Genomic DNA, 57671 nt, shown 5'->3' with positions numbered 1-57671 from the left:
TTTACTACAACAAACATGTCGCCGAGGCCGCAGGCGTCGACCCGAAGTCCTGGAAGTCGCTCGACGACCTCTTCGCAGCCATCGACAAGGTCAAGGCCGCCGGCTATATCCCGATCGCCCAGGGCGGCGATCAGTTCCAAAAGGCCTATCTGCTGCAGGCCCTGATCGCCTCGGAAGAAGGTCCTGACATCTACAATCGGTTCTATGGTGAAAAGCCCGACCGTACGGTGATCGATACGCCGGAAATGCGGGCGGCGCTGAAACGCTTCCGCCAGATCGCCGACCACACCGATTCGGGCTCGCCGAACCGCCAGTGGAACGACACGACCAATCTCGTTATTACCGGCAAGGCCCTGCTGCAGATCCACGGCGACTGGATGAAGGGCGAGTTCATGGCCGCGCAGAAGAAGCTCGGCGAGGATTTCGACTGCATCAACATCCCGGGAACCAAGGCTGTCGTCGTCACCGTCGATTCCTGGGGCTTCCTCAACACCAACAATGCTGACACCGCAAAAGCCCAGGAAGACTTCGCCAAGCTCGATGTCGATCCGAAGCTCAATGCCGAGTTCGTCTTGAAGAAGGGTGCAAGCCCTGTTCGTACCGATGCCGATACGACGAACCTTGATGCCTGCAACAAGCTCGTTCTGGAGACGCTGAAGGATCCGACGAAGCAGGTTTCCAACCCCTTCAATATGGCAGATGCTGACTGGTATCGCACCATCTGGCAGGAAGCCGACAAATATTGGAGCGATCCGAAGCGGACGGATGACGAGTTCGTGCAGGCGATGCAGGACGCCTACGACCAGATCTTCTGACATCTCGCAACGAGAGAACCCGGCAGGTGACTGCCGGGTTCTCTCGTTATTTGCCACTACCGCAGAAACAGTCGGTTCAGACTGATTCTTTATGCAGTCTTTTGATGGCCTGCAGCTGAATGCAATCCGGCGCCATCTCCATGACCTCGATCTGCGTGCCATCGGGATCCTCGATCCAAGCGCCGCGATTACCGTCGATGCCGATCTTGGTCGGCCTTGGCTTGCTGGGCTGGATGCCAACTTTCGCAAGCTCTTCGAACGTCTTGTCGATATCTTCGACGGTGAGGCAGATATGGAAGATGCCGATGACGTCAGGGCCGGATTCCGGCCTCTTCACGCCCTTCGGGAAAAGCTCGAGGTATTGATCATCGTTGATGCGCAGATAGACGATCCATGCCTCGCCCTGATCGTTGAGCAGGCGCGTCATCTCGCGAAAGCCGAGCTTCTGATAAAAGGCCAGCGACTTGTCGAGGTCGTTGACGCGCAATGCGATATGGCCGAGATGATTGAAAAGATCCATAGCTCAGCCCCGTCCATTGATGCGGCGAACGGCTGCCGTCTGCATCGCATCTGTGCCAAGCTGCATCAGTTCGATGCGGTTGCCTTCAGGGTCGGCGATCCAGGCCTGATAGTTGTTGTCGACGCCGAGCTTCTTTTCAGCCGTCAGGACAACGCCGCGGCTGGTGATATCGGCGATCGCCTCGTCGATATTCTCGACTTCGAGGCAAAGATGGTTATAGCCGACATTGGCAAAAGGCGGCGCGCTGTCGCCGACACCTTCCGGAAACAGCTCGATGAACTGCGTGTCGGTGATCCTGAGATAAACGATCCACAGGCGGCCGTCGCGCTCCAGTCGGAACATTTCGTCGAAGCCGAGCTTGTTGACATAGAAGTCGAGCGAGCTGTCGATGTTCTTCACACTGACGGCCACGTGTCCGATCGATTTCACACTCTTCATTGCATCCTCCTCCGTCTTTCCGTTTCACCGCGCGTACTGGCGCAGCCACTCGCCGAACCTCCCGATCCGGCATCTTTTCGGAACGCCGCGTGCGAAATAAATCGACGTGACGTTTCTTATTTGAACTGATATAAGTTCACGTAAGAATTTATCGGCATTCGCGCGCCGGAGTCAATCGAAAGGAGCCGCGATTGCGTGAACTCCACGCATTGCTTATGGAAGGCAAAGCATTGCCTGATGGGCCTGGCAGGATTTTCAATGACCGACATTAGTGAAGACGCCGCGCAGAAATATCGTATCCCCGTCATCGAGCAGATGGTGGAGGTGTTCGCGCTTCTGGAACGAACGCCGGAAGGCGCGACGATCCGCGACGTGGTCAAAGCGGTACGGCTGTCACGCACTACCGTCTACCGGATGCTCAACACGCTAAGCGCCTACGATTTCGTGCATCGCTCGCCAGCGGGAAGCTATACGCTCGGCCGCCGCCTCCTGACACTTGCGGCCCATGTCGCGCCAACCGTTGCGAGCTACGACCTGCTAGCGATCGCGCAGCCGCATCTCAACAAGATCTCCGAGCTTCTGGGTGAAGGCAGCAAGCTGACGGTACCATCGGGCGACAATATTCTGGTTGTCGCCTCGGCGCAGGGACACGGCCAATATGCGCTATCGGCGACGGCCGGCCAGCGCCTGCCGTTTCATGCAGGTGCGGCCGGCAAGATCCTGCTTGCCTTTTCACTGCAGGAGGACATCGAGCGGCGTCTGACCAAGCTCGAGCGCTTCACCAACCAGACGATTACCGATCCCAAGCAGATGCTTGAAGAGCTTGCGCAGATCCGCAAGCAGAATTGGGCGCGGGACATGGGCGAGCAGATGTCCGGCGTTCACGCAATCGCAGCGCCGGTCAGAGATCATCAGGACACGGTCATTGCAGCCGTCAGCGTTCCTTTCGTCACAGGCGTCGACGAAAAGCGCGTAGCAGACATCAAGCAGGCGGTGATCGCGGCCGCGCAATCGATCACCAACGACATCCGATCCGCAACGCCCGCGGCGGGGCTCGCCACAGAGAAGCCTGCACCAAAACACTCAGCTGAGAAGACGGTAGCAAAGCCGAAACAGCGATAGACGTCTAGCGGCCTAAGGCCTCTTCCCCTCGGCGGACGGTGCATTCGCGCATCGCCCGACCGGCCGGGAGGAGCCCTACGTGAACTTGCCTTCCTTCAAATGCTTCGGGATCGGATCTGGGCGGCCGCAGCTGCTGCGGATGGCTACCGGGCGCTTCGACTGGGCGGACCGTTCAAAGGCGGTCATCACCTCAAGCGCATGAAAAGCGAGTTCCGACGAGACGCGATGTGGCCTGCCGGAACGCAGTGAATCCACCATCTCGGCAGCACCAAGCCCTCTCAGGCCGAGATGACCGGGAACGCCTTCGATGTAGGGATGATCGACTGCCACCTCTTCCCAGGACTCATCACCCTCGGTGAAGATCTCGACCTTGCCCGTGAAATTGTTCGGGTCCGGCGTCACCATCGAACCCTTGGAACCGTAGATTTCGATCTGGTTGTGCTTGTGTTTGATGACGTCAAAGCTCGTGGCGATCGTCACCGTCGCGCCGCTATGGAACTCCATCACGCCGGTCAGATGCGTCGGCGTCAGCACTTTGATCGTCTCGCCGAAACGTGGCTGCGTCTTCACAGTCCGCTCTATGCGGGTGACCTTGGCAGCGCCGAAGACTTCGCGAACCGGCCCGAGAAGAGCAATCAGATTGGTGACGTAATAGGGGCCGACATCGAGCATCGGCCCGCCGCCGCGACCGTAGAAGAAGGCCGGATTGGGATGCCAATGCTCGTGACCCGGCAGAAGCAGCATGGCGGTTGCGGATATCGCCGTGCCGATGCGGCCTTCATCGTAGAGGCGCCGCGTCAGCTGATGACCGCCGCCGAGGAAAGTATCGGGTGCGCAGCCGAGCCGCAGATCGCCAGCGCGGGCAAGCGCCATCAGTTCCTCGGCTTCTTCCATGGAAACCCCGAGCGGCTTTTCGGAGTAGACGTGTTTGCCGGCAAGCAGCGCCTTCTTGCTGATCGAATAGTGAGCGGTCGGCGTGGTCAAGTTGATGATGAGGCCGATTTCGGGGTCGGCGAGCATTGAATCGAGCGACACCGACTGGACGCCGAACTGCTCGGCAAGCTTGCGCGCGGGCTCTTGGTAGAGATCATAGATCGACTTCACGCGAATGAAATCGAACATATGCAGCGTCGCGACATAGGTGGCGCTGATATTCCCGGCACCGACGATGCCGACTTTCATGGGGCTGTTCCCGCTCATTTGTGTTCCTCAGGCGATGATGATGTCGAGTTCGGCAGCGCAGTCGCGCAGGTAGCGGATGCCGCGTTTCATTTCGGAATCGAATTCCGGCGTGGCTTCCCGGAAATGGGTCCAGTGCGATGCGCCCGGTGCATCCTCGAGCTCCAGGGTGATCGGCCCGGAATAGCCGATCGTTCGCAAGGCCGCGAAAATCGCCTTCCAGTCGATCTTGCCGCGGCCGGGGCGCCAGTGGGCATTGGTGTGCCCTTCATTGTCGGAGAAATGCGTGTTGTAGATCCGGTCTCCGAGCGACAGCACCACGTAATGCGGCATGTCGCCGGCAGGAAAGAGATGACTTGGATCGAAATTGAGCCCGAGATTGGGAGCGCCCGTGCGCTCGATCAACCGCAGCATTCCTTGACCTGAGCTCACCCAGCGATAGGGATGCGGCTCGATGGCGACACGCAGCCCGGCATCAGCGGCAATGGCGCAGGCTGCCGCGAAACCTTCGACGACGACCTCATATTCCTCCGCCCAAGCCCATTCGGGCTTCACGACAGCCGACCATTCCTGGGCCGTCGGCCGCTGCAGGATCGGCCTGATATCCGATTGGAAAGGATAAGGCGTCATGCTTGTCATGATCGGCGCGCCGATCTTTGCCGCCAGCTCGACGCCGCGTTTATAAGCATCCAGGTCCACATGGGAGACCGGTGCGCCATCATCACGCGAAAATGGCAGATTGTAGAAGAAGTTAGTCAGCGTCAGCCCCTCACCGTCAGCGATCGACTTGAGCTCGCGGATCGTCTCGTCGGTGTAATAACCTAGCATGTCGACCGACCATGCAGTCAGCTCGAAACCCTTGCAACCGGTGGCCGCCAGCCGGCGCAGAGGCGCCGCATAAGGCGGATTCCAGTTGAACGTCCAAATTGGCGAGCCGAAAAAAAGTGCTTGAGCACCCACGCCGTCCTCCCATCATTATCGCAGCGTCTTTATCTTCCTTGGGAGCGCTCCAACCCGCTCCAAAAGTCAATTTGTAACGTTACGAATGCATGGTAGCAGCTATTCTGTCAACGTCTTCCCCCATGGAATTTGGGGCGCATTGCGGTAGGGAAAGATGAATTCGTAACGTTACGAATAACTTGACCCGCGCAAGATTTCTGAGGGATTTTTAGCGCAGGCTGAATTCACTGCGGCGTTCGACAAAACTGGCGCGGACAATCTCGCTCAGGCCGGATGCCGGCTCGCCCTGTATCGACCTGTAGAGGAGATCGCTGAGACGCTGTCCGATGACGAAATTCGGAAAATAATAGGTGCTGATCGGCGGATTGTAGAAATCGTGGAGACGACTGCCGGAATAGGTCACGATGGAAAAATCCTCGCCGACCTTTCGCCCAAGGTCGGCCAGAGCCGAAACGAAGCCGAGGGCTGCCTCGTCGCTTGCCACGAAGGCGCTGGTGACGTCAGGATATTTGGCAAGCGCATCCACGGCGATCTTCTTGCCGCTATCAGGCGTGGTTGCGGTGAAGAACATCCGCTCGTCAGGAACCGTCAGGTTCCTGCGGTTGAACTCAGCAGTCCAGCCCTTGATGAATTGCAGGCTGTAGGTGAACTGGCTGGAGGGCACGACCAGCAGCGGCGCCTTGTGTCCGGCATCGAGCAGTCGCGCCGCCGCGGCCGCGCCGATCTCCTCGTGGTCGATATCGATGCTCGGATGTTTGCTGAGCAGCTCGGTGCGGCCGAAGGTGACGAAGGGCATGCCGACTTCCAGCAGATATTTCACCCGATCGTCCTGAGGCCTTGTATGGGTAAGGATGAGACCATCGACGGTCCCCTCCTCGACAAGATCCCGGACGGTTGTCAGCGGGTCGTCAGCCTGAAACTGTGGGGCGACCGTCGTGCGGTAGCCATGTTGTTTCATTGCGCCGCAGAAGCCCTCGATCAGCGAGGCCACCACGATATTCATCTCGCCCTCCCGATGGAACGGCATGATGACGCCGACGGCATGTGTCTTGCCCGTTCTCAGATTGATGCCGCCGAGGTTCGGTCGGTAACCGAGATCGGACGCGGCTTTCTTGACGAGGTCGATCGTCTCCCGGTTGACCTCGGGGCCATCCTTCAAGGCGCGGCTGACGGTCGTGACGGAAAGGCCGAGCGACTTCGCCACAGTGCGCAACGTCACCCGCTGTGCAGCCCGGCGGGATGCCGCCAGTTTTGCTTGATCCGCCACGCAGATTTCCTCCAATTTGACAGCCGATGTCCTTGCTGGAACACGGCGATCTCTAGCCTATCATGGGAGCTTCGTCCAAAGGGAGCGGCGGAATCCGAAGCCGACATCTGCAAATTCCCGACGCCATCGGTCGTTGACAGCAACAGCTCCGGCTAGCCACGCGGCCGGCGTTCCCGTAATAAGCGGATAACCATTTAGTTATTTCGCAACCCCTGAGGTATTCATCATGAAATTCTATAGGCTTCCGCAGACCGACCTCGACGTGTCGAGCATCATCCTCGGAATGATGCGGATCGCCAATATGAGCAATGGCGAAATCCAGCAGCTGGTCGGCGGCGCACGCGATGCCGGCGTGACCTTTATCGACCATGCGGACATTTATGGCGGTGCTCCGCATCGCTGCGAGGCTCGTTTCGGCGAGGCGATTTCCCTCACCGCCGCCGAACGCGAGAAGCTTGTCATCCAGAGCAAGGTCGGCATTCGCAAGGGATTTTTCGATTTCTCCGCCGAGCATATTCTGGCCTCGGTGGATCAGTCGCTCGCAGCGTTGAAGACTGACTATATGGACGTGCTTCTGCTGCATCGCCCTGACTCACTTGTCGAACCCGAGGAAGTCGCAGCAGCCTTCGACACGCTCAAATCTGCCGGCAAGGTCCGCCATTTCGGCGTTTCCAACCATACACCTGGCCAGGTCGAACTGCTCAAGACCGCGGTCACGCAACCGCTCATCGTCAATCAGGTGCAGCTCAGCATCACCCATGCGCCGCTGATCGCATCGGGCGTTGCCGCCAATATGGCCGGGCTTGATCAGTCGATCGATCGCGACAACGGCCTGCTCGACTATTCCCGGATCAACGGCATGATGCTGCAGGCCTGGTCGCCGTTCCAGAAAGGCTTCTTCGACGGTGTCTTCCTCGACGACCGTGAAAATTTCGGCGATCTGAACGACGCCATCGACGAACTCGCGAAGGCCTATGGCGTCACGCCGACGGGTATTGCGGTTGCGTGGATCACCCGTCATCCGGCAAAGATCCAGGTCGTGCTCGGCACCACGAAGCCGGAACGTGTGGTCGAAGCCGCGGCCGGCTCTTCTGTCTCACTGACCCGCGAGGAATGGTATCGGCTGTTCCGAGCTGCAGGACATACCGTGCCCTAATCTGCCCGAAGAGACAGTCGCCCGTCAGTTGGGTGGAACCTTTCCCCAATCGGGTCAATGAGTAACGCCGAGCATCGCCCCGCAGATCTCCTCGTGGTCGATCGTGCGAGTGCTTAAACTCTAGGCCGGCGTTTGGAGGGGCGACCACCTGGTCCAACGCTTCCCGGCCATTGCGCACCGCCTTCACGCCCGTCATGATGCCTCATCCTCAGCATATACGGGCAGCCATGCGCATCTTTCTCGTTCGACACGGCGAATCTCTCGGCAACATCAGTGAGAGCGCCTACCGGCAGTTCGGCGATCACAATGTTCCGCTGACGGAATGGGGTTACCGGCAGGCGCTGGCAGCGGGGCGCAGCATAGCTTCCTATCTGGCAGCGTTACCTGGTGTTACAAGAAAGGCGACCATCTGGCATTCGCCATATCTGCGCACGCGCCAGACGAAGGACGCAATCATCGAGGCCTCGTCTGCAGGCGCCATCGGCGATGTGCATGAGGATTATCTGCTGCGGGAACAGGATTTCGGCCTGTTTACCGAGATCTATGACCGTGCCGAGCAGCGGCGCAAATTTCCGGAAGAATTTGAGAAATGGGCGCGCCTTCGCAACAGTAGCGGCAAGTTCTATGCCCGCCCGCCTGATGGGGAGAGCCGCGCGGACGTTGCCCAGCGGGTGAGGCTGTTTCTGCAAACTGTTATGCATGACATCGGCAGCGGCAACGACACCGTGATCGTCATCGGCCACGGTGTCACCAACCGTGCCTTCGAGATGAATTTCCTGCATCACAGCGTCGAATGGTTCGAGCGCTCCGATAATCCAGGCAATGCCGATGTGACTTTGATCCACGGCACGCGTGTGGAAGGCTATCGCTCGATGCTTCTGCACAAGGCCGACGACCGCGATCCATCCGAGGCGACCGAAATGCGCGACGCCTACGGTTCGGAGCTGACGATCGCACCGAAGACCGATATCTAGAGTCTATAGGCAGCGAGATTTAAGCCTTCAAAAGAGGGTAACTTTCTATCATCTGATCTAGAATATTTCAGCGTGGCATAGACGGATTCGCGTCACAAGTATCGCCTTGTTGTATGCCTGATGGCGCTATAATGTATGCAGAACCAACCGAGCCTTTGAAATCATGTCATCCAATTCCGACCGGGTGGATATCGCCCATCGCACACTTCGGCAGGCCATCATCGAACAGGCGCTGAAAGCCGGCACCAAGCTTCCCGAAGACGAGATCGGTCGGCATTTTTCGATGAGCCGCACTTTGGTCCGCACGGTGCTGGCCAAATTGCAGGCCCAGGGACTGGTCGACACCTACCACAAGCGCACGGCCACTGTGGCCCAGCCGAGCCTCGATGAGGCGCGTGATGCTTTTGCCATCCGCCGTGCACTTGAGCGCGAGATGATGAAGGCTGTCATCAAGCGCTGGAACCCCGCCATCGAAAAACTGTTGCGGGAACATGTGCAGGAAGAGGAAGCCGCTCACGCCAAGGGAGATGTGCGCCTGTCGACCCGTCTTGCGGGCGAATTCCACCTGAAACTTGCTGAACTGTCAGGCAATGCTCTGCTCGAGCGCTACCTCTCCGAACTCGTCTCCCGCTGCTCGCTCATCCTTGCGATGTATAGCCGGCCGCATTCGAGCGAATGCGCGATCAGCGAACATTCCGGCCTCATCAACGCTTTGAAAAAGGGCGACTTGGCTGCGGCGGAACATCTGATGGACGAACACCTATCATCCGTCGAAAGCCGCGCCCTGATCGAAGACGATCTTGCCGCAGAACCTGATATCGGGTCGATCCTGTCCCGATTTTCCACGCGCGCAGCCGGCTGATCTGCCGGCTTTTCAATCATGTATACAAGATTCTGACTATTATGTAGACGTGATCTGATTTCCACGTTTTCTAGATTTATAGTCGCGCTTTCCAATAAGACGGCCTATCGCCATTTTTCTCTCAACGAATTCGCGTGTTTAGCCCCTCATAGGCTTAGGGCCGTCATTTACGATACATTCTGGCATCCATATTGCATACTTGATTTTCAGTATCATGTAGCCTGGATTTCGCTCATGCCGCATACCGTGTCATCATCGCCGGAATACCGTCTGGAGTTGCGAGGCATCCGGAAAGCCTATCCGGGCGTCATCGCCAATGATGGGATCGACCTCAACGTCAACCCCGGTGAAATCCATGCGATCGTCGGCGAGAATGGTGCCGGCAAGTCGACGCTGATGAAAATCATCTACGGCATGGTCCGCCCTGATACCGGCGACATGCTCTGGGATGGCAGGGAGGTGAGCGTCGCCTCACCCGCCGATGCGCAGAAACTCGGGATCGGCATGGTGTTTCAGCACTTTGCGCTCTTCGATACGTTGACCGTCGCCGAGAACATCGCCCTTGCCCTGCCGGGCAAGCAGAAGATCCAGACATTGTCCGCGAAAATTGCAGATGTCGCTGCCCGCTACGGTTTGCCGGTCGAGCCGGACAGACATATTTACACGATGTCCGTCGGAGAGCGGCAGCGTGTCGAGATCATCCGCGCGCTCCTGCAGGATCCGCGCCTGCTGATCCTCGACGAACCAACCTCCGTCCTGACGCCGCAGGCGGTCGAAAAGCTCTTCGTGACGCTCCGGCAGGTCGCGGCCGAAGGCTGCAGCATTCTCTATATCAGCCACAAGCTCAATGAGATCAGGGATCTCTGCCACAAGGCGACAATCCTGCGTGGCGGGCGTGTCGCCGGCGTCTGCGATCCTTCACAGGAGAGCCCGGCCTCGATGGCGCGGATGATGATCGGCTCAGACCTTGCAGAGTACCGCCATCGTTCGCATAGCGTCGCCGGTGAAAGCCGGTTCACCGTCAACGGCCTTGATCTGCCGACAGCAGATCCTTTCGGCACCGCGCTGTCCGGCATCAACCTTTCAGTGCGGGGTGGAGAAATCCTCGGCATTGCCGGGGTTTCCGGAAACGGGCAACAGGAACTGCTCGCGGCTCTCTCGGGTGAAACCCGCCTGGCGAGAAACGATGCCATTACCATCGACGGCGCGCCGGCCGGCCATCTCGATCCGGCGGGGCGGCGCAAGCTCGGCCTCTGCTCGGTGCCCGAGGACCGTCTGAGGCAGGGTTCAGTTCCCTCGCTGCCACTATCAGAGAACGTGCTTCTCACCGCCAATAGCGGCGGCGCCGTCAGGGCTGGCCTCATTCGTTTCGACCGCGTCCTTGACTTTGCCGAGCGCTGCATCAAGGCCTTTGACGTTCGCTGCCCGGGACCGACAGCGCCCGCCGGCAGCCTGTCAGGCGGCAACCTGCAGAAATTCATCATCGGTCGCGAAATCCTGCAGGAGCCCGGCGTGCTCATTGTCTCGCAGCCGACCTGGGGCGTCGATGTGGGTGCCGCCCTCGTTATCCGTCAGGCTCTGCTCGACCTGCGCGAACGCGGTGCCGCCATCGTCATCATATCGGAAGAACTGGATGAACTGTTCGACATTGCCGACCGCATTGCCGTGATTGCCGGCGGCCGACTGACCGAAGCACGGCCTCGCGCCGAGACAGATCGCAACGATATCGGCCTCGCCATGTCAGGCAGCAAAATGGAAAGGGAGATGGCCGATGCGCTTTGAACCGCGCCCGAAACCCTCCGCGTTGATGGTGTTCCTGTCGCCGGCGATCTCGCTCGCTCTGACAGCAATCGTCGCGATGATCATTTTCGCCTCCGCTGGCCTGGAACCATCAGGGGCGCTCGTTACCTTTCTCACCGCCCCGCTCGGCGATCTCTATGGTTTCGGCGAACTGTTGATCAAGGCTGCCCCTCTTGTGCTGATCGGCATCGGTCTTGCCATCGGCTTCCGTGCCGGCATCTGGAATGTCGGTGCGGAGGGACAACTGACCGTCGGCGTGATCTTCGGCGGCTACGTCGCCCTGCATTTCGGCTCGGATGGTGGCGTCTGGGTGCTGCCGGCCATGGTGATATCAGGTGCCATTGGCGGCATGCTCTGGGCGGCAATCCCTGCCTTCCTGCGTGTCCGCTTCAATGCGTCCGAAATCCTCACAAGCCTGATGCTGAACTATGTCGCCGGCCTTTGGCTCACCTGGCTGATCTTCGGAGCATGGCGCGACCCGGCCGGCTTCAATTTCCCGCAATCCGAGCCACTCGCACCGGCCGCCCTCTTTCCGATCCTCATAGAAGGCACGCGCATGAATGCCAGCATCGTCTTCGCTCTAATCGCGGTCGTCCTTGGCTGGATCTTCATGAAACGCAGTTTCATCGGCTTCCAGCTGAAAGTCACCGGCCTGTCAGCGGGAGCCGCGCGCTACGCCGGTTTCAGCCTCACGCGGGCGGTATGGATCGGAATGCTGGTCAGTGGTGCGGTTGCCGGCATCGCCGGTGTCGGCGAGATCGCCGGGCCGTTGGCGCAGATCTTTCCCAATGCCTCGCCCGGCTATGGGTATACGGCGATCATCGTCGCCTATCTCGGCCGGCTGAACCCGCTCGGCATCCTGTTGTCGGGGCTCCTGATGGCGCTGCTCTATCTCGGTGGTGATCTCGCACAGATGTCGCTCGGCATGCCCTCCTCGATCACCGGTCTGCTGCAGAGCACGCTGCTCTTCTTCCTGCTGACGGCAGATGTCCTCGTCCACCACCGCATCCGTTTCAGGACCTCCGGCAGAAAGGGCGTCACGGCATGATGAGCCAGCTTCTTCCCATTTTCATTGCCACGCTGATTGCCGGTACGCCGCTCGTCTATGCAGCCCTTGGCGAACTGGTCACAGAGCGCTCCGGTGTGCTCAATATGGGCGTCGAAGGTATAATGGTGGTCGGTGCAGTCATCGCTTTCATCACCATGCAGGCGACAGGCGAACTCTGGCTCGCCGTTCTCGCCGCCATGCTGGCGTCCATGCTTTTGGCGCTGATGTTCTCGGTGCTGGTCGTCAGCTGCCGCGCGCATCAGGTGGCCGTCGGATTGGCGATGACCATTTTCGGCACGAGCTTCGGTTCCTTCATCGGCAAGAGCTATGTCGGTATGGCGATCGTCATGGAGCCATCGAGGCTCTCGGCTTTCGCAGGCAGAATTCCGCTGCTCGGCGCCGTGCTCGGCCAGTTGCACCCGCTGGTCTGGCTTTCATGGGCGCTGTTTGCCGGCGTTTGGTTCTTCCTCTATCGCACCCGCTTCGGCCTCATCGTTCGGGCCGTCGGGGAATCGCCCTCCTCGGCCCATGCCATCGGCTACCCTGTCGTACTGATCCGCTATCTCTGCACGCTCTTCGGCGGTGCGATGGCGGGAGTCGCGGGCGCCTATATCTCAATCGTCTATACCTCGCTCTGGACCGAGGGGCTGATCGCCGGGCGCGGCTGGATCGCTGTGGCATTGGTGGTCTTTGCCACATGGCGGCCGGGCCGCTGCTTTCTCGGCGCCTATCTCTTCGGCGGCGCGACCATTGCGCAGCTCTTTGCCCAGAGCGCCGGGATCGGCCTGCCATCGGAGCTGATGTCCGCCCTCCCCTATCTCGTGACCATCGCCGTGCTGGTGCTGATCTCGCGCAACGCGACGCTGATGCGCCTCAACGTCCCCGCTTCCCTTGGACAGCCCTTCGTCGCCGGAGGCTGAACCTCACGCCACATGCCAACAAAAACAGAGAGGAACTGAAGATGAGATTCCAATCCAGACGTGATTTCCTGAAGACGGCCGCCGCCGGTTCGCTGCTCGCCGCAACCGGTGTCCGGCCGCTTCTTGCCGCCGATGAAGTGCTGAAGGTCGGCGTCATCCATATGGGGCCGATCTCCGATACCGGCTGGGAATATTTCCAGGCCAACGCCTGGCATGCTCTGGAGAACGCCTTCCCGGGCAAGGTGAAGGTGACCGCGCTCGAGAACATTGCGCAGATCCAGGATTGCGAGCGGCTCTTCCGGCAGCTTTCGTCCCAGGGCCACAAGCTGATCGTCGGCACCACCTTCTCGCAATATGCTTCGCTGAAGAAGCTCGCACCGACCCTGCCGAGCTCGCATTTCGAATGCTGCGCCGGCATTGCCGCGGGTACCAATCTCGGCGTCTTCGAAGCGCGCGAATATGAAGGCGCCTATGTCACCGGCATTGCCGCAGGCCGCATGACGAAGTCCAACATTCTCGGCTGGGTCGGCGCCTTCCCCGTGCCGCAGGTCATCTACAGCATCAATGCCTTCCTGCTTGGTGCGCGCAGCGTCAACCCTGACGTTGTGGTCAAAGTCGTGTGGGCCAATGCATGGGTCGATCCGGCCAAGGAAAAGGATGCCGTCGCAGCGCTCGTTGCCCAAGGGGCTGACGTTCTCTCGGGCAGCCCCAACACGCCGGTTCAGGGCCTTGCCGCGGAAGAGAAAGGCGTCTGGTCGATCGGCAATACCGGTGACTTCTCGCGCTATGTGAAGAAGAAGCAGCTCGTCTCCTACGAACTCGACTGGAGTTCAGCCCATATCAACGCCGCCAAGGCGGTGATGGAGGGCAACTGGAAGCCGGAAAGCACCTGGCTCGGCCTTGGCGAAGGCGGCTACGTCAAGATGACGACGAGCAGCCCAGACCTACCGGAATCCGTCGCCAAGGAAATGAAAGCGGCCGAGGACGCCATCGTCGCCGGCAAGCTGAAAGTATTTGCCGGCGAGATCAAGGACCAGAACGGCAAGGCAAAGGTCGCCGCCGGCCAGGAACTGGCCGAGAATGACATCAAGGGCATGACATGGCTCATTGACGGCGTACAAGGTACGCTGCCGCAGAACTGATCCTCCATCGCTGGAGAATAGCCGGACCCTACATCGGGCGGGGTCCGGCCGATAATGGAAGGGAAAGGAAACATCAGTGAGTGCAGTGGAAACAGTCTTCACCAACGCAAAGCTTGCCGACGGTACGCTGAAAAACATCGTGGTGCGGGACGGCCGGATCGCGGCGATAGAGCCGGCAAGCTCCAGAGAAGGCGCGAAAGATGTCGTCGATATTGGCGGAGCGCTCCTCGTGCCGAGCTTCGTCGAAGGTCATATCCACCTCGACACGAGCTTCTACGGAGACAAATGGATCCCGCACAAACCGTGCACCAATGGTTTCGACGTGCATGAGCGCGTCGCCTTTCAGGCTGAGAATATGGCTGCCGCAGCGCCCATGGACGAGCGTGCCCGCAACCAGCTCGATCTCTGCATTTCGAACGGCGCCGTGCAGATGCGCAGCCACGTGATGGTCGATGGGTCGGTTGGGCTCAAGTCGCTCGAAACCATCCTGAAAGTACGCGAGGAATACGCTGACATCATCGACATTCAGCTCGTCGCCTTCCCGCAAAGCGGTATCCTGAAGAGCCCGGGTACGCCGGAATTGATGGATGAGGCGATCGCAATGGGCGCCGATCTCGTCGGCGGCCTCGATCCGCTCTCCTTCGACCGCGACATCAAGGGTCATCTCGACGTGGTCTTCGGCATTGCCGAAAAGCGCGGCGTCGATGTCGACATCCATCTTCACGACGCAAGCACGCTTGGCGCGATGACGATCGAGGAGATCTGTGCTCGCACAACCGCCCTTGGTATGCAGGGGCATGTCGCCGTCAGCCATGCCTACGGTCTTGGCGATCTCGCGCCCGACGCCGCCAAGAAGATCGCTACCCTGATCGCCAAGAGCGGCGTCTCGATCATGACCAATGCGCCCGGCAACCACAATTTCCCTCCTGTCGCACTGCTGCGCGCTGCCGGCGTCACCGTCTTCAGCGGCAGCGATAATATCCGTGATTCCTGGTGGCCCTTCGGGGATGGCGACATGCTGCGCCGCGCAGAGATTATCGCCTACCGCTCCGGCTTCTACACCGATGCGGAACTCAGCGCCGCCTTCGACGTGGTGACATCAGGCGGCGCCAAGGCACTGCGGCTGGAGGGCTACGGCATTGGTATCGGCGCAAAGGCCGATTTCGTCACCCTTGCAGCCGAGCATGTGCCGGAGGCCGTCGTCGCCATTCCAAAGCCACGCCAGGTCTTCAAGGAAGGCCGCCTCGTCGCCGAGAACGGCTCCGTGATACGCTGATGTCCAATCCCGTCACCCAGAATAGTCGAGCTGACACGCCGTCCCGCGGCGCCATGATTGTGACGCCGCATTGGCTTGCCAGCGAAGCAGGCGCGAAGGTGCTGCGGCGCGGAGGAAATGCCATTGAAGCGCTGGTTGCCGCCGGCGCAGCTCTTTCGGTCACCTACCCGCATTTCTGCGGGCTCGGCGGCGATGGCGTCTGGCTGGTCGCGGATGAGACAGGCAAGGCACAAACCTTCCTAGGTATTGGTCAGGCGGCGGGCGTCATTCCGGATGGAGACATCCCACTTCGCGGTGCCCGCTCCACGCTGACGAGCGCCTGCCTCGTCGATAGCTGGGAGAAAGTGCTTGCCCATTCCGTAGCCGAATGGGCAGGGTCGGAGAGCTTACCAGGCCTGCTTGATGACGCGATCTCCCTGGCGGACGACGGCTTCGAGGTCAGCCGCTCGCATGCCTTCTGGTACGAATTCCGCCGCAGTGAACTCGGAAGCTGGCCGGGCTTCACGAAGCTGTTCCGATCAACAGGCATTCAGCGGCAGCCGGAACTTGGCAAGACACTTGCCGCTATTGCCCGCCATGGCACCCGTGAATTCTATGAGGGCGCGCTTGCCCGACGGATCGCCACGGGGCTTGCAGAAGCCGGCTCGCCGCTTTCGGCCGCCGATCTCGCTGCAACGCGAACCGATATCGCGCCTGCGCTCCGGCAGACTTATCGCGACACAACCCTGCTCGCACCGCCTCCCCCTACCCAGGGAATAACGACGCTCGGTATCATGGGCGTGCTCGACCATTTGCCGATGACGGATTTTCCTCCCGACAACGCGGGCTTCTACCACAGGCTTGTCGAAGCGGTGAAACAGGCCTTTCTCGACCGGCACGCGATCGCCGATCCCCGCTTCGCAGCTGATGTTTCACAGAAGCTGCTCGATCCGGTGCGGCTCGCAGCGAAGGCGGCGGCAATCGATCCCGGCCGCGCACTAGCATGGCCGCAGCCCTATCGACATGGCGACACGGCCCTCCTTGCCGCTGTCGATAGCAAGGGGCGCTGCGCATCGCTCCTGCAAAGCATCTACTTCGACTGGGGCAGTGGCGTCGTGGTCAGCGATACCGGTATCCTCTGGCAGAACAGGGGGGCGGCTTTCAGCACCGACCCCGCCAGCCCCAATGTCGCCAGTCCCGGCAAGCGACCGTTCTACACGCTCAATCCCGGGCTCGCGCTCAAGAACGGCCGCCCGCATCTCGTCTACGGCACGCAAGGAGCCGATGGACAGCCACAGACTCTGTCGCTGCTCCTCAGCCTGCTAATCGACCATGGGCTCGATCCAGCCGCCGCGCTATCCCGCCCGCGCTTTCTGCTCGGTCGCACCTTCTCCGATAGCCGGGATAGCCTGAAGATCGAGGAGAATGCTGGCACGGAAATTGTCGCCGCGCTCGCCGCCATGGGCCATGAGATATCGACGATCGACAGCTTCAGCCCGCTCGGCGGCCAGGCCGGCGTGATCCGCATCGGGCAAGATGGGATGATTGACGGCGCCCACGATCCGCGCAGCGACGGAGGCGCGATCTCGCTGTGACGATCACCAACCAATTGTTCGATCTCGTTATCCGCAACATCCGCATTGAAGAAAAGGGCGCTCTCGTCGACATAGCCGTGCGAAAGGGTCTGATCGCTGACATCGGATCCGATATACGGTGCGAGGCCATAGAAAGCGTCGATGGCGAGGGCGCTTTCGCCTTCGGTGGATTTGTGGACACGCACATCCATCTGGACAAGGCCTGCATTCTTGACCGCTGCACGATTTGCGAAGGCACACTCGCCGAGGCGGTGCGGGAAACGGCCAAGGCCAAAGCGGGCTTTGAGGGAGAGGATGTCTATGCCCGGGCCGCACGCGTCGTCGAGAAGGCGATTTCGCATGGTACCACGCGGATGCGGACCTTTGTCGAGATCGACCCCCGCGCCGGCTTCCGCTCGTTCGAGGCAATCAAGCGCATCCGCGCGGATTATGCCTTCGCTGTCGATATTGAGATCTGCGCCTTCGCGCAGGACGGGCTGACGAACGAGCCCGAGACATCAGGCATGCTCGATGACGCCCTTTCCAATGGTGCGGATCTGGTCGGCGGCTGTCCCTATACGGACCCCGATCCCAACAGGCATATCGAAATGATCTTCGCGCTGGCACAAAAACATGACGTGCCGGTCGATTTCCATCTCGATTTCAGCCTCGATCCTCACAGAACAGATCTGCCGACGGTGATCGAGGCCACGCTCCGTCACGGCTGGCAGGGTCGCGTGGCGATCGGGCACGTCACCAATATCTCTGCCATGTCGCAAGCAGAAGTCGTCGCCATCGCCGACAGGCTGGCTGAAGCCGGCATTGCACTTTCCGTTCTGCCGTCCACCGATCTATTCCTGAACGGGCGCGGTCATGACCGGCTGGTGCCCCGCGGCGTCGCGCCCGCCCATCTGCTGGCAGGCCGTGGTGTCTCCACCTCCATTGCAACGAACAACGTCCTCAATCCCTTCACCCCCTATGGCGATGCCTCGCTGATCCGAATGGCCAATCTTTTTGCCAATGTCGCCCAGCTCTCGCGGGATGAGGACATGGCGTTGGTTTTCGACATGGTGACAGAAGTGGCGGCACGCCAGCTCGGCGGCATGAGACGGTTGCAAGTGGGCGCCGAGGCGACGATCGTGCTGCTCGATACTCCTGGCCCGCGTGCGGCGGTACGCGAGATCGCCCGCGTCATTGCCGGCTGGAAGGGCGGACGCAGGAGTTTCGATAATGGCAGACCGCGCCTTTATCGGCCGGGCTGACGACGCTCGATTTACGCAGGCTGCCCTCTAGCTCAACGCGTCAGAGCAAGCCTCAATCGCACAGCCGCTGCCTGAGGCTGGTGATTTCCGCTTCGCCCAAGCCTATCTGCGCGAGATAGGAACCAACGCGGCCATAATGCCCGGCAAGGTACCCGAGTGCCCGGGCCATGCTCTGCGGTGCCGAGGCGAGTATCAGGTCTGCAAGGTCCGAAGGTACGCCGCGTGCGATTGCCCGTGCCCGGAAGTCGGTAAGCAAGGGCGCGAATATCGAGCCGGTCAGCGCATAGTCCTCGATAATCGTTGCTTCATCGACGCCGGCGTGCGCCAGCATCAAAGCGGCGATGATGCCGGTGCGATCCTTGCCGGCCGTGCAATGGAAGAGAACGATCCCATCGGGTGCGTGTGCGATCGCCGTCAGCACCCTGGCGATCGCCGGCTGGCAATTGTCGAGGGCGTGACAGTAACGGTCGCCCATGTCGAAATCGGTCGCTTCCACTGCCATCAATTCGACCGGCGCTAGGGCCGAAAACAACGAGACGTTTTCGTAGTAAACGCGCGGATCATTCAAGAACGGATTGGCTTCACGTGCGAGTTCCTGAGAATTGCGCAGGTCGATCACCGTCGTGACCCCATGGGCGATCAGCGCCTCGATGTCGGCTTCGCTCAGCGCATGCAGGGCGTCGCCGCGCAGGACCGAGCGCCAGCGCGTCTGCCTGTCATTGCCAGCCGGATAGCCGCCAAGGTCGCGCACGTTATGGGCGCCTTCCAGCGCGATAAGTCTCTCATAATTTTGCATGATCAGCGGATTCCGGATTTCATGAAGGATTCGATGACGTGGCGCTGGAGCACGAGATAGATCAGCAGGATCGGCAGACTGGCGAGTGCCGCCGCCGCCATCAGTGGCCCCCAGAGGTTGCCCTCCTGGGTCATGAACATCTGCAGGCCTATCTGCACGACCGAATTCTCCGGCTTTCGCGACAGGAGCAGCGGCCAAAAATATTCGTTCCAGGCGGAAATGAAGGCGATGATCGACAAGGAGGCAATGGGCGCGCCCATGTTGGGCGTGACGATCTGCCAGAGGATGCGCAGGCTTCGTGCCCCATCCACGCGGGCAGCCTCCAGCACTTCGGTCGGGAAGGCCCTCATGCCATGATAGAGAAGCAGGATAGCAAAAGCGTGGGCGGCATTCGGCACGACGAGGCCCGTCAATGTGTCGAGCAGCCCTAGCCTGGAGGCGAGCACATAATTCGGGATCATCGTGACCTGGAAAGGCACGAGCCAGGAGAGCGCAATCAGACCATGGACGACAGACGATAGCCGCATTCGCCAGCGCACCAGCGCGTAGGCGGCAAACATGCCGGTCACCACCTGCAGCAAGGCAGTCGCGGCTGCTACGATCGCCGTGTTGAAGAGCATCTGCAGCATCGGCACGCGCGTTAACACGAAGAGGTAATTGTCGAAGGTCGGACGGGATGGCCAGAGTGCAGTGGAGAAGATCTCGTTCTCCGGCCGCAACGATGTGACGATCATCCAGTAGATCGGAAAGATCGAAACGAAGGAAAGGAGCACCATGATGGCGTGCACGCCGAGTTTGCGCACCAATCCGCGGGACGGAGCCGATCGGCTCGGCCTATGATCGTCGAGTCTGTCAGTTGTCATAGAAGGCAAACCTCTTCGTCAACCACATGCACAGGGCAGCAAGCACCGCGAAGCCGGCAAAAGCGATCATACCGGCGGCCGAGCTCCAGCCAGCTGAAAGCGTCTGGAAGCCGTATTCCCAGAGCAGGTAGAAGATGTTGGTCGTGGACTTCAGCGGGCCGCCATTGGTCAGCACATTGATATAGGCAAAGCTCCACTGCGCGCCGAAAAGCACCGTCATCATCGACAGAAGCAGGATCGTCGGCGAGAGCAGCGGCAGCCTGATATCGCGGATGATGCGCCAACGGCTGGCACCGTCGATGCGCGCCGCCTCGATATAGGACGGGTTGATACCCGCATTGGCGGCGGAAAAGAGCAATGTCGAAAAGCCGATCAGCTTCCAGCCGGTGATCCAGGTCAGCGTCGGCAGGGCATAGAGGGGATCAGTCAGAAAGCCGATGCGGCCGAGGCCAAGACCCTCGAGAGCAAGCGTTATAAGCCCCTGGTCTTCGTTCAGCAGCCAGCGCCACAGGATGGCGGCTACGACTGGAGCAATGATCATCGGCACGAAGATCAGAGACCGGTAGATCGTCCGGGCACGGCCGCCGAGATCCTGCGTCCAGATCGCCACGAAAAGCGGAATGATCACCGACATCGGAAACAAGCCGATCGTGTAATAGAGCGTGTTCCAGAGAGCGTTGCGCATTTCCGGCAGCGCCAGCAGCCGCTGGTAATTGGTCAGTCCGACAAAGCGTTGCGGCGACGTCGGCAGCATGTTCCACTGATAGAAAGACAGGCGGAATGTCTCGGCAAGCGGGATGTAGGTCCAGACCATCAGCAGGATGAGCGCAGGCGCCAGATAGAGCCAAGGTGCAATGGTAAACCGTTCGCGGGTCATTTCCGACCGCACCGAAGCCATTTTCGCTGTGGCGGGTGTGGCCACCTCTGCCTGGATATCTGTCATTGGCGAAAGCTCCGATCGACTGTCGGTAAAGGGCGGCCCTCGTCGCCGCCCCTCACCTTCCTCGTGAAGATCAAGATGGGCTTATGGCATCAGGTCCTGACCCTGCTCCTGCGCACTCTTCAGCACTTCGACCGGGTCGCCGCTTCCGAAGACAGCTTCGCGAACACCGTCCATCATCATCTTTTCGACCTGGCGATAATTCGGTCCGGGAAAGGCGATATTGGCGGTCAGTCGGTCGAGCTGTTTGATGTTGGCCCGGAACATCGGATTTTCCTTGAGCCAGGGGCCGAGATAGTTCGGGTCGTCGACGATATCGAGGCGCAGAGGCAGGTAGCCGATCTTGCTGGTGATGATCGTGTAGGCTTCCTTGCTCGTAAGATATTTAAGCAGCTCATAGGAGGCGCGCTGCTTGTCGGGGTCCCTGCTGAAGACGAAGAGGGCACTGCCGGAATTGGTCGGCGCCGTCGGCTTGTCGCCAAAGGAAGGCATCGGTGCAAGCCGCAGCTCGAACTTGCCCTGAGCCGACTTCTTGACGCTGGACAGTAGTGCGCTCGTATAGAGGAACATGCCCATGTTGCCAGCGGCAAACGTGTCGGATGCGCTCGCCGGATCGATCTTGGCATGCGCGCCGCTGTCGACCATGTTGCGCAGCATCTTCACGGCGTCCGCCGCGTCCTTGTCGGCAAACGTCAGCTTGTCGCCGTCGCGCACCTTGCCGCCATTCGACATGACGATCGACTGATAGACGAAAGTGCCGTCGGTCGGGCCGTAGGCGCCGGGGAAGAAGCCGTTCTTGCCGGTCTTCTCCTTGATGGCCTTGCCGGCAACGTTGATATCGTCCCAGGTCCTCGGTGGCTTGTCCGGATCGAGGCCCACCTGCTTGAAGAGGTCGGCATTGTAAAACAGGATCGGTGTCGAGAACGTGTAAGCCAGGCCATAGGTCTTGCCATCGACTTTGCCGAGCTCGAGGCCCTGCGGAATCATGCCGGCGAACTGATCCTTCAGTTCGTTCGCATCGACCATGTCTTCCAGCGCGTTGGCGCCAAGGTCGCTGGCGACGTATATCAAATCGCGGAACACCAATTGCGCCACGTCTGGCTGCTTACCGGCGACGATATCGGCCTGCACGCGCGACATGATCTCGTTGGACGGGACGGCAACGGTCTCGACCTTGATGTTGGGGAATTTCTTTTCGAAACCGGCAATCAGTTCCTTGGTCGCATCGGCCCCGGCACTCGCCGAGGCGAGATTGTAATTGTAGAAGCTGATCGTCACCGGCTTGTCGACGGATGCGGGCATTCCGGCGAATACGCCTGATGGTAAGAGCGAGACGGCGGCGAGTGCTGCCGTGAACTTCAAAGTGGTTCTGCGCAACATGGATGTCTCCTGAAATTTATTCGGCCGCGAGGGGCACGGCCCGCGCCAACAGCATTTCGAGCGGATAGGTGTTGAGTTCGGCGCGGTCCGATGGCAGCGGTACGAAGGCCATGGTGAGGCCGGACGGGCGGATGGTGCCGATGCCGAAGGAGGCGCCGCGCACCATGCGCAAAATGTCGGTGCGCAGAATGTCGGTCGCTGCATGCTGGCCGGTGCCGACAACGACGGGGATGCCGTGCCAGACAGACACGCGGTCATGATGGATGTGGCCGCTGAGGATGCCGATGATATCGCGGCCCTTGAGCAGCGATCTGAAGCGTTCCGACTGCGGAAAATGAATGGTCCGCCAGTGGGTTGTATCGGGTTCTTCACCTAGAGCCGGCGGATGATGAACGACGATCAGCTTCGGCAGATCGGGATGCGTATCCAGTGTCGAGGCCAGCCAGTCGAACTGTTCCGGATCGATTGTTCCGCCGATCAGTCCCGGCGTAGAGGAGTCGATCGTGACGATGTGGATGCCATCGACGACGACATCGTGATCGTAGGGGGCATCCGGATCTTCGGTCGTAACGCCCATACCCTCGTAAAAACCGGGACGGGTGTCGTGATTGCCGAGCGCATAGATCACCGGCACGTCGATGCGTGCATCCATGATCTCCTTCAGTCGACGGAAACTCTCCGCATCACCGCGATTGGTGAGGTCGCCACTGGCTATCACGAATTGCGGCTTAGGCGTGACTGTGGCGACCAGATCGAGCACTTGGTTGAGCGTCTCGGTCGTATCGCTGTAAAGATGATCGTCATCGGCGGTGCCGATGTGCAGGTCGGTCAGATGAATGAAAGTGGTCTCGCGGCGCATCGGAAGGCTCCCTGACGGTTCTCTGATGAAAACCGATAGAGGGGGCGTGTTTCGCAGGCGTGACGGATTTCGAATGCTGTTCGAAAGACGTTAGGACTTCATCCGCGAAACTCAGGAAGCCCGACGGAACATCGGCGCAATCACCTCCACCATGCGCGCTATGACGAGATCCGGATTGTCGAGATCCATCTGATGATTGGTGAGAAGCTCGGTGCGCTGCCTGCTGCGGGTGACCTGCGAGCGGATGCCGAGCGCACAGTTCAGGCGCCAGCCGATATCCACTTCCTCGAGCCAGGGCGCGATCCGCTTCAATTGCGGAATGAAGGCCCTGTGATGCTCGACATCGTCGATGATGCGACGATAGTGAGGCGCACCGTCACGGTGGGAATGGGCCATCGAGGTGAAGTGCGACAGCACTGGATAGCTCGATGTCGGATCGGTCGCCCAGCGGATCGACGGACCAACAAGGGCTGCAATCACCTCCTCGATATCGGGGGGATTGGGCGCCCGCCGATCGACGGCTTTCTGCAGTAGGCTCAGGCGCTCGGCGTTCAGCCGGCGATAGACGCGCTCGGCAACGGCAGTGATCAGTTCTTCCTGGGACCCGAAATGATAGGCGATCGCCGAAGGCGTCGCTTGCGCCTGGATCGCAATCCGGCGTGCGGTCAGCTCTTCGGGGGCATGCGCCTCGCAAAGCAGCAGCTCGCAGGCATCCATGAGGCGTTTTGCAGTGACGTTCGTTCGACTGGACATGAGGCGCGCACCTTCGCCCAATGACCTAGGCCGCAAGTATGTAGCCCGGATGACGCAACGCGATGAAAGTTCGATGAACTTCATTGCCGGCAACGATGCCTGCACTGCTCAGCAGCAAAAAACCGCCACAGAAGATTTCAAACCGCGCCCGCTGCCCCTCAATATGAGGCCAGCAGGTTCTGCCCGAAATCCGGTTCGACGCCCAGAATGGGCGCGGCGCGGCTAATGATGTCATGCACCATGGGTGCTGCCGTATTTGTCGCGAAGGTGAGCCCGTGCTGGCCTGTCAGCGGTTCGTCGATGAAGGACAGCACGACATATTTCGGCGCATCGATCGGGAAGGCCGCGAGATAGGCGTTGAAGCTCAGCGTGTGCGAATAATGGCCGTTCACGACCTTGTTCGCCGTGCCCGTCTTGCCGCCGACATGGAAACCAGGCACGTCGGCCGTGCGTCCGGAGCCTTGTTCGCCATTGAGCTTGAAGAGTGCGCGGATCGTGTCGCTTGTGCCTTTCTTGACGATCTGCTGCTCGGTTTTCGCTGCCTCTTCGGCCGAGCGCGGCAGGAAAGTCGGCTCTATGAGCTCACCGCCATCGACGAGAGCGGCACCGGCAACCGCTGTCTGCAATGGCGTGGTCGCGACACCATGGCCGAAGGAGATCGTGATCGAGTTGATCTTCTTCCATACTTTCGGCTGCGTCGGCGTTTTCACCTCCGGCAGTTCGGTCTGCATCTTCGTCAAGAGGCCAAAGCGGGTCAGATAATCCTTCTGGCGATCCATGCCGACCAGATCCATCATCCTCGCCGTACCGATATTGGAGGAATAGCGGAAGATTTCCGGAATGGTCAGCCAGCGGCGCGGCACGTCATGGTCGTCATGGATGATGAAGCCGCCGTAATGCAGCGGGCCGGTGGCATCGAAACTGTCTGAGAGTTTGACCGTGCCGCTGTCGAGCGCCAATGCCATCGAGAAGGTCTTGAAGGTCGAGCCCATTTCGAAAGTGCCGTTCGACATGCGGTTCAGCCAGCCTTCGCTGCCGGTCGCCTGCGGGTCATTCGGGTCGAAATCGGGAGCGGAGGCCATGGCCAGAACCTCGCCCGTATGGATGTCGAGAATGACGGCGCCTGCGGCCTTACCCTTATAGGTGGTGATAGCGTCGGTGACGACGTCATGAACGACGTTCTGCGCCCGGATGTCGATCGACAGCTTCACCGGCTCCAGATTTTCGCGCACCGCAAGCCCCGTGGATTCCAGATCAGAAAGCCCCTGCATGTCGAGATATTTCTCCATGCCGGCCATGCCCTTGTTGTCGATATCGACATAGCCGAGAATGTGGGCCGCCGTGCGCCCGCCAGGATAGAAGCGCTTCACTTCGGGGCGGAAGCCGATGGCGGGAAGGCCGAGAGCCAGAACCTCGCTTTGCTGCTTCGGCGTCAGCTGGCGACGCAGCCATGTGAACTGCGAACGCTTGTCCGACAGTTTCTGATAGAGCGTTTTCCGGTCGAGTTCCGGGAAAAGCTGCGTGAGCTTCTCGACCGCTTCATCGACATCGACCATATGGCTCGGCTCGGCAAACATCGAAACCGTGCGGATATCGGTCGCCAGGAGTTCGCCGTTGCGGTCGAGGATATCCGGCCGTGAGGCCATGATCGGATTTGGCGGAATGCTCGATGTCGTCGTGTCGACGGCAAGGCCATAATAGATCAGCTTGCCGAACATTCCGACGTAGACGATGCCGAGGACGCCTGCGAGGGTGACAATACGGCTTCTGGCTTGCCGGGCCGTTCCGGCGGTCTTGCGAGCGGCTCGCGTGAAGGGGGCAGATTCGAAGGTGAGCTTTACCAGCCGACCGCTTCTTACGCTGATACTATGAATGATCGACATTGCCACACACCGAGAACAGAACGCACTTGCGCATAACCCACCCGTCGGCATCGACTCTCGAGGGGAGGCATGTGCGGATTTAAAGCCCTACGCGGCGGAACACATTCCCACGGCTCTGGTAGAACGTTTAAACTTCTGCCCATCTGAGACCTGGATGGTTAACAAGGTCTTATCCGGCTGCGTGCATTTTGTCGCAGCCGCTCTGTACGCCCGCGCCAAAAATCACTGGATGATTTAAAACGATTTTAAAATAACCGTCTCTAAAACTAATCGATTTTAATTTTACGGTTAAAATTTTCTTGTTGCAGCGCAAAAGAATTCGGGCCTAAATCCCTCCGAAGGGTCAATTTGCTCCTCGGAGGAACGCATATGACTGTGACATTTCCGCTGACTGAAAAGCGCAACGCCGATGAGCTGCTCAAACATCTAGTCCAGCACAACCTCTCCTATCCCGGAAACTGTGCCGTTTCGCTCAAGGCTCACGTTGCCCTTGTCACTTCTTCCTATACGTTCGCGCTCAGCACTGCACGGACAGCTTGGTAGCGATCGACAGCCGCGCTTTGATTTCTAACGATCGCCATCGGCCTCAGTCCTCCCGAAACGCGCGGAAGATCTGGTCGGAAAGCGGTTTGACGAGATAGGAAAGGGCGGTGCGGTCAGCGGTTTTGATCATCACCTCGGCCGGCATGCCGGGGACAAGCGTGAGGCTCTTCAGCTTTTCTTTTTCTGCTTGCGGAATAGCGACGCGCACCATGTAATAGGACTGACCGGACCGCTCATCGGTGGTCAGATCGGCCGCAATTCTGCTGACAAAGCCGTTGAGTTCGGGCGTCGTACGAAGATTGAAGGCGGTCATGCGCAACAAGGCGGCATGTCCGATCTGGATTTGATCCACATCCTTCGGCGCGATCTGAACTTCAAGGGCCAGATCATCGCCTTCCGGCACGATCAGCATGATCGGATCGCCAGGAGAGATTACACCGCCGACGGTATGGACCGCCAATTGGTGCACGATGCCGGATTGCGGAGCGACAATATCGATGCGTTTCAGGTCGTCTTCGGCTGCCACTTTGCGCTCGACATATTCGCCGATCTGCGCCTGGACCTCCCGCAATTCGCGGCCGACTTCGGTTCTGAGATCCTGATCGATCTGCAGGATCTGCAGCCGTGTTTCCGTAATCCGGCCAGCCGACTGGGCCTGGAACGCAATCTTCTCGCCGCGTTCTCCGCCGAAAGTCGCAGCCTGGGTCTTGAGGCCGTTCAGCCGCTGGTCGGAAACGATACCCTGTTCGCGCAACCTGTTCAGAGCGGATATTTCCGTATTGAGAACCTCTATTCCCTCGCCATAAGCAACTTCCTGAGCCTTCAGCCCGGCAATTTCATGCTCGAACTGTGCGATGCGCTGATTGAGCTGGGCTTTCTGCCCTTCCCTCGCGTCGCGCCGAGACTGGAACAGACGAGACTCACTGTGGATGGCTGCAGCCACTTCCGGATCTTCACGATCGGCAAGCAGCCAGTCCGGAAAAGCAATGTCATCTAGGTCGTCACGTTCGGCTTCAAGTCTCGCCAGCCGTGCCGCCAGTTCGTTGAGCCGCTTCGTGACGATCGCGAGGTTGGCGCGGGTCTGGGTGGAGTCGAGGCGCATGAGGACGTCACCGGCCCTGACCTCATCACCCTCACCGACAAGGATTTCTCCGACGACCCCGCCCGTCGGGTGCTGGACTTTCTTGACATAGGAATCGACGACAAAATGCCCCGGCGCTACCACCGCTCCGGCAAGATCCGTCACCGAGGCCCAGGCCCCGGCGCCCCCGACCATAGCGAGCGAGGCGATGACGCCCACCATCAGGTGGCGCCGGATTGAGCGACTGACTTCGCGGTCATCAATGTCTGACATCGGCATCCTCCTGACTGTCCGGGCTAGCGCCATTTGCTGCATCGGATGTGGCCTGAGCAACGTTTGCGATCACTCGCAGCGGTGCAATGCTGGAGCCTGTTGCCTGAAAGCCCCGGCCCGCCGGCAGGCCCGGACCGCTCTTGAGAACTTTGGAAAGAACCTCGTCGCGGGGGCCAAACGCCTTTTGTCTGCCGCTCTCGATCATCAGCACGTGATCGACGATCCCAAGCGCACTGGGTCTATGAGCAACGACGACGACGATACCCTTGCGATCTCGAACCGCGGCGATGGCCCTGACGACAGCTGCTTCACCCTCGGCGTCCAGATTGGCGTTGGGCTCGTCAAGAACGACCAGAAACGGATCGCGATAAAGGGCACGCGCAAGGCCGATACGCTGGCGCTGACCTGCCGAAAGTGCGGTTCCGGCCTCGCCGATCTGCGTCTCATAGCCGAGTTCGAACTTCAAAATGAGCTCATGGGCACCGGCCGTGCGCGCCGCGGCGATGATCGCTTCCGCATCAGGAGCTTCCTCGAACCTCGAAATGTTTTCGGCAATGGTTCCGTCGAACAGTTCCACGCCCTGCGGGAGGTAGCCGATATGCTCACCGAGTGCGGCACTGTCCCACTGGTCGAGGCTTGCGCCATCGATCCGAACCTTGCCTGCCGATGGCTGCCAGGCGCCGACGAGGATACGCGACAAGGTCGATTTTCCCGATCCGGACGGACCGATCACGCCGAGCGCGCTTCCTGCCGCCAACGAGAAGCCGAGCCCGGCGAGCGTCGGTTTTCTTTCGCCCGGAGGCACCACGGTCACGGCCTCGATGTGCAGTTCACGTTCGGGGCGCGGCAGAGCCGTGACGGGGTTGGCCTCAGGGATCTTGTCGAGCAGGTCCTGAAGCCTTGCCCAGCTCTGGCGTGCCATCAGAAACGGCTTCCAGTTGCCGATTGCGAGTTCGACCGGGGCGAGCGCCCTGCCCATCATGATCGAGCTTGCGATCATGATGCCGCCCGTGGCCTGCTGCGTGATCACGAGATAGGCACCGACAGCAAGGATGGCGGACTGCAGGATCATGCGCAGCGATTTCGACATGCTTCCCAAGCCGCCGCCGATGTCGCCGGCCCGCCGGTTGGCCGCAAGATAAGCGGCATTGACCTTCAGCCATCGTTGGGCGAGCCGCGTTTCCAGCCCCATCGCACGAACGACTTCCGCATTGCGACGGGTGCCTTCGAGCAGGCCGTTGCGGGCCATGTTCTGGGCGATGGTCTCGCGGATGGGGGCTTGTGACAGGGCGTTCGTAAGCAGTGTCAGCGAGAAGAGAATGATCGCGCCGGCAAGCGCCGTCACGCCGATCCAGACATGGAAGAGGAAGCATATGCCGAGATAAAGCGGCATCCACGGAAGGTCGAAGAAGGCCGTCGGTCCGGTGCCGGACAGGAAGCCGCGGACATTGTCGAGATCCCGCAACGGCTGCAGGCCGTCACCTTGCGACCGGCTCACCAACGGAAGGCGGATCACGGCCTCATGAACGCGGGCGCTGAGCTTTCCGTCGAACCGCTCGCCGATCCGCAACAAGACACGGGCGCGGACGATATCGAGGACAGCCTGAAATGCGTAGAGGCCGGCGGCAAGCACCGCCAGACCAATCAGCGTCGGAACGCTGCCGCTTGCGAGCACGCGGTCATAGACCTGCAGCATGAACAGGGGCGATGTCAGGGCAAGCAGGTTGACGACCCCGCTGATGAGGGCGATGCTGACAGCGTTGCTCTTCAGCGGAAGGATCGTCGCCGCAGCGAAACGCTGCGACGACGTCCGAACCAAAAACTGGTTCCTCATCGGCCAATCACGCGACGAAGATCAGATCGGAGCTGTCAAGCGTGCCGCCGCCGGCGAAAGCGACATCGATGCTGCTCCCGGCGTAGGAGATCGTCGAGCCGGAAATACTGCCGCCAGCCGTCACGAAGTCGCTGTAATCATCCCAGCCATAACCGTCGAGAACGATCAGGTCGTTGCCGTCAACGAAGTCGGTGACGGTGTCGTCGCCCCATCCGCCGGCATTCAGATCGGCGCGATAGTAGAAGGTGTCGAAGTCGCTCGCACCGGCGCCTGTCAGCACATCGTCGCCAGCAAAGCTGTAGAGGGTCTCGCCGAGGCCGCCGCTATTGCCGGTCTGCGTCGTACCCTGTTCGCCGAGATAATCGTAGAGATGCGTCAGGTCGGCGAAGTTGGAGAGGTAGTAGATCGCATAGGTGAACGCGGTGGAGGCTGTGGCATCCGACAGGTCCAGCGTCAGCACGGTGCTGAGATCGTAGCCGGCGGTCGTGCTGCCGGTCAGATGCGAGCCGAATTCCAGCGTGTCGAGCGAGCCGACGAAGCCTCCCGGCGGAATATAGCTGAAATCGCCATTGAGAATGACGCCCGACTGGGCGGTACCGGCGTTGCCGGCGACCCACTGGTCATAAGGCGCCGAGCCCGGGCTGAACGAGCCATGGCTGCGATATGAGAAGGAGTTGAGCCACGTGGTTTCGAGATAGTTGACCCAATCGGGCGCACCGGCGGGGACCTGAATTCCTACACTCATTGTCTTTCTCCATTGATGGTTGGTTGTCCGTCGATCGACGAACCTCGGATCCGCGACCTGCCGGCCGGGAAATTGCTTAGAACTTGAAGTTGAGCGATGCCGTCGCCGTGCGTCCCGGTCCGGGCAGACTGATGGTCCCGAGCGCCGGGACGTAGGCGACATCGGTGACGTTGTTGACGGCGAAGCGAAGCTTGACGGTGTCGTTGAAGGCGTAGGACCCGTATATGTCGTAGAGCGAATAGTCTTCGGTGACGTAGTTGCTCGCCAACACGCCGATGTTGGGTGACGTGCCGCCGACATGGGTGGCGCGACCGCCGATCGTCAGCTTGTCGTCGAAAAGCCGCATGCCCGCATCGATGGTGAACTTGTTGCGCGGCGGCACGAAAATGATCGAGGGCTCGATCTCGTAGCTCGTGCCGTCGTAGTTGTAGCTCGTGCCGAAATCCGTCTTCAGATAGGTATAGGAAAGGCCGGCATACCATTTGCCTGCGTCGTAGCTCGCCTCCAGTTCGATGCCCTTCATGCGCGTTGTGCCGTCGACATTGACATAAGAGGCGTAGTCGCGGCCCGTTTCGGCGCGATGAACTGTCCCGAGCGCGATATAGTTTTCGATCTCTCGATAAAAGCCGACGGCCTTCAGGCGCACGCTGTCATCAGCGGACAAAAGCCCGTCGGTGGTGGTATTCACGCCAAGCTCGAAAGTGTTGCCTTCTTCGGCCACGAGATCGGGATTGGGGGCGTTTTCCACGAGATTGACGCCGGGATGACCGCCCGTCAGGAAGGTTTCCATGATCGTCGGGGGACGGAAGCTGCGCGAATATTTGGCGAAGGGCTGCAGCCAGTCGACGGGTTTGACCGCGAGCATGGCGGAGGGTAGCAGCGCGCCGTCCGAATTGTCGACAGGGATGACATTTTCCGGATAGACCGTCACGCGATCGATGGTGCCTGTCCAGATCCGGCAGGTCACACCATTAGGGAAGTACAACCGGCATCTCCGGTTATCGATGGTCTTCACTTCCAGGCCGTAGAGCGATGCATCGCCCGACAGATTGTAGTAGTCGTAGCGCAGGCCGGCCTGCGCCATCAGCCAATCGTCATGCTCGAAGGTGGCATTGGCAAAGGCGCTATAGACATCGCGATCGCCTGATGGGGTCGTGCCGGTATAGGTGGCTGTCATGTCGACGCCGTTGAGGAAGTAGTCCTCGAGCGTCTCCGTCTTGCCGCGATCGAAGAAAGCTTCGACACCGTAATTCAGCGAAAGTGAACCGGCCGAGGTGTCGAAGCGGCTGGTGTTGTCGATGCTGAAACCCAGTGTGCCGAGAGCGTAATTGACGGGAAAACCGTCGTCGTTGATGGCCGAGCCATAGCGTTTCTCGCGGTTTCGCGTGTGGTTGTACCAGAGGCGTGCGTTGAGATCGATGAGCTCGCTGTCCGGATCCCAGTGAAGGCTGCTAGTAAGAGTATCGTTCAGGACCTGCTGCGTGTCCTCATCAAGGTCGCCATCATTGTTGTAGGAGCCCTGGCTGAAATCGGAATCGTTGCGAAGCCAGGTCAGCGATGTGTCGAGATCGTCGGTGAGTTCCGCCTCAGCCTTCAGCAGGTAGGAGTAGGAGTCCTGCCCCGTGAAAATCGCCGCTCCGTCATGCACGGAGCTGTCATAGAGCTTGATGTCGCCGTTCTCGCCAATGTCATAGGCGCCGATCTTCTTGTGGCTGATGCCACCGAGCACCGAGAAGCTGTCCGACAGTCTGACCGCCGCCATGCTTGCCCCATCGAACTGGAACTCGTTGGTGCCGACGGTCGCGTTTGCCTCGCCGCCCCACTGGCGGCCGTCTTCTATGAGATCATCGGCCTCGACGGTACGGAAGTTGACCGAACCGCCGAGTGCGCCGGCTCCGCCAACGCCCGACGTGCCGCTCTTTTCGACGTCGATTTCGCGGATGAAGGCAGTTTCGACATAGGTTCGCTGCGTTGATCCATGGCCGTTGCGCTGAAAATTCTGCCTCGCCCCGTCGATCATGGTGACGACGCGGTTCTGATCCTGAAGACCGCGAATATTGACCGTGACGCCGGGGTTCTGCCCCTCGGAGCGGTTGGCATAGACGCCAGCGGCCGTGTCGAGCAGGTCGCGCGCGTTGCGGGCGGGTGAGCTTTGAATAGCTTCCCTGGAAATAACGCTGACGCTTGCCGGCTCCTCGTAGACCCAGTCGGGCGTGCCGCGATAGCCCGAACCGGAACTTGCACGCCGGCCGCCCTTGATGACGATCGGAGCAAGCTGGGTAACACCATCCTCCTGCGGAATGGCGTTCACGATCTCGGCGCTGCCGATCATCGCTGCGCCGCCATCTCCGGAAATATGTGCCGATATTCCGGTTCCCGACAGCATTCGATCAAGCGCGTCGGCAGGCGTCAATCGGCCGACGACGGCGCTGGTGTTCACTGAGCCTGTCGGCGCCGACGACAGCGTGATCTGCATGCCGGACTGACGCCCGAACGCACGGATTGCACTCGCCAGGGGCTGGGACGGGATATTGAAGGGGAGTGCGGTGGCCGCTTGTGCTTGTACCTGACCGGCCGGCGTCGACTGCGCGCGAGCGCTGGTCACGACCGATAAAATTACGAAAGTCGTTGTCGCCAACAACCGCGCTCGCCGCACGCGCCCGCCCGATTGGCGCGTCCCGTTGAACCCCAAAACCCCTACCCTCACCCGCATGCTCACTCTCGTCTCTCCAGTCGTTTGCGCCGATGTCGTGCCCGGCGCTTTCAACGAAATGACGATTAGTGCTCAGAGTTTTTTCAGGTCTTTGAGTGGATTCCGCTAAATCTTGATAATTACAGTCAAATTTTTTCTAGAACCGGCTGACGATACGCGCGAGCGAGGATATTGAGCGGACCTTCCCGCCATAAGGCTCGACCAGCGCACGCAGCGCCTGATCGGGTTGCTTGAGATTGTAGAAGCCCGTGACCTGCTGACGGGCGAGTGTCGCGTCGGGAACCGATATCCAGGCCGGGTGGTAGCGCTGGATCTGCTCGATCACCGAACCGAGCGTCGCGTTGACGACATAGAGTTCGCCATTGCGCCAATTGGCAATCTCGTCGACCGGGATCGTGTCCTTCGTCATGACCGCGCTGTTCGGATCGACGGTCAGCAGATCTCCGGGCACCAGTCGTTCGGGCGGGGTCACAGACGAACCTTCAACAGATGCTTGAACGGAACCATGCGCGAGGGCAATGCTGGTCAGCCCGTCGGCGAGCTGTACATCGAAGGCCGTGCCGAGCACCTCGACACGGACGCCATTTGCCTCCACCATAAAGGGCCTGTCCTTGTCCGGCGCCACCTCGAAATACGCCTCACCGGCAAGAAGCTTGATGCCCCGCCGTCCGTCGCTGTAGCCCAAGGCTATCGAGGTCGCGGCGGCCATCGTTACCGTGCTGCCGTCCTCAAGGGTGATCGTGCGGGTCTCGGCCGTGGACGTTGAATAGTCGGCGCTTAGGCGAAGCAGAAGGCCGGGCGCAATGACGAGCCCAAGACAGAGCGCGGCCACGACCGCCGCCGCCACGGCAACCCGCCGCCATGATGCGCGATGCCGAGCCGCTGGCGGCTTGCGCATGTCAGGCCGGACCTCCGATCTTGGCGCATACTCCCACTGCGATCGCATGGCCGGGACCACCTGCCCCATCGCGGCCCATGCCTTCCTCGTGCACTCCCAGGCCAGGCGGTGTTCGCTACCGCTGCTCAGCCAGCGATCGAAGCGCACTTTGAGCTCAGCGTCTTCAGGCCCTTCCTGCAGGAGAAGGAACCAGTCAGCCGCAGCCTCCAGCGCCTCGTCCGAAACATCAGGCCTTTTATCCGGTTCGACGGCCATCAGTTCCCAGTCTTTCCTGTAGCCAAACCACGTCGCATCCCCGCTGTTTTACCGCTTCACGAACAATGACGTTTATCTCGCCCGTTTTTTTCACGCGGATTCGAGATTCTTAGCGGATCATCCCATTTTTTTGGCGAATTCGACAATTGCGGCTTTGATCAGCCTGTGGACGCCAGCCACCGAAATGTCGAGGTGGCTGGCGATGTCCTCCATGCGGTATCCGCCGAAACGATGCATTTCCACGGCGACGCGCGTCTGCTCCGGCATTGCCGAAAGGATCGCCTCGACCTGTCTGACCTGATCGCAGAAGAGTGCGTTTTCCTCGGGTGTTCCCGCATCAAGGGGGAGCCCCCACCATGGCGTATCCTCCGGACGGGCGCGCAAATCGCGCTTCTGGCGCCTGCGCACGTCGAGCGCGAGGTTGCGCACCATGCGGAAGAGGTACGCCTTCAGCTTCTGGGGTGTGGCCGCGTCTTCCGGCACGAATTTTATGAAGACCTCCTGGACGAGGTCTTCCGCTTCCTCTCGCGAACCGACGATGGGCGTAGCGTATCGAATGAGGTCGGAGCGATGTGCCGCATAGACCGCATACCGCCGGTCGTCCTCCCTGATGCCCATAGCAATATCCAAAAAGAAACGCGGAGATGAACAACCGGCAGGCCAGCCAAACGCCGGATTGCAAATTCCGCATATTTCGCAACGAGAGAGGTAAATCAAAAAAACTTGACAATTTCTAGCATGTTTTTTTCAAGATTGAATTTGCAGGAGTTTCTGAGTTGAGCGACGGTTTGATCAACAGCTCGATACACGGAATCGGGATCCAACTTCGCAAGGCCGCACAGTTCTTGGCCGCCTCCTGACTATGTTATGCAGGTGGGCATAGCGCCGTCCTCTCCGAGTAACGATCAGAGCAACGCAGACCCCGGACATTAGCAACTCCATCTCAGTCTTTAGGGGATGAGAAGAGTTTTGTGTTGTGGCAAATGAAAAATCTGATTTACTGGCACCGCGCTGCTTGGCTTTGAGGGGGATACGGCCGATGGTGTGGACTCGCAGGGATATTCTGCTTGGTGGATTGGCGTTACTCGGCACCGGCGCGGTACAAAAACCGGCTTTTGCCCAGGCGGCTTCCTATTTTGCCGGCACTGCCGTCGATAATGGTGTCACGTTCCGAGCGACCAACTTCGCCAAGATCGACAAGCAATGGCACCGCCAAGTTGTCAAATATTTCAGCAGCGAGCCGATCGGCACCGTTGTCGTCGATACGCGCCATCATTTTCTCTATGTGATCATGGAGAACAAGACAGCCATTCGCTACGGCGTCGGCGTCGGTCGCGAGGGTTTCAAATGGTTTGGCCGCGCCACGATCGACAACAAATCGCTTTGGCCACGCTGGACCCCGCCTCCGGAGATGCGCAAGCGTCATCCCGAGCTGCCGGAATTCGTGGCGGGAGGCTCACCGAAGAATCCACTCGGCCCCCGTGCCATGTACCTGCTGCGTGATGGCGTCGATACCGGCTACCGCTTCCATGGCACGTTGGAACCGTGGAGCATCGGCAAGGATGCCTCCAGTGGCTGCATCCGCATGTTCAACGAAGACGCCATCGATCTTTACCAGCGTTGCCCGATCGGCACCGCGGTGCAGGTTCTGCCGCATATTGCCGACCAGGCGCCCGCCGCCGAGGTCAGCCAGGCCACCCCGGTCGAATGAGGAAATCACCCTGATGTCTGTTTTGACCGCATATGCGAGGCGTCTTGCCGCCTCGGCCATGCTTCTGGCGCTCACGGCCTGCACCACCACCGATATCGCCGCCGTAGAGGAGCCTGCGGCAGCACCGCTGACCGGCCAGACCAACGATCCCGCACCCGGTTTCGAGAACGTCAAGGCTGGCAGTGAAGAGGATTTCATCCTCAGTATCGGCCGACGGATCTACTTCACGCAAGATTCCGCCAAACTCGATACCGTCGCCATGACAACGCTGGACAACCAGGCTGCCTGGCTGAACAGGAACCCGGCCTGGCTGATCAAACTGCAGGGATTTGCCGATGATTCCGGTTCGGAATCGAAAATGAAGAACCTGTCGCAGCAGCGCGCCGATGCCGTCATGGCCTATCTCGTCTCGAAGGGCGTCGACGCCAACCGCATGTGGGCCAAGGGGTACGGTGCGGACCGCGAAGTTCGCGACTGCACGCAACGCTCCTGCAAGGTGCAGAACAGACGCGTCGTCGCCAATCTGCGCACGGAGCGGGATGCGATCTGATTGAATTTCCTGGCTTATGACGCCAATCTGTGGGGACGCCTAACCCCTCCGCTTCCAACGGACGTTCGTGAGCCGAGGACTTATATTCCCGTTCGATTTGGGTTGAAGCACCCTACGCCGTCTCATCAATAGTGATGAAGCCAAGCATCCGGCCTTCATCTTCCTCAAGGCTTCGCGAGGCTGCACACTGGTATTGCGGCCTCGGACCCGGTGTTCGGGGTGCGCGCAGCGCCTAAGGCATTGAACCTGTATCCGTTTAAGGATGCTTTGCAGGCTGGACATGTATATGAAGCTTTCGTACCGCGTTCCTCACATGTTCTTTCGTGCGACGTTTGCCGTCAGCGCACTCGTCTTTTTCACCGGCGCTGTGTCGCCAACTCTCGCCGACAGCACACCCTTTGCTCCGCAAACGAAAATCCGTCTGACGGTCGTCCAATGGATGCCGTCCAAGGGCCAGTTTGAGCGATGGGATGCGATTGGCGGCGAATATACGATTTCGAATGAAGGCGCAGTCTCCCTGCCCTTTCTGGGATCGCTGTCCGTTGGAAATCTGGATAATGCCGGCCTTACCAACGAGATTGCCAAGCGCCTGCAGGAAAAGATGGGTTTGGCCCAGACACCTGCGGTCACCATCGATGTTCTCGACTACCCGTCCATTTATGTCGTGGGAGACGTAACCACGCCGGGGGAATACAAGTTTCGCTCCGGCCTTAGCGTCCTGCAATCTCTGGCCATGAGCGGCGGCCCACTGCGGCCGGGAGCACGGCAACGATCGCAGACGATCACGCTTGCCGGCGACTTGCGGGAAATCGACCATTCGCTGCTGCGCAGCTCCGCAAAGCTCGCGCGGCTGCAAGCGGAAATGGCCGGAGCAAAGGAGATAAGCTTCGACCAGCCGCCCGCCGCCGACCAGCAATATGCCGCCAGTATCTATGACGAGGAGAGGGTCATATTTCAGGCTCGCGCAAGCGCGCTGGACAGGCAGTCGACGGCGCTTGTCGAATTGCGCAATCTCTTGAAGGCGGAAATCGATACGCTGGAAGAGAAGCTGAAGGGTTCGGATGATAATATCCAGTCGGTCGAGGAGCAGCTGACCAGCGTCAAGACACTGGTCGAGAAGGGGCTCACGATCACCTCACGCCAGATGGATCTGGAACGGTTGCTCACCACCTATCGCTCCGACCGGCTCGACCTCGTCACTGCTATCATGCGGGGTCGCCAGGCGATCAACGAGACGACGCGCAATCTCGAGGGACTTTCCGACACACGCCGGAGCGAAGTCGCTTCCGAGGTGCAGGCGGAAAAGGCCAACCTCGATCAGCTCAGATTGAAGCGCGACACGACGCAACAGCTGCTTCTTGAAGAACTCTCCAACGGCAGCAACGTGAGTGACAGCGGTGAAGAACTTCCGCTGACATTCACCGTGAGCCGGCGGGACAATGGACAAGTCAATCAGTTCCAGGCCTCCGAAACGACGGAACTGGCGCCGGGTGACGTGGTCAAGGTAACACAGCCCCGCATCGCGGATGCGCCGTCCGAGGACGCCACTGCGCTGCCTGCTCAGACAGAGGCGCATATCAGTCAGGTGAGCCGGTGACGCGCGAAAAGCATGTGCCGCAGTCGCGCTTTCGGCGGGCGGTTGAGCGTCATCACGGGATAAACGGCTGGGGCTTCTGATGACTTTGCGCATGACCCCACCCAGCAGCCAGACCTATACTCAGATCCTCAAGTCGACGATGTTGATGGGCGGCTCTTCGCTCGTGAACGTTGCACTCAGCATTATCAGAAACAAAGCCATGGCTGTTCTGCTCGGGCCGGAAGGCGTGGGGCTCATGGGCCTTTACGGGTCAATCCTCGATATCGCGCAGGCGATTGCCGGGCTTGGCGTGGGAAGCAGTGGCGTGCGCCAGATTGCCGAAGCTGCGGGCACCGATGACGCAGAAAGGATCGCGCGATCGGCGACAGTGCTCAGACGCATATCGATGGTGCTCGCATTGCTTGGCGCGCTCCTTCTCGCCGCGCTGGCATTCCCGGTCTCGAATTTCACTTTCGGCGACTACCAGCATGCCGGTGGCATTGCATTGTTGTCGCTGGCAATCTTCTGTCGACTGGTCTCCGCAGGGCAGACTGCATTGATCCAGGGCCTGCGGGGCATTGCAGATCTTGCCCGCATCAACGTGCTTGCCGGGCTTTTCGGCACGGCGGTCAGCATCCCGCTGATCTATTTGTTCGGCATGCAGGCGATCGCACCGTCTCTCGTGGTGATCGCGGCTGCCTCAATCCTTCCGACCTGGTGGTACAGCCGGCGGATCTACCCGCATCCCTCGCCAATGCCCGCGCGCCAGTTCGGCCGGGAAGTGTCGGCGCTGCTCAGGCTCGGCTTCGTCTTCATGGCAAGCGGGCTTCTGACCTTCGGTGCAGCCTATGCCATCCGCCTCATCGTGCTGAAGGAGGGTGGCGTCATGGCGGCGGGATTGTATCAGGCAGCCTGGGGCCTTGGCGGCCTCTACGCCGGCTTCATCCTGCAGGCTATGGGAACGGATTTCTATCCACGGCTGACAGCAGCAGCGGACAACGATGCCGAATGCAATCGGCTGGTCAATGAACAGGCGGAAATCAGCATGTTGCTGGCCGGCCCCGGTCTGCTCGCCACGCTGACCTTGGCGCCGCTCATGATGAGCCTGTTCTATTCTGCGGAGTTTCACGGGGCCGTGGATCTTTTGCGCTGGATTTGCCTTGGAATGATGCTCCGGATCATCTCCTGGCCAATGGGCTTCATTGTCGTGGCGAAGCGTACCCAGGCGATTTTCTTCTGGACGGAGGTGGCGGCCGCAGTCGTTCATGTGGGGCTCGCCTGGTTCTTCGTATCGCTGCTCGGCACGCCAGGAGCCGGCATGGCGTTTTTCGGCCTCTATGTCTGGCACAGCATTCTGATCTACGTGATCGTGCGGAAGGTTACCGGTTTTCGCTGGTCCACCGGCAATCGCAGGCACGCTTTGCTTTTCCTGCCTGTCTCGGGATTGGTCTTCCTGGCGTTCTCGGTCCTGCCGCTATGGCCGGCGACGGCGATTGGCTCCGTCGCTGTGGCTCTCACCGGGCTCTATTCGCTGCGCATGCTGGTCGATCTGCTTCCGCCAGAATCCGTGCCAGCAATCATCCGGGGATGGATTGCGAAGTCTGCATAACGAACAATGCGCGCATCTGGTGATACGCGCATTGTTCGTCATCGCAAATATTGCGTCATGCAAGAACGCTGTCAGGCGAGAGCGACGTCCAGATCGCGTTGCACACTCGCATGACCGGTCACGGCTTCAGCAAGCGCTCCGCGAAGTGCCTCGACAACACGTGCGATGTCGAGCTCCGTCATCTGAGCATAAAGCGGCAGGATAATCGTTTGCTGTTGCGCTGATACGCTTCGCATCAGGCTTGTGGCAACGCGATGCGAGCTCCGGTCGGAATAGGCTCTCTCCAGATGAATGTTCATCACGCCGCGCCGCGTCGAGATCCCCTGATCGAGGAGGGCTTGCATGACCGCCCGTTGATCGACCGTTTCAGGCAATCTCACACAGAAGCTCTGCCAGTTGCTGCGAGCCCAACGTGGCTCCACCGGCGACAGCCCTGCTGATATCACGGACAGGTGCTTACGATACTGCTCGGCAAGCAGCCTCCGCTGCGCGATCAGCCCCGGCAGACGCCGCAATTGCTCGCGTCCGACGGCGGCCTGAAGGTCAGTCATACGGTAGTTGTAGCCCAGTTCGTCATAGTCTTCGAAGATCACCTGTTTCGAGCCGTGACGAACGGTATCGGTAACGCTCATGCCATGCTGGCGCCATAGCCGGAATTTTCGGTCATATTCGGGATTGGCCGTAGTCAACATGCCGCCGTCACCTGTCGTGACGACCTTCCGGGGATGGAAGGAAAAGCAGGCAATGTCGCCATGCGCCTTGCCGATCTTTTCCCAGCGCCCGTCCCAGAGGATTTCGCTTCCCGTCGCGCAGGCTGCATCCTCGATAACCGGTATCTGAAGGCGCTTGCCGATCTCCACGATCGGGCGGAGATCGCAAGGCATGCCGAGCTGATGCACGCAGAGAATTGCTTTGGTGCGCGGTGTGATTGCGGCTTCGATCAGGCTGGCGTCGATATTGTAACCATCCGCCTCGATGTCAACAAAAATAGGCACCCCATCGCAATACCGAATGGCATTCGCGGTTGCGATGAACGAATGGCTGACCGTGATGACTTCATCGCCGGCACTGACACCGACGGCCTTCAGGGCGAGATGCAGCGCAGTCGTGCAGTTGGAAACGGCGCAGGCATGCGCCGCACCGACAAAGGCGGCAAATTCGCTCTCGAAAGCAGCGACTTCCGGCCCCTGCGTCACCCATCCTGACAGAATAACGCGGCGCGCAGCCTCCGCCTCCTCCTCTCCAAGAACGGGTTTGGCGACCGGAATTGTAGACGGCGACGGGCTCATGCAGCTTGACCTCCTGCTGCGGCAGTCTTCAGCTGCCACCAGGCAACGAGGTCGCGAAGCCCTTGTTCCATCGATATTTCCGCTTTGAATCCAAGGAGTTTCTCGGCCTTGCTGATATCGGCAAGACGACGGGTCACGCCATTAACCGCACGAGCCTCTTTGTGCTGCGGTTCGAGTGATACCCCCATGATGCTGCTCAGCATCTGCGCGAGTTCAAGGAGGCTTATTTCCCTGCCGCTCGCGACATTGAACACTTCATCCGTAACATCGCTCTTCGCAGCCAGCAGGTTTGCCCGGGCGATGTCGCGTGCATCGACGAAGTCCATCGTCTGACTACCGTCTCCATGGACAACCGGCGGCATTCCGGCGGCCAGACGCTCCATCCAGCGGATCAGCACTTCGGTATAGGCGCCGTAAACGTCCATTCGCGGCCCGTAGACGTTGAAATAGCGAAGCGCCACATAACGCAGGCCGTACATGTCCGCGAAACTGCGAAGCAGCCCCTCGTTGAACGTCTTGGCCGCCCCGTAGATCGTCCTGTTATTGTAGGGATGATGCGCTTCGGTGGTCGGAAAGCTCTCGGCAAGCCCCAGCACAGAGGCAGAAGAGGCAGCAACGACCTTCGACACACCTGCCTTGACGGCTGCTTCAAGGACATTGAACGTGCCCTCGGCCAACACATCGAAGGCGAGCCGCGGATCTTCCGCGCATTGCGTAATGCGGATGGCCGCCTGATGAAAGACGATGTCGACGCCTTCGAAGGCTTTTGCCAGAAGCGCTCTGTCGCGGATATCTCCCTCGATGATGTTAACGGACCCACTGGCTATTGCCGTGCTGAGATTGTCCCGGCGTCCGCGCACGAAATTGTCGAGGATGATGATCTCACGCGGTTTTTCCAATGCGACGAGATCGGCAATATGAGACCCGATCAGGCCGGCTCCGCCGGTAATGAGCACCCGTTGATTTCTCACGATCTTCCTCCACGCGATATATCCAGCACAGGATCGGCTTCCGTGCGCCAGCGAATGAACTTCGCCGGCACACCGGCGACAACTGAAAACGGCTCGACATCGGAGACGACGACTGCGCCTGCCCCGACGATTGCCCCCTTCCCGATCGTCACGCCGGGAAGAATGGTCGCGTTCGTACCGATATCGGCCCATGCGCCGATGCGGACCGGCTTGATTTCGAGATCCGTGCGGATGATTGGCACGTCAACCGGCAGTGCCGTGTGGGTCGAGCCAAGTACTTTGGCGCCAGGCCCCCAGCCGACACAATCCTCAATGACCAGGTCACGCGCGTCGAAATAGGCCATCGGGCCAATCCAGACATTGTCGCCGATCACGCAAGTGCCGTCGAAGCGCCCCTGGATATAGGCCTGGGCACCGATGAACACGCCATTGCCGATTTCGAAGGTCTCCGGATGTTTGAAACCGGCACCACCTGCGACCTGAAGTCCAGTGCCGCAGCTGCGCGCAATCGCTTGCCAGATGGCTTTCCGCATCAGGGTGTCGACGACACCGTCACCGCTGGCGAAGCGACCGTAGAGCTCGATCAGGCCAGCGCGCCCGTATGATTGCCTGAGTTCTTCGGCTAACCCAGCCTGGTAGGCAGGGTCCGCCGGCCTTTCGTGGCGGCCATGGACCGCCTGCACGACCCTGGCCTCGCCTGCACGACTAGCTGACATAGGCGTACTCCAGCGCAGCGGCCACCTGATCGACGTGCCACGCAGGCATCTCGGGATAGATCGGCAGCGAGAGGACTTCCCGTGCCGCGGCTTCCGAGACCGGGAAATCACCGGCTTGGTAACCAAGGTCGGTATGGGCCTTCTGCAGATGAACGGGGATCGGATAGTGCAGCCCGGACTGAATGCCTTCTGCAGCGAGCACGCGCTGAAGCGCATCGCGATCACGGCTTCTGATGGCATAAACGTGGTAGACGTGGCGCCGCTCCGCGGCCTCGGCAGGCGTCTTTAAATGCGCCGATCCCGCAAGCAGCGAGGAGTAGCGGCGACCATGCGTTCGACGCGCCTCGGTCCAGGCTTCGAGATGCCGGAGCTTGATACGCAGGATAGCGCCTTGAATGGCATCCATGCGATAATTGAAGCCCTTCAGCAGATGGTGATAGCGCTGCTCCTGACCCCAGTCACGCAGCATGCGCATCGTCTTGGCGTGATCGTCGCTGTTCGTGACGACGATACCTCCCTCGCCGCAGGCGCCAAGGTTTTTGCCCGGATAGAAGCTGAAGCAGCCGGATGTGCCGATGCTGCCGGCGCGCGCGCCCTTGTAGCAAGCTCCATGTGCCTGGCAGGCATCCTCGATGACCGGTATCCGGTAATGGTCGGCGATCGCCTTGATCGCGTCCATATCGGCCATCTGGCCATAGAGGTGGACGGGAATAATGGCCTTGGTCCGGGACGTAATCTTCGCCTCGAGCTCGGCCGCATCCATTGTGAGCGTCACGGGCTCGACATCGACGAAGACAGGTCGTGCACCTGTGTAGCAGATCGCCGACACCGTCGCGACAAAGGTGAATGGCACGGTGATGACTTCATCGCCAGGGCCGACACCCGCCGCAAGAAGGGACAGATGCAAAGCACTCGTCCCGGTATTGACGGCAATCGCATGCTTGACATTGCAATAATCTGCGAATTCCTGCTCAAGACGGATGACCTCCTCGCCCAGTATGTATTGTCCCGAGGCCAGGACGCCGAGCACGGCGGCGTCGATTTCGCTCTTGATGGATTGATATTGTGCTTTGAGGTCCAGAAAGGGGATCATGCAATGCGCCTCGCCTCTTCGAGCTCGATGATACGGCCGCGCTGAGCGAGCGACCGACTTGCGGCTTCAAGAATGCGAACGACACGCAGGCCGGCATGGCCGTCCGTGATGGGCCGCGAATTCTGCTCGATGCACTCAACGAACTGATCCAGTTCGCGTTTCAATGCCTCGGTCATATCGAGCTTGGGCGCCCACATGTCACCACTGCGGTAGCCGACCATCATCTGATGCACCTTCTCGCCATAGGCCTGAGAATTCGGGTTCAGCGTGATGCCCTTGTCGTAGACTTTGATTTTTTCGCTGGGCTCCAGATCGTCGTAGACGACCATCTTGTTGCTGCCGCCGATCAGCGTGCGGCGCACCTTGACGGGTGCCAGCCAATTGACGTGGATGTGAGCGATGAGCTTGCTTTCGAAGAAGAGCGTCAGATAGGCGATGTTTTCCGGCTCGCCGAGTACATGGCTCATGCCCGTCGCTGAAACAGCCACCGGCCTTTCCTGCACAACATGATCCAGGATCGAGAGATCGTGCACCGCGAGATCCCAGATGACGCTGACATCATGCTGGAAAAGCCCCAGATTGACGCGAACCGAGTCGTAATAATACATGTCGCCCAAGCCGCTCTCGACCAGTTCGCGCATCTTGCGAACGGCACCTGTGTGGACGAAGGTATGATCGACCGCCAGCACGAGGCGTCGGCGTGTGGCCTCTTCGACCATCCGCGAGGCTTCCTCCGTCGTCGAAGCCATCGGCTTTTCGACGAAGACATGCTTTCCGGCCATCATAGCCTGCATTGCGAGCTTGAAATGGGTGAAGACCGGCGTCGCGATAGCGATGGCATCCACTCTCGGATCGCGCAGGACTTCCTCAAAATCATCAGTAATCGTCACTGCGGGGTAGCGGCTTTTGACAGCCGCCAACCGTTCGACATTGAGATCACAGACTGAAATGAGTTGCGCACCGGCCGCTTCCGAGATGTTGCGAACCAGGTTCGGGCCCCAATACCCATATCCAACAACAGCAATACCGATCATCGCATTCCTCCCAACGCTTGCATGTCAGCTGCCCGGTCATGAACGCGACCGGTAATCCTGGCCGGAACACCGGCGACAATGGCGCCCGCAGGCACATCTTTTGTTACAACTGCCCCGGCGCCGACCTGCGCGGCTTCTCCGATGGTTACGCCAGGCAGAATGGTCGCATTGCTGCCGATTGACGCGTGGCGCTTGACCAGCGTGGGGATAACAACCCAGTCTGCTTCGGTCTGCAGACTGCCATCCGCATTGACGGCGCGCGGGTACGTGTCATTGGTGAACATCACCCCGTGGCCGATAAAAACGCCGTCTTCCAGCGTCACGCCTTCGCAGATGAAGGAGTGGCTGGAGATTTTGCAGTCTTTTCCGACGAGGACGTTTTTCTGGATTTCGACGAAAGTGCCGACGCGTGTTCCCGCGCCGATCGTGCAACCATAGAGATTCACAAGATCTCGATGATGGATGACGCAGCTATCATCCAGCTTTACGTTTGATGCAATCATACGCATGCACCCCTTACTCTTCTACAAACCGGATTTCTAAATGAAACCGTCAACCATATGATTGCGCCCAAGGTTTCATTTCGAAAAACCAAATATTTCTTTCCATTCAAAGAGAATTGTTTTCGCCATCGGAGTAAAGAAACAAAACGTCTAAGCTTATTCACCTAAAGACGTATCTACCTATGACGATGTACGCCGAAGTTCATAGCCAACGATCAACATTGGTGATGGAGCAAGCGCGGACCGGCCCCGATCATGCGCCGGGGGTGAGCATTATTTTCATGCGTTTAGCAGTTCGTCCGTAACCGAGGAGCAACGTAATCAACCCCTCCGCGAATGACCTAGTATCGCATGAGTTTATACCAAGAATTAAGTCCTCTTTACACCTTACGATGGAACTAATCTGCTCCTTTAGCCTATATTAGCTAGTTTAAGATAAAAGGAACTGTGGTATCTAGTTCCTACTTTAGTGCTGCCAAACCCTCATATCTGAAGGGCTTGAGTGTTCGGTTGTTGTTGAGGCGTAGAGAAACTCGGCTGGGGAGGATGAAGCAGTGAATTCAGCGCTTGTACCAAATTTAGACCTTAGGCAGGAAAATGTAGCTCTTCCACTTAAGGTAGAGAATAGTTCTACTGGTTTGAGCTTACAGTCGAGGCCAAAGCACTCTTTGGTTATCCTCGACAACCGTGAACTTGATCGGCAATGCCTCGCGCAGTGCATGGCCGCCTACAAGACGGATTTACTTATACTGGCATTCGGAAGTGTCGAGGAGTGGAAGCAGAAATGCGACGAATATCCGCCGCTTTCGGCAATCCTCCTGAACATTGGCGGCAAGAAGATCGATGAGCCCTCTGTTTCGGGGCAGATCAGGAGCCTTGCTGCGGAATTCGGGGCGATACCAGTCATCATATTGGCTGACAGCGACGATTTCGGCCAAATCGTGAGGGCGATCGAATACGGGGCCAAGGGCTACATACCCGCTTCGGTAAGCATCAGCGTCTGCATGGAGCTGATCGCACTGTCGGTAGCGGGCGGCGTTTTTGTGCCTGCAAGCACGCTATTCGCCATGCGTCACCTGCTGGAGTCCAGCAATACGACCGCTCGTCCGCTGGCCGGGATCTTCACGGATCGTCAAGCCGAAGTCGTAGAGGCACTTCGGCGCGGAAAGGCGAACAAGATCATCGCCTATGAGCTCAATCTGCGAGAAAGCACCGTCAAGGTACATGTTCGCAATATCATGAAAAAGGTCAAAGCAACGAACAGAACGGAAGTTGTGTTCAAGCTAAATGATCTGTTTCAGGGTGGTATTTCCGGCTTCAGCGCAAATAAGACGCTGTGCTGACACCGTCGTCCGATCAGAGCTTTTCACATGCCGCAAGCACGTTCTTGCTCTAACTTATCCCGGTGGCGCAGACCAAAAGGCCACCGGGTTCTGTTTAAGCTGCGGCACCTCGGACCCGCTGTCGCTTACCCGAATATCTGACGTCGCCATAGCGCGTTCGAAACTGTCGAAGATCTCCGATTCTGCCTTACATCCGCGTTTTGGCGTGGGCAGCGATCAAGCGCTCAACCATCGGCTATTGTTTCCGTGCCCTGCGGATGAACCAGATGAACCCCACTCATCCTGCAACTCGTCGCCCAATAGAATTCAAGGCACACCAGTATCTGGGCCCAATGGTTTGCTTGCAGACCAACTTCATCCAGGGCAATGAATTTCGCACTTCGGGGGAAACCTCCAGAGCGAAGCGCTGAATAGCCACGGCTGTGGCAACATCGAAATTATTGAACGCCATGCCGGCCAGTCGAAGCGCCTCTTTCCCGAGATCTCTGGCAAGAAAGCGTCTTAGTTTCTCATCTTTCTTGAGGCTATCTGCGCCCTGGCGAAACAGAATATCGAAAGCCTGTTTTCTTTGTCGAAGGTCGGGAAGAATACTTTGTCCATAGTATTGCAGCGACATATTCGAAGCATGTCTGCGGTATACTGCTTGATCTTCGTTGATGTAGCCCACTCCGGCATGCGATGCGAGCCGCAGCCACATCTCCATATCGCCGGCATGGGGCAGTTCCTTATGGTAGCCGCCGACCTGCTTTTGCAGCGTCGTTCTCACGACGGCCGTCGGCGTCGGAACCAGGTTGCTTGCTCCGCTCAACCGCATGAACTGCGGACCGGACAAGACCCGTATGGCGGGCACATTATTGTCTCCGAGAGGATCGACCCGCTTGGTTATGATGCCATCTGACTCAGCGATGAGTGCGTTCCCGAACGTGAAACCTACATCCGGATGATTGTGCATAAGCTCCGCGGCGCGGCCCAACGCGCCCGGCAAAAGATAATCATCTGCGGAAAGAAGCAGGAATAAGTCGCCGCCGGCCCACTCGATCCCCTCATTATAGGTGGCAATGTGGCGCTTGTTTACCGTGTGCCGCCTATAGGCCACCCGTTTGTCCCGGGATGCCAAGGCCATTCCGACTTCCGGCGTGTTGTCTGGCGAGGCGTCATCCAGAATTAGAACGCGCACATCCACATTGGCTTGCGAAAGAACGCTTTCAACACATTCCTGCAGGAAATGAGCGTAGTTGTAACAGGGAATTACGACATCAACACGTTGCAAACTTATTCCTCCGCAGGCAATCGTTTCGTTCGGGCCATTTCATGACACCCTGAATTCGGCTTGCTTTCGCTCTTATGTGTTCTTCACTCCCCGTTTCACTCGCGCCAACGTTGAAGCGTGCGCCCGTATCGCCGACTTCGTGCAAGACCATGCAGCTCTCAAGAAGGCGGATCGGGCAAGCAGCCGGGAGCCTGCACGCTTCAAGCCGCTCTGAACGCGCTCCCGACGCGTGAGCGCAAAACGGGTCCGGGATCGAAACGTATCGTAAAATGCGACATTCGGGCTCAAGCTTCCTGATTTCCAGGGCTTCACATTGGTCACGAAATGAACGATCGCGGGCTTATGCTCGAGAGTGATACGAGCAAGCGCCTGCGTAGGCTCGAACTGAAAATTCCAGGCGCGGTCCAGGACTTTCCACTTTCCGTCGCAGGCGACGTTAAGAGCGTCCTGATCAGAATATTCAGTGGTCGGAAAGCGATCGAGATAGTCCAAAGACCGTTCCGATATTCGCTCGGTTCGCCATCTTGCAAGGTCGATAAGAAGAATGCCGGCGTTGAAGTAGCGCTCGACTCGAGCGCCGCCTGTAGCACCCCGGCCGCTGCTCACCACATTGTCCAGCCAGTAATCCGGTACAGCCCCGATCACTGCCTCGCCCAGATCGATATTCCACAACTGTTCGAGCGCCGTCAGCACGAGGATGTCACCATCCAGATACAGAGCCCGGTTGCAAGTCTCCGGGAGGAACTGCGGCAGAAGGATCCTTGCGAAGGTCATCTTCGAGACGCCGGGGCGAGTGGAAAATCCGCTCGCGAAGGACAAGGTACCGATGGGATGCCACTGGATGACGGCAGAGTTTGCGGGCAGAGAATCAAAGATCCGTCGCTTGGTTTCTTCGCTTATTCCTTCATGAATGACATGGATATCCAGGGGCCATGCGCTTCTGTTGTTCTCGGCGACCGATCTAAGGGCGGTCGCCAAGGGAACGGCGTAGGCCGCATCGACCGCAAAGACGATAGGCCCCAATCGTTGTTTTGCGCCCACAGGGGCTGCTCCTGTTGGTATGCTATGCACATTCATGTTTCCGGCACCATCCCATCGAAAGAAAACGAGCTTCGCCTTATGATCGACGCTGCTGTTCACGTCCCGATCGATACGGCTTCCTGAACAGGAAGGCCGACGGCCGGGGTAGGCAGATGGGTGTAAGCCGGTTGCGGGGACCGGACGCCAGGCATGCTCCTGGTTCCGCCAGAAAGCTTCCACTCGAAATAGGCGATCGTCTTCTCAAGCCCCTCACGCAGGTTCACCGTCGGCTGCCAGCCCAGGTCCTGTTTTGCGCGGCTGATGTCCGGCTTGCGCTGCGTCGGATCGTCGACCGGCAGAGGCTTGTAAACGATGCTTGATTTCGAGCCCGTCATTTCGATGACCATTTCGGCCAGTTCCCGGACCTGGAATTCTCCCGGATTGCCCAGATTGATCGGGCCTGTGACACCGGCCGGCGCGCCCATCAGGCGGATGAAGCCCTCGATCAGATCGTCCACATAGCAGAACGAACGCGTTTGCGTGCCGTTGCCGAAGATGGTGATCGGTTCGTTTTGAAGCGCCTGAACAATGAAATTGGAGACAACACGGCCGTCATTGGTCTGCATGCGCGGCCCGTAGGTATTGAAGATCCGCGCCACCCGGATTTCCACGCCATACTGACGATGGTAGTCGAAGAACAATGTTTCGGCACACCGCTTGCCTTCGTCATAACATGCACGCGGCCCTATGGGATTGACGCTGCCTCGATACTCCTCGGGCTGAGGATGGACTGCCGGATCACCATAGACTTCGCTCGTCGAGGCCTGAAAGATCTTCGCCTTCGTGCGTTTGGCAAGGCCAAGCATATTGATGGCCCCGTGTACATTGGTTTTGACCGTCTGAACGGGATCAAACTGATAATGGACCGGAGATGCCGGACAGGCGAGATTGTAGATCTCATCGACCTCCACATAAAGCGGGAAGGTAATGTCGTGGCGAAGGATCTCGAAGCGTGGGTCGTCGAGAAGATGCAGCACGTTGTCGCGCGAGCCGGTGTAGTAATTGTCCACGGCGAGAACATCATTGCCTTCTCGCAAGAGCCTTTCGCACAGAAATGATCCCAGAAAGCCGGTGCCGCCGGTTACCATAATTCGCTTTTGTCCGTGCATTGGTGTGCTCCGTTGTTGATGGTTGCCCCGTAGAAACGAGGATGGTTAGTAGGCTCCCCTGCGCTTGAAGACCGCAGGAATTGTGCTGAGAAGAATTTGGCAGTCGAACCACAGGGACCGGTTGTCGATGTAGAACTCGTCGAGTTGCTGCTGCAGCTCGATATCCGCATTGCTTCGTTCGGATATCTGCCAAAGGCCTGTGAGCCCCGGCGTTACGGAACGGCGTTTGTTTCGAAATTCGCCGTCCATAGCCAGGAGGTGATATTCCGGAAACGGACGCGGTCCGACGATGGCCATCTCGCCTGCAATGATGTTCGCCAATTGCGGGAGCTCGTCGAAGCTTGAAGTGCGCAGGAGATGTCCGATAACCGGCAGGACGCGCGGATCGTCCTTGAGCTTGAAGTGGGCCAACCACTCGGCACGCATGGCGGGGTTCTCTCGGAACAATGCCTCGAGGCGCTGTTCCGCATCTCTGTACATCGTCCTCAGTTTCAGGACGTGCACCGGCTTGCCGGACAGACCTTCCCTGGCATGTCGGAAGAAGACGGGTCCGGGATCGATGGCGTAGATTGCGGCGGCCGCAACCGCGATGAAGGGCGCAACCACGATTGCGGCAGGGATGGCGATTGCGAGATCGAGGATCCGGCGAACCAGGTCCGTGTTGACCGAACTCCCACCGGTGGTGAGGCGAATACCGATCTCTCCGCCGACATCCGCAGGTCGCAAGCCGCTGATCTTGAGGCTCGGCGTATCGGACAGGAGAATGACTTCGGCGAACTTCCCGCGCATCGCCGCCAGATCGGGTACAAGCGCGCCCGCGTCACCCGCAATCAGGGCAATGGATGGCCCGCCATCGGGCGACGTTTCCGACGTATCAGGGGAAAAGGGCTCCGGCCTGATGCCATACTGCCAATGGTCCTTGAAATGCGCCATGAGCGTGGGGAGAAGATTGCGGCCCCCTATGATCACCGCGCGCTCCCCCCAGATTCCAAGTCTCCAGCACAGGCCTCGTGCGAACCAATGCATGAATGGCTGAACGATCAGCCCGAGGCCAAGGAAGCCAATGATGGCAAGCAGAAGCCGTTCCCCTTCCGGTAGGATGATTGCTCCGAATGCCGCCAGGACAGCCACCTTGACGGCAGCCATCGTGCGCCGCCGCAGATGTTCGTGGTCGTGCAGCCGATATCCGGGATAGAGGCCGGCCGATGCATAAAGAACGATCGCAGCCAGTGCTGCGAGGGTGAAAGCACGCTCCAAAACCGTGCTCTCCGAACCACTGGGAAGAAAGGACAGGAGAGTAAAATAGGCAACCAGATAGCTTGCAATGTCGCCGGCAACCAGGAATGACGACGTTGCGAGCCGCGGAAGCCGGCGCCGCAGTGCGATCGGCATATTCAGCCCTGACTGCCCCAAGGGATCGGCAGACCTGGCTGCTATCGGTGGCACGGAACCTGCCGGAATTGCCCGCGACGCCATGTCATTTGTGGCGGATGTCTTCGACGGACCCGATGTTATCGCTGACGGCGCAAATGAGGACATGATGCTTTTACTCCTCTACGGCCTTTGTCCCGACGTACCCAATCCAGAAACGGCGTCTTCGATCGGAAACTTCCGAAGGCCCAGTCTCTGGAAGGCAGTCAGTGAGATGAAGGTCGGCACGACGAGCGCATAGCGCCGCCACAGCCGTCGCGGCTCGCATAGAAGACGAAACACCCATTCGAAGCCGCTTCTTTGAATGATCCTTGGAGCTTGGCGCTTGAGGCCGGCGTGGAAATCGAAGGCAGCGCCGACACCGATGAGCATCGGTGCCTCCAGACGGTCGCGCATGCGCGCCATCCAGAGCTCCTGCTTGGGAGTGCTCAACCCGACCCAGATAATATCGGCGCCCGACCGATTGAGCCGGTCGGCAATATCTGTTTCCTCCTGCACCGACAGTTGGCGGAACGGCGGCGCATAGGAGCCAACGATCCGTGCTTGCGGAAATTTTGCCAGAAGGCGCGCTTGCAGTTGCTCGAGCGTTTCGGCTGTCGCGCCGTAAAGGAAGTGCCGCAAGCCTTTGGAGCTGCCGGCATTGAAAACGGATAACATGAGATCAGGCCCGTAGACCCTGTCGCTTTCCACATGACCAGCGTGTTTCAGTGCCCATACCAACGGCATGCCGTCGGGGGTTACGAGGAACGCCCGGTTATGGATGGACCGAAGCTCGGGATCTTTTTGACACCGCACGATACCGTGTGCGTCGCGAACGCACACATATTCTTTCCTGCCGTCTTCAATCACCTTTTCAATAAGTCCGGTCGCGCTTTTGAGATTGACTGCGGAAACTCGAACACCAAGGACATTCGTCCACTTCAGGGAATCCTTTGGACCAAGGACTGAAGTTTGGTTTCTGTCTGCTGGTGAATTTCTCATGACCTACGCTTTTGCCAACTGAAACTGTAGCTAGAATATGCTGGCAAGCCTGTTGCCTCCATACTTTCAGCTGCAGCTATTGGACGTAGAAAGACTTCACATTTCTGCGTTCTGTATAGAATGAACTACAATATTCGAAGTAAGGCAGCATCCCCGGGGTATGCCTGATTGCTCTTTTTGATAAGCGTTACCCCAAAATAGCGGTTTGACCTTCGCGCAGTCGCAGAAGACAGTCACTTTAGCGCGACCAAAGCTGGGGAGGTTTGAGCGCAATAAAGCCGGGGAGAGAGACTATGGTGAATTCAACAGGGGTGAATTCAATAGACGAATTGCGGGTGCCGGCCAGAGAGCCTTCAAAGGCGCCCAGCATGACCAACCAGCTGCAGAACGATTTGACCTCTGATGGCTATATCGTCATCAGGGATGTCCTGACGCCTGAGCAGGTGGAAAGATTACGGCGGGCTGCCAAACAATATCTGAGGTCCGGCGGCAAGTATTTGTACGGCGGCAAATTCCAGCTTCACGCCATGTATGTCGTAGACGAGGTCGCCAAGTTTATGACTGCCGATACGATCCTCAATCGCCTCAAGGAAATTACGCAACCGCTCGATGTCGTTCTTACAGGCGAATGCGATCTCATGATCAACACGACATCGTCGTGGCATAATGACGTCCCTCACCATCCTCGCTGCGTTGATGGAAGTATTTTCTCGGACGAGAGCTTCAGGGTCTACAAGATCGCATTCTACCTGCAGGACCAGGACGAGAACTCGAAAGCCACATTGAAGGTGCGACCGAGATCCCATCTCAAGGGTTTGGTCCAAAGCCTGCCAGCGAAAGGCCTTGGGATACGGGCGGGCGATGCAATCATCTTCGACGTGCGTATCGAACACGCCGGGCAGATGCCGACACTGGTTGACAGGAGCCTGCGCAAATTCTTCGAGCGGATCGGGCCACTGCTTCGCCTGGACGTTCAGAAGGCATTCACCGTGACTCGATCGATCATTCGACGGCTCGGCAGAACGCCTGACCGCGTCGCGGTTTTCATGACATTCGGTCCGTCGGATGCAGAGACCTACTCCTATGCCGAGGAAGGCCGCCATCGCCATCCCGGCGTTCGGGGAACGCTCAGTGCGGACGTGCTGACACAGCTCGCCGTCAACAACATTGTTCCACCGATTATCGGGGCGCCTGCCTAACCACATCAGGCCTTCAGGCACCGATCTCAATGCGCACAATCGTACAGGCCATGACTGCGCACCATCGAAAATGGTGCGCAGGACCATGTTGGTCGCGCGGTGAGCCCGGCGGTGCCGAACAGTGCGGCACTCTCGATCAGCTTGACTGCGATCCTGATACCGGCGCCGCCGACAACATAGGTCGGCGATATCAAAACAGCCTCACAACAATCCGACCGCATCCGCAACGAACTATCCCCCATGGCGGCGGCATCTACGTCTAAAGCATGCAGCCATTATCCAGGGACCAGGTTGTACTTACGTCCTCCGCGGTTCCCTCCCCCAAAGGGCGGCGGCCAGGGGTTAGGGGATTGCCAATAAGAGCAGATGTTGCGTGTGTCCATTCACCGGTAGCTTGGAAAGGAATGCATAGCGCAAAGGACATGGCTGGGCAGTAGTTTCTGATGACCTAAGGCGATGGTTCCGGCGCAAGCTGATTGTTCGTAGTTGATGCTTAGAGGGTTGGGATTCCTATGGTTTCGCGTTCTGGTCCTAGTTCTGCACATTACATAATGGAAGCGTCACTCGTTCCGGCATTTTTGGCGGCGACCTCTCCAGTTCCATGCGAGATCCCGGCCAAGCAAAGGGATGCCCTGGATGTCGCCATCATGGAGGTCTCGACGGACACGATCATGATCATGTTGCTGCACCGCAGTGCAGCGCAGCAAGCCGCTTGAGAGGGTGTCATGGAGCGGCAGGGCATCAGCGTTCTTATCAACAATTACAATTACGGTCGCTTCGTCGGGCATGCGATCGACAGCGTCTTGAACCAGGAGGTTGCCGACGTCGAGATAATCGTCGTCGACGATGGGTCCAGCGACGAGTCGCGCTCCGTTCTGGAAGCCTATGACAACCGGGTGAAGGTGATCTTTCAGGAGAACTCGGGACAGGCGGCCGCGATCAACGCCGCCGTGAAGTTCAGCTGCGGCGGCATCCTCTGTTTTCTAGACGCCGATGATTGGTGGGCGCCGGGCAAGCTATCGGCGACGGCAGCGGCTTTTCGCTCGCATCCCGAAGTATCGCTTGTCTACCACCGACTTCAGCCAACTTTGATTGATGGGTCGCCGACCCTCAAGCCGATCCCCCGGACCCTGTGTTCGGGAGACCTGTCGCCGCAGTTGACCAAATCGGCCGGCTGGTGGCCCTTCCCCATGACATCGGCCATTTCCGTACGGCGCAGCGCGTGGGATGCCGCAGGGCCTATTCCCGAACAGTTCCGCATATCCGCCGACGCATGGCTTACGGGGATCTATCCATTTCTTGGCGACGTTGCCGCCTCGCCGGACTCACTTGGATTCTACCGAATTCATAACAACAACTGGTACCGGCCAATTGATGATGTCTGCATGCTGAAAAGGCGAATGGCGCACTGGCAGCGTAGTGTTGAAGCGACGAACCGGTTTCTCTCATTCCACGATTTACCGGCAAGGCTCAGTCTCTCAGATCACTATCCCTTTCAGATGGCTGCAGCAGAGCTCGATGGCGTTAATGCGCGCACCCGGCTCAAGCTTGCTGTCGAAGGGCTGCTATTCGCCGGAGAACCAAACCTGCTGCGGCGGACGCGCGACGCGTTGCGTAGCGCCTACCATCTCCCACGCTCCAGTCGGGACGTGGGCTTGTCGGAGGCAGCGAAATGAAGGCGCTGCTGCTGGTTTCTGAACTGGAAGACTACACCATTTCCTTCGCGAGCGGCGTTGCCCAACACATGCCGGTTGTCCTTGGCGTCCCGCGCCGGCGCTACGCGCATCTTGCTTCCTGGTTTGATCCGGCCGTCGATCTTCACCTTCTGGACTGGCCGCGGCACCGCTCGCTTGCCAATCCCTGGTTCCTGCATCAGCTCACGCGTCTCATCCGGCACGAGCAGCCGAATATCATTCATCTCTTGAGCAATTCCACGCTATGGCTGAACTTTGCCGCGCCGTTCTGGCGCCCGATCCCGCTCGTGACCACCGTCCACGATGTGGAGGTGCATCCCGGCGATTCCGATACGCGCACGCTGCCTGGCTGGGCTCCGGAATTGATGGTGAGGCAGTCAGGGCATGTCGTCGTGCATGGCGAGGGGCTGAAGCGGATGGTCCTCGATCGATATTCAAAGTCCCCGGACTGCGTCCATGTCCTGTCGCATCCTGCCATCCATCGCTATGCGGAACTCGCGCGGCGGCAGAACATGGCGCGGCGTGCCGCCGATGGAACTGTGCGCGTCCTGCTCTTTGGACGGATTTTCGCTTACAAGGGCCTGGAATATCTGATCCGTGCCGAGGCGATGCTCAAGGATGCGCTCCCCAATCTGCACATTACGGTCGCAGGCCGCGGCGACGATCCCTGGGTCTTCAAGTCACTGATGGGAGAGGCCGGCCGCTACGATATTCGCAACCGTTTTATCGAAGACGAGGAGGTCGCCCGGCTTTTCCTCGACGCCGATATAGTCGTCCTTCCCTACACGGAAGCATCCCAAAGCGGCGTGCTCAACCTTGCTGCGGCGTTCGGCAAACCCGTTATCGTGACCGATGTGGGCGAATTGCGAGCGACCGTTGAGCCCAACGGGTTGGGAATGGTGGTCCCGCCAGGCAATGCAGAAGAGCTGGCAAAAGCCATCCGGATATTGGCTGACAATAGCGAGCTTAGAAACAATCTCGGCGCCAACGCGCTCGAATGGGCCACAGGACCGAATTCGCCCGAACAGGTGGGCGCCCGGGCCGCAGCCGTTTATCGCGAGGTGGTCGGATCATGCTGATGAAGGTACGCACCGATGGCCATCAGATGGCGATGCGGAACACCGCAAGCGTCCGCCACTATGTTCCTGGTGGCTGCGAGAACGGCGGCGGGATTGGCAGGCTGGTCGGTTATATAACCAGCACTGCGAAAGAAGGCGGGGCAGAACATGCCGTCACCGATACCAGAGGGCCTCGATGGTCCGCGGCGACGTCGTCACCGCGCCTGCTGGGCGCCATCCTGACGATGGCAAAGGATCGAATCGTCGATCCGACACGCATTCACCATATCCATATCGCGGGCCGCGGCAGCACCTCCCGAAAACTGATCCTGACTGAGGCTGCCCATTTGCTGGGGTGCTTTCACATACTGCACCTGCACGACTACGACTATGCCAGCGACTTTGCCGCACGCTCGCCGCGTCAGCAATCGCTCATACGCCGGATGTTTCAGCGTGCCGATTGCGTTGTGACGCTGGGCCACCGGGATCACATGATACTCGCGACACTTCTGGGCGTAGACGAGAGCCGCCTCGTGATCGCTCACAATTGCGTTCCCGATCCCGGCGCGCACAATGTTCGTGCCGGCGAACCGCCGTTGATCGTTTTCCTCGGTCGGCTGAGCGAACGCAAAGGCGTTCCGGAACTTCTGCTCGCCCTCAGCCATCCGGTCATGAAAGAGCTTCGGTGGCGCGCGGTGCTGGCAGGCGATGGGCCTGTAGAGGATTATCGCCGCCAGGCTGCAGACATGGGCCTTTCAGGTCTGGTGGAGATGCCAGGATGGCTTGGCGCCGACGAGACGCGCGCGCTGTGCGCCCGTGCCGATATCCTGGTCTTGCCATCGCATGCCGAAGGCCTGGCAATGGCGGTGCTCGAAGGACTTTCACACGGACTTGCTGTTGTCACCACCCGTGTTGGAGCGCACGACGAGGTCATCTCCGACGGCGAAACCGGTGTCTTCGTCCCAGTCGGAGACAAGGATGCCTTGGCCGCGGCCCTGGCGAAACTGGTTACGGATCCAGACGTCCGCAGCCGCCTGTCGGCCAGGGCGCGCTCCCATTATCTCAACCATTTCAGCATGAAGGCATATATGCGGTCGATGGAAAAACTCTACGAAACCATCTCCGCGCAACCTCAAGCAAGGGTTAGCGCACAATGACAATTTCAACTTTTCCGCCAGACCGCAACGTCCCGCTGCCGGCGGTGCATTATGAACCCCGATTTCAGACGGAGATGAAATCGGAGGAGTTTGATCTGACGTCTGGTTTACGTTTGCTCCGTCGCAGGATGGTGATGATCGCGGCTCTGATGGTGGTGCTGATGGCGGCTTTCATCGTGCTGATATC

At 59.2% G+C, this 57671-nt stretch carries 53 protein-coding genes (1 of these 53 running past the window's edge); 24 read left to right on the top strand and 29 right to left on the bottom strand.

Annotated features, from left to right (window positions below; genetic code table 11):
• Positions 1 to 815: the 3' portion of an ABC transporter substrate-binding protein gene (locus tag J2X71_RS32845; RefSeq protein ID WP_310389011.1), read on the top strand. The gene continues 433 nt to the left of window position 1, outside the view; the window shows 815 of its 1248 coding nt (coding positions 434-1248); its start codon lies beyond the left edge, outside the window; its stop codon occupies positions 813 to 815.
• Between the two features lie 76 nt (positions 816 to 891).
• Here the strand turns inward: J2X71_RS32845 and J2X71_RS32840 are convergent, their stop codons facing one another.
• Together J2X71_RS32840 and J2X71_RS32835 are read right to left on the bottom strand one after the other, a co-directional pair.
• Positions 892 to 1335, bottom strand: coding sequence for a VOC family protein (locus tag J2X71_RS32840; RefSeq protein ID WP_113321690.1), 444 nt, complete (start codon positions 1333 to 1335; stop codon positions 892 to 894).
• Positions 1336 to 1338: 3 nt separating this feature from the next.
• Positions 1339 to 1773, bottom strand: a complete 435-nt coding sequence (locus J2X71_RS32835; protein WP_310389007.1) for a VOC family protein — start codon at positions 1771 to 1773, stop codon at positions 1339 to 1341.
• A 258-nt stretch (positions 1774 to 2031) separates the two neighbouring features.
• Here J2X71_RS32835 and J2X71_RS32830 point away from each other — a divergent pair, with 258 nt between their 5' ends.
• Positions 2032 to 2895, top strand: coding sequence for an IclR family transcriptional regulator (locus tag J2X71_RS32830; RefSeq protein WP_310389005.1), 864 nt, complete (start codon positions 2032 to 2034; stop codon positions 2893 to 2895).
• Positions 2896 to 2970: 75 nt separating this feature from the next.
• Here J2X71_RS32830 and J2X71_RS32825 read toward each other — a convergent pair whose 3' ends face one another.
• From J2X71_RS32825 to J2X71_RS32815, 3 genes are all read right to left on the bottom strand, one after another.
• On the bottom strand, positions 2971 to 4095 hold the full coding sequence (locus J2X71_RS32825; RefSeq protein WP_310389003.1) for a Gfo/Idh/MocA family oxidoreductase: 1125 nt from the start codon (positions 4093 to 4095) through the stop codon (positions 2971 to 2973).
• 9 nt (positions 4096 to 4104) lie between these two features.
• Complete coding sequence (locus J2X71_RS32820) at positions 4105 to 5034, bottom strand: sugar phosphate isomerase/epimerase family protein (RefSeq protein ID WP_310389001.1); 930 nt, start codon at positions 5032 to 5034, stop codon at positions 4105 to 4107.
• A 208-nt stretch (positions 5035 to 5242) separates the two neighbouring features.
• The gene (locus J2X71_RS32815) at positions 5243 to 6301 is read right to left on the bottom strand and encodes a substrate-binding domain-containing protein (protein ID WP_310388999.1); all 1059 of its coding nucleotides are present in this window, start codon (positions 6299 to 6301) and stop codon (positions 5243 to 5245) included.
• A 226-nt stretch (positions 6302 to 6527) separates the two neighbouring features.
• Between J2X71_RS32815 and J2X71_RS32810 the strand changes: the two genes are divergently transcribed.
• The 10 genes from J2X71_RS32810 to J2X71_RS32765 all read left to right on the top strand — a co-directional run bounded on the left by J2X71_RS32810 (position 6528) and on the right by J2X71_RS32765 (position 18294).
• A complete protein-coding gene (locus tag J2X71_RS32810; protein ID WP_310388998.1) occupies positions 6528 to 7457 on the top strand; it encodes an aldo/keto reductase in 930 nt (309 codons plus the stop codon).
• Positions 7458 to 7684: 227 nt separating this feature from the next.
• Positions 7685 to 8431 (top strand): phosphoglycerate mutase family protein, encoded by a 747-nt coding sequence (locus tag J2X71_RS32805; protein WP_310388996.1) that lies wholly within the window; start codon positions 7685 to 7687, stop codon positions 8429 to 8431.
• A 163-nt stretch (positions 8432 to 8594) separates the two neighbouring features.
• The gene (locus J2X71_RS32800) at positions 8595 to 9293 is read left to right on the top strand and encodes a GntR family transcriptional regulator (protein ID WP_310388994.1); all 699 of its coding nucleotides are present in this window, start codon (positions 8595 to 8597) and stop codon (positions 9291 to 9293) included.
• 234 nt (positions 9294 to 9527) lie between these two features.
• A complete protein-coding gene (locus J2X71_RS32795) occupies positions 9528 to 11075 on the top strand; it encodes an ABC transporter ATP-binding protein (RefSeq protein WP_310388992.1) in 1548 nt (515 codons plus the stop codon).
• A complete protein-coding gene (locus J2X71_RS32790; protein ID WP_310388990.1) occupies positions 11065 to 12141 on the top strand; it encodes an ABC transporter permease in 1077 nt (358 codons plus the stop codon). Before J2X71_RS32795 ends, J2X71_RS32790 begins: the two co-directional genes overlap by 11 nt.
• Positions 12141 to 13061 carry an ABC transporter permease gene (locus J2X71_RS32785; RefSeq protein ID WP_310389159.1) on the top strand — a complete coding sequence of 307 codons (921 nt, stop codon included), beginning with the start codon at positions 12141 to 12143 and terminating at the stop codon, positions 13059 to 13061. Before J2X71_RS32790 ends, J2X71_RS32785 begins: the two co-directional genes overlap by 1 nt.
• Before the next feature lie 41 nt (positions 13062 to 13102).
• Positions 13103 to 14203, top strand: coding sequence for a BMP family ABC transporter substrate-binding protein (locus J2X71_RS32780; protein WP_310388988.1), 1101 nt, complete (start codon positions 13103 to 13105; stop codon positions 14201 to 14203).
• 76 nt (positions 14204 to 14279) lie between these two features.
• Complete coding sequence (locus J2X71_RS32775; protein ID WP_310388986.1) at positions 14280 to 15479, top strand: amidohydrolase family protein; 1200 nt, start codon at positions 14280 to 14282, stop codon at positions 15477 to 15479.
• Entirely contained in the window at positions 15479 to 17053 is a 1575-nt protein-coding gene (locus J2X71_RS32770; protein ID WP_310388984.1) for a gamma-glutamyltransferase family protein, read from the top strand. Before J2X71_RS32775 ends, J2X71_RS32770 begins: the two co-directional genes overlap by 1 nt.
• Positions 17050 to 18294 (top strand): amidohydrolase family protein, encoded by a 1245-nt coding sequence (locus J2X71_RS32765; RefSeq protein WP_310388981.1) that lies wholly within the window; start codon positions 17050 to 17052, stop codon positions 18292 to 18294. The genes J2X71_RS32770 and J2X71_RS32765 overlap by 4 nt, the downstream gene beginning before the upstream one ends.
• Positions 18295 to 18346: 52 nt before the next feature.
• On the opposite strand, the gene J2X71_RS32760 is transcribed toward J2X71_RS32765, so the two are convergent.
• The 7 genes from J2X71_RS32760 to J2X71_RS32730 form a co-directional block, all read right to left on the bottom strand.
• Positions 18347 to 19090, bottom strand: a complete 744-nt coding sequence (locus J2X71_RS32760; protein ID WP_310388980.1) for a tyrosine-protein phosphatase — start codon at positions 19088 to 19090, stop codon at positions 18347 to 18349.
• Positions 19091 to 19092: 2 nt separating this feature from the next.
• On the bottom strand, positions 19093 to 19953 hold the full coding sequence (locus J2X71_RS32755; RefSeq protein WP_310388978.1) for a carbohydrate ABC transporter permease: 861 nt from the start codon (positions 19951 to 19953) through the stop codon (positions 19093 to 19095).
• Positions 19943 to 20896: a sugar ABC transporter permease gene (locus J2X71_RS32750; protein ID WP_310388976.1), complete on the bottom strand. Its 954-nt coding sequence runs from the start codon at positions 20894 to 20896 to the stop codon at positions 19943 to 19945. Before J2X71_RS32750 ends, J2X71_RS32755 begins: the two co-directional genes overlap by 11 nt.
• 81 nt (positions 20897 to 20977) lie before the next feature.
• Positions 20978 to 22273, bottom strand: coding sequence for an ABC transporter substrate-binding protein (locus tag J2X71_RS32745; RefSeq protein WP_310388975.1), 1296 nt, complete (start codon positions 22271 to 22273; stop codon positions 20978 to 20980).
• A gap of 16 nt (positions 22274 to 22289) precedes the next feature.
• The gene (locus J2X71_RS32740) at positions 22290 to 23132 is read right to left on the bottom strand and encodes a metallophosphoesterase (RefSeq protein WP_310388973.1); all 843 of its coding nucleotides are present in this window, start codon (positions 23130 to 23132) and stop codon (positions 22290 to 22292) included.
• 111 nt (positions 23133 to 23243) lie between these two features.
• The gene (locus tag J2X71_RS32735; RefSeq protein ID WP_310388972.1) at positions 23244 to 23885 is read right to left on the bottom strand and encodes a TetR family transcriptional regulator; all 642 of its coding nucleotides are present in this window, start codon (positions 23883 to 23885) and stop codon (positions 23244 to 23246) included.
• A gap of 158 nt (positions 23886 to 24043) precedes the next feature.
• Positions 24044 to 25768 (bottom strand): penicillin-binding protein 2, encoded by a 1725-nt coding sequence (locus tag J2X71_RS32730; protein ID WP_310388970.1) that lies wholly within the window; start codon positions 25766 to 25768, stop codon positions 24044 to 24046.
• Here J2X71_RS32730 and J2X71_RS32725 point away from each other — a divergent pair.
• On the top strand, positions 25758 to 26006 hold the full coding sequence (locus J2X71_RS32725) for a hypothetical protein (RefSeq protein ID WP_310388968.1): 249 nt from the start codon (positions 25758 to 25760) through the stop codon (positions 26004 to 26006). The two genes, J2X71_RS32730 and J2X71_RS32725, sit on opposite strands and share 11 nt — an antisense overlap.
• A 348-nt stretch (positions 26007 to 26354) precedes the next feature.
• On the opposite strand, the gene J2X71_RS32720 is transcribed toward J2X71_RS32725, so the two are convergent.
• From J2X71_RS32720 to J2X71_RS32695, 6 genes are all read right to left on the bottom strand, one after another.
• Positions 26355 to 27665: an HlyD family type I secretion periplasmic adaptor subunit gene (locus J2X71_RS32720; RefSeq protein ID WP_310388966.1), complete on the bottom strand. Its 1311-nt coding sequence runs from the start codon at positions 27663 to 27665 to the stop codon at positions 26355 to 26357.
• Positions 27652 to 29499: a type I secretion system permease/ATPase gene (locus tag J2X71_RS32715; RefSeq protein WP_310388964.1), complete on the bottom strand. Its 1848-nt coding sequence runs from the start codon at positions 29497 to 29499 to the stop codon at positions 27652 to 27654. Before J2X71_RS32715 ends, J2X71_RS32720 begins: the two co-directional genes overlap by 14 nt.
• 7 nt (positions 29500 to 29506) lie before the next feature.
• The gene (locus J2X71_RS32710; RefSeq protein ID WP_310388962.1) at positions 29507 to 30244 is read right to left on the bottom strand and encodes a hypothetical protein; all 738 of its coding nucleotides are present in this window, start codon (positions 30242 to 30244) and stop codon (positions 29507 to 29509) included.
• Between the two features lie 76 nt (positions 30245 to 30320).
• Complete coding sequence (locus tag J2X71_RS32705) at positions 30321 to 32882, bottom strand: TonB-dependent hemoglobin/transferrin/lactoferrin family receptor (RefSeq protein WP_310388961.1); 2562 nt, start codon at positions 32880 to 32882, stop codon at positions 30321 to 30323.
• 211 nt (positions 32883 to 33093) lie between these two features.
• Positions 33094 to 34110 (bottom strand): FecR family protein, encoded by a 1017-nt coding sequence (locus J2X71_RS32700; RefSeq protein ID WP_310388959.1) that lies wholly within the window; start codon positions 34108 to 34110, stop codon positions 33094 to 33096.
• A gap of 117 nt (positions 34111 to 34227) precedes the next feature.
• On the bottom strand, positions 34228 to 34728 hold the full coding sequence (locus J2X71_RS32695; protein WP_310388957.1) for a sigma-70 family RNA polymerase sigma factor: 501 nt from the start codon (positions 34726 to 34728) through the stop codon (positions 34228 to 34230).
• Between the two features lie 421 nt (positions 34729 to 35149).
• Between J2X71_RS32695 and J2X71_RS32690 the strand changes: the two genes are divergently transcribed.
• The 4 genes from J2X71_RS32690 (at position 35150) to J2X71_RS32675 (ending at position 39556) form a co-directional block, all read left to right on the top strand.
• Positions 35150 to 35821 carry a L,D-transpeptidase gene (locus J2X71_RS32690; protein WP_310388955.1) on the top strand — a complete coding sequence of 224 codons (672 nt, stop codon included), beginning with the start codon at positions 35150 to 35152 and terminating at the stop codon, positions 35819 to 35821.
• 13 nt (positions 35822 to 35834) lie between these two features.
• Complete coding sequence (locus J2X71_RS32685) at positions 35835 to 36371, top strand: OmpA family protein (RefSeq protein WP_310388953.1); 537 nt, start codon at positions 35835 to 35837, stop codon at positions 36369 to 36371.
• 286 nt (positions 36372 to 36657) lie between these two features.
• Positions 36658 to 37968: a polysaccharide biosynthesis/export family protein gene (locus tag J2X71_RS32680; protein WP_310388950.1), complete on the top strand. Its 1311-nt coding sequence runs from the start codon at positions 36658 to 36660 to the stop codon at positions 37966 to 37968.
• Between the two features lie 79 nt (positions 37969 to 38047).
• Entirely contained in the window at positions 38048 to 39556 is a 1509-nt protein-coding gene (locus J2X71_RS32675) for an O-antigen translocase (protein ID WP_310388947.1), read from the top strand.
• Positions 39557 to 39627: 71 nt separating this feature from the next.
• Here the strand turns inward: J2X71_RS32675 and J2X71_RS32670 are convergent, their stop codons facing one another.
• The 6 genes from J2X71_RS32670 to J2X71_RS32645 are packed head-to-tail and all read right to left on the bottom strand — an operon-like array spanning position 39628 to position 45162.
• The gene (locus J2X71_RS32670) at positions 39628 to 40845 is read right to left on the bottom strand and encodes a DegT/DnrJ/EryC1/StrS family aminotransferase (protein ID WP_310388945.1); all 1218 of its coding nucleotides are present in this window, start codon (positions 40843 to 40845) and stop codon (positions 39628 to 39630) included.
• A complete protein-coding gene (locus tag J2X71_RS32665) occupies positions 40842 to 41816 on the bottom strand; it encodes an NAD-dependent epimerase/dehydratase family protein (RefSeq protein ID WP_310388944.1) in 975 nt (324 codons plus the stop codon). Before J2X71_RS32665 ends, J2X71_RS32670 begins: the two co-directional genes overlap by 4 nt.
• On the bottom strand, positions 41813 to 42532 hold the full coding sequence (locus tag J2X71_RS32660; protein WP_310388942.1) for an acyltransferase: 720 nt from the start codon (positions 42530 to 42532) through the stop codon (positions 41813 to 41815). The genes J2X71_RS32665 and J2X71_RS32660 overlap by 4 nt, the downstream gene beginning before the upstream one ends.
• Entirely contained in the window at positions 42522 to 43625 is a 1104-nt protein-coding gene (locus J2X71_RS32655; RefSeq protein WP_310388939.1) for a DegT/DnrJ/EryC1/StrS family aminotransferase, read from the bottom strand. Before J2X71_RS32655 ends, J2X71_RS32660 begins: the two co-directional genes overlap by 11 nt.
• The gene (locus tag J2X71_RS32650) at positions 43622 to 44659 is read right to left on the bottom strand and encodes a Gfo/Idh/MocA family protein (protein WP_007813020.1); all 1038 of its coding nucleotides are present in this window, start codon (positions 44657 to 44659) and stop codon (positions 43622 to 43624) included. Before J2X71_RS32650 ends, J2X71_RS32655 begins: the two co-directional genes overlap by 4 nt.
• Positions 44656 to 45162 (bottom strand): acyltransferase, encoded by a 507-nt coding sequence (locus J2X71_RS32645; protein ID WP_113321745.1) that lies wholly within the window; start codon positions 45160 to 45162, stop codon positions 44656 to 44658. Before J2X71_RS32645 ends, J2X71_RS32650 begins: the two co-directional genes overlap by 4 nt.
• A 554-nt stretch (positions 45163 to 45716) precedes the next feature.
• Here J2X71_RS32645 and J2X71_RS32640 point away from each other — a divergent pair.
• Complete coding sequence (locus J2X71_RS32640; protein ID WP_113321733.1) at positions 45717 to 46505, top strand: response regulator transcription factor; 789 nt, start codon at positions 45717 to 45719, stop codon at positions 46503 to 46505.
• Between the two features lie 277 nt (positions 46506 to 46782).
• Here the strand turns inward: J2X71_RS32640 and J2X71_RS32635 are convergent, their stop codons facing one another.
• The 5 genes from J2X71_RS32635 to J2X71_RS32615 all read right to left on the bottom strand — a co-directional run bounded on the left by J2X71_RS32635 (position 46783) and on the right by J2X71_RS32615 (position 52376).
• Positions 46783 to 47775, bottom strand: coding sequence for a glycosyltransferase (locus J2X71_RS32635; protein ID WP_310388935.1), 993 nt, complete (start codon positions 47773 to 47775; stop codon positions 46783 to 46785).
• 72 nt (positions 47776 to 47847) lie between these two features.
• The gene (locus J2X71_RS32630) at positions 47848 to 48852 is read right to left on the bottom strand and encodes a glycosyltransferase family 8 protein (protein ID WP_310389156.1); all 1005 of its coding nucleotides are present in this window, start codon (positions 48850 to 48852) and stop codon (positions 47848 to 47850) included.
• Positions 48853 to 48911: 59 nt separating this feature from the next.
• A complete protein-coding gene (locus J2X71_RS32625) occupies positions 48912 to 49964 on the bottom strand; it encodes a UDP-glucuronic acid decarboxylase family protein (protein WP_007813015.1) in 1053 nt (350 codons plus the stop codon).
• 45 nt (positions 49965 to 50009) lie between these two features.
• Entirely contained in the window at positions 50010 to 51503 is a 1494-nt protein-coding gene (locus J2X71_RS32620; protein ID WP_310388931.1) for a sugar transferase, read from the bottom strand.
• A gap of 15 nt (positions 51504 to 51518) precedes the next feature.
• Complete coding sequence (locus J2X71_RS32615; protein ID WP_310388928.1) at positions 51519 to 52376, bottom strand: WecB/TagA/CpsF family glycosyltransferase; 858 nt, start codon at positions 52374 to 52376, stop codon at positions 51519 to 51521.
• Positions 52377 to 52744: 368 nt separating this feature from the next.
• On the opposite strand from J2X71_RS32615, the gene J2X71_RS32610 reads away from it, so the two are divergent.
• From J2X71_RS32610 to J2X71_RS32585, 6 genes are all read left to right on the top strand, one after another.
• Positions 52745 to 53575, top strand: a complete 831-nt coding sequence (locus tag J2X71_RS32610) for a phytanoyl-CoA dioxygenase family protein (protein WP_310388926.1) — start codon at positions 52745 to 52747, stop codon at positions 53573 to 53575.
• 551 nt (positions 53576 to 54126) lie between these two features.
• Entirely contained in the window at positions 54127 to 54291 is a 165-nt protein-coding gene (locus tag J2X71_RS32605) for a hypothetical protein (protein WP_310388924.1), read from the top strand.
• A gap of 9 nt (positions 54292 to 54300) precedes the next feature.
• Positions 54301 to 55251: a glycosyltransferase family A protein gene (locus J2X71_RS32600; protein WP_310388922.1), complete on the top strand. Its 951-nt coding sequence runs from the start codon at positions 54301 to 54303 to the stop codon at positions 55249 to 55251.
• A complete protein-coding gene (locus tag J2X71_RS32595) occupies positions 55248 to 56348 on the top strand; it encodes a glycosyltransferase family 4 protein (protein ID WP_310388920.1) in 1101 nt (366 codons plus the stop codon). The genes J2X71_RS32600 and J2X71_RS32595 overlap by 4 nt, the downstream gene beginning before the upstream one ends.
• Complete coding sequence (locus J2X71_RS32590; RefSeq protein ID WP_310389155.1) at positions 56342 to 57484, top strand: glycosyltransferase family 4 protein; 1143 nt, start codon at positions 56342 to 56344, stop codon at positions 57482 to 57484. The genes J2X71_RS32595 and J2X71_RS32590 overlap by 7 nt, the downstream gene beginning before the upstream one ends.
• Positions 57481 to 57671, top strand: a 191-nt coding sequence (locus J2X71_RS32585; RefSeq protein ID WP_310388918.1) for a hypothetical protein, incomplete at its 3' end; no start/stop codon positions are given. The genes J2X71_RS32590 and J2X71_RS32585, both read left to right, overlap by 4 nt.

The organism is Rhizobium sp. 1399, from assembly GCF_031455475.1.
GTDB lineage: Bacteria > Pseudomonadota > Alphaproteobacteria > Rhizobiales > Rhizobiaceae > Rhizobium.
The sequence above is the reverse complement of the archived record's forward strand: the minus strand, read 5'-3'. Positions and strand labels throughout refer to the sequence as shown.

Excerpts from the sequence above, each read along its gene's own strand:
- J2X71_RS32840 (WP_113321690.1), bottom strand. The coding sequence starts at position 1,335 with ATGGATCTTTTCAATCATCTCGGCCATATCGCATTGCGCGTCAACGAC.
- J2X71_RS32835 (WP_310389007.1), bottom strand. The coding sequence starts at position 1,773 with ATGAAGAGTGTGAAATCGATCGGACACGTGGCCGTCAGTGTGAAGAAC.
- J2X71_RS32830 (WP_310389005.1), top strand. The coding sequence starts at position 2,032 with ATGACCGACATTAGTGAAGACGCCGCGCAGAAATATCGTATCCCCGTC.
- J2X71_RS32825 (WP_310389003.1), bottom strand. The coding sequence starts at position 4,095 with ATGAGCGGGAACAGCCCCATGAAAGTCGGCATCGTCGGTGCCGGGAAT.
- J2X71_RS32810 (WP_310388998.1), top strand. The coding sequence starts at position 6,528 with ATGAAATTCTATAGGCTTCCGCAGACCGACCTCGACGTGTCGAGCATC.
- J2X71_RS32805 (WP_310388996.1), top strand. The coding sequence starts at position 7,685 with ATGCGCATCTTTCTCGTTCGACACGGCGAATCTCTCGGCAACATCAGT.
- J2X71_RS32800 (WP_310388994.1), top strand. The coding sequence starts at position 8,595 with ATGTCATCCAATTCCGACCGGGTGGATATCGCCCATCGCACACTTCGG.
- J2X71_RS32795 (WP_310388992.1), top strand. The coding sequence starts at position 9,528 with ATGCCGCATACCGTGTCATCATCGCCGGAATACCGTCTGGAGTTGCGA.
- J2X71_RS32790 (WP_310388990.1), top strand. The coding sequence starts at position 11,065 with ATGCGCTTTGAACCGCGCCCGAAACCCTCCGCGTTGATGGTGTTCCTG.
- J2X71_RS32785 (WP_310389159.1), top strand. The coding sequence starts at position 12,141 with ATGAGCCAGCTTCTTCCCATTTTCATTGCCACGCTGATTGCCGGTACG.
- J2X71_RS32780 (WP_310388988.1), top strand. The coding sequence starts at position 13,103 with ATGAGATTCCAATCCAGACGTGATTTCCTGAAGACGGCCGCCGCCGGT.
- J2X71_RS32770 (WP_310388984.1), top strand. The coding sequence starts at position 15,479 with ATGTCCAATCCCGTCACCCAGAATAGTCGAGCTGACACGCCGTCCCGC.
- J2X71_RS32760 (WP_310388980.1), bottom strand. The coding sequence starts at position 19,090 with ATGCAAAATTATGAGAGACTTATCGCGCTGGAAGGCGCCCATAACGTG.
- J2X71_RS32755 (WP_310388978.1), bottom strand. The coding sequence starts at position 19,953 with ATGACAACTGACAGACTCGACGATCATAGGCCGAGCCGATCGGCTCCG.
- J2X71_RS32750 (WP_310388976.1), bottom strand. The coding sequence starts at position 20,896 with ATGACAGATATCCAGGCAGAGGTGGCCACACCCGCCACAGCGAAAATG.
- J2X71_RS32745 (WP_310388975.1), bottom strand. The coding sequence starts at position 22,273 with ATGTTGCGCAGAACCACTTTGAAGTTCACGGCAGCACTCGCCGCCGTC.
- J2X71_RS32740 (WP_310388973.1), bottom strand. The coding sequence starts at position 23,132 with ATGCGCCGCGAGACCACTTTCATTCATCTGACCGACCTGCACATCGGC.
- J2X71_RS32735 (WP_310388972.1), bottom strand. The coding sequence starts at position 23,885 with ATGTCCAGTCGAACGAACGTCACTGCAAAACGCCTCATGGATGCCTGC.
- J2X71_RS32725 (WP_310388968.1), top strand. The coding sequence starts at position 25,758 with ATGATCGACATTGCCACACACCGAGAACAGAACGCACTTGCGCATAAC.
- J2X71_RS32730 (WP_310388970.1), bottom strand. The coding sequence starts at position 25,768 with ATGTCGATCATTCATAGTATCAGCGTAAGAAGCGGTCGGCTGGTAAAG.
- J2X71_RS32720 (WP_310388966.1), bottom strand. The coding sequence starts at position 27,665 with ATGTCAGACATTGATGACCGCGAAGTCAGTCGCTCAATCCGGCGCCAC.
- J2X71_RS32715 (WP_310388964.1), bottom strand. The coding sequence starts at position 29,499 with ATGAGGAACCAGTTTTTGGTTCGGACGTCGTCGCAGCGTTTCGCTGCG.
- J2X71_RS32710 (WP_310388962.1), bottom strand. The coding sequence starts at position 30,244 with ATGAGTGTAGGAATTCAGGTCCCCGCCGGTGCGCCCGATTGGGTCAAC.
- J2X71_RS32700 (WP_310388959.1), bottom strand. The coding sequence starts at position 34,110 with ATGGCCGTCGAACCGGATAAAAGGCCTGATGTTTCGGACGAGGCGCTG.
- J2X71_RS32695 (WP_310388957.1), bottom strand. The coding sequence starts at position 34,728 with ATGGGCATCAGGGAGGACGACCGGCGGTATGCGGTCTATGCGGCACAT.
- J2X71_RS32690 (WP_310388955.1), top strand. The coding sequence starts at position 35,150 with ATGGTGTGGACTCGCAGGGATATTCTGCTTGGTGGATTGGCGTTACTC.
- J2X71_RS32685 (WP_310388953.1), top strand. The coding sequence starts at position 35,835 with ATGTCTGTTTTGACCGCATATGCGAGGCGTCTTGCCGCCTCGGCCATG.
- J2X71_RS32680 (WP_310388950.1), top strand. The coding sequence starts at position 36,658 with ATGAAGCTTTCGTACCGCGTTCCTCACATGTTCTTTCGTGCGACGTTT.
- J2X71_RS32675 (WP_310388947.1), top strand. The coding sequence starts at position 38,048 with ATGACTTTGCGCATGACCCCACCCAGCAGCCAGACCTATACTCAGATC.
- J2X71_RS32670 (WP_310388945.1), bottom strand. The coding sequence starts at position 40,845 with ATGAGCCCGTCGCCGTCTACAATTCCGGTCGCCAAACCCGTTCTTGGA.
- J2X71_RS32660 (WP_310388942.1), bottom strand. The coding sequence starts at position 42,532 with ATGTCAGCTAGTCGTGCAGGCGAGGCCAGGGTCGTGCAGGCGGTCCAT.
- J2X71_RS32655 (WP_310388939.1), bottom strand. The coding sequence starts at position 43,625 with ATGATCCCCTTTCTGGACCTCAAAGCACAATATCAATCCATCAAGAGC.
- J2X71_RS32650 (WP_007813020.1), bottom strand. The coding sequence starts at position 44,659 with ATGATCGGTATTGCTGTTGTTGGATATGGGTATTGGGGCCCGAACCTG.
- J2X71_RS32645 (WP_113321745.1), bottom strand. The coding sequence starts at position 45,162 with ATGATTGCATCAAACGTAAAGCTGGATGATAGCTGCGTCATCCATCAT.
- J2X71_RS32630 (WP_310389156.1), bottom strand. The coding sequence starts at position 48,852 with ATGAATGTGCATAGCATACCAACAGGAGCAGCCCCTGTGGGCGCAAAA.
- J2X71_RS32625 (WP_007813015.1), bottom strand. The coding sequence starts at position 49,964 with ATGCACGGACAAAAGCGAATTATGGTAACCGGCGGCACCGGCTTTCTG.
- J2X71_RS32620 (WP_310388931.1), bottom strand. The coding sequence starts at position 51,503 with ATGTCCTCATTTGCGCCGTCAGCGATAACATCGGGTCCGTCGAAGACA.
- J2X71_RS32615 (WP_310388928.1), bottom strand. The coding sequence starts at position 52,376 with ATGAGAAATTCACCAGCAGACAGAAACCAAACTTCAGTCCTTGGTCCA.
- J2X71_RS32610 (WP_310388926.1), top strand. The coding sequence starts at position 52,745 with ATGACCAACCAGCTGCAGAACGATTTGACCTCTGATGGCTATATCGTC.
- J2X71_RS32605 (WP_310388924.1), top strand. The coding sequence starts at position 54,127 with ATGGAAGCGTCACTCGTTCCGGCATTTTTGGCGGCGACCTCTCCAGTT.
- J2X71_RS32600 (WP_310388922.1), top strand. The coding sequence starts at position 54,301 with ATGGAGCGGCAGGGCATCAGCGTTCTTATCAACAATTACAATTACGGT.
- J2X71_RS32595 (WP_310388920.1), top strand. The coding sequence starts at position 55,248 with ATGAAGGCGCTGCTGCTGGTTTCTGAACTGGAAGACTACACCATTTCC.
- J2X71_RS32590 (WP_310389155.1), top strand. The coding sequence starts at position 56,342 with ATGCTGATGAAGGTACGCACCGATGGCCATCAGATGGCGATGCGGAAC.